This window comes from Paenibacillus sp. CB74 (genome assembly GCF_055687625.1).
Genome location: NZ_CM146009.1, coordinates 6,169,588 through 6,227,258 on the forward strand (window position 1 = coordinate 6,169,588; position 57,671 = coordinate 6,227,258).

Here is a 57,671-nt window from a genome sequence, read left to right on the forward strand (position 1 = left end):
ATCTGCTGGCGTTGGGGGCGAAATTCAGCTCACGGATGCCTTGTCCCGATTGAATGAACAGCGGCAGATTATCGCGTATCATTTTGATGGACTGCGTCATGATGTTGGCGAGAAGCTGGGTTTTATTGAAACGTCGATTCACTACGCATTGCAGCGCCCGGATCTGCGGAAAGATCTTTTGAAGTATTTGGAACAGGTTGTAAAGGGTCAATAATTGGTTACTGCATGTCCTTGAAGTCCAGCCGAAGAATGATATCGCGGCTGGGCTTTAATTTATTTTATGGAAGGGGAAATATGAGGATTATACAGGCCAATGAACAAACACTTACCTGACACTTTACATATACATAGTCAATATGAAGAAATGATGTCAACAGCAAAACGGAGGGATGTCATGAAGGTACTTCCGCTGTTTATGGATGGCGCTGCCATCTTGGAACCCAAGATTTATGGTGATCACCGTGGATATTTTATGGAGAGTTATAATGAGCAGGTTCTGCATGAACAGGGGATACAGCACGTCTTTATTCAGGACAATCAATCCTTGTCGGCTGAAGCAGGTGTTTTACGTGGGCTTCATTACCAGCTTCAGCCCAAAGCGCAAACTAAATTGGTGAGGGTTATATCTGGGGCTATATATGATGTGATCGTGGATGTCCGCACTTCATCCCCCACTTTTGGCCAATGGAAAAGTGTCATTCTAAGTGAGAACAACCAGCGGCAGCTGCTTGTTCCTCAAGGCTTTGCTCATGGATTCTGTACTTTGGTGCCTCATTCCCAGGTAACTTATAAGGTAGACGCCTATTATTCTCCTGAACATGACCGTGGAATTCTGTGGAACGATCCGGCACTCGCCATTGATTGGCCTGTGACGCAACCTATATTATCGGAGAAGGATCAGAAGCATCCTTTACTGAAAGATGCTGAACTGAATTTCGACTAATTAATCAGACTATTCAGATACTTCTGTATCTGGAGGCAGAGGGAGAGTGACAGCATGAAACTACTGGTTACGGGTGGGGCCGGATTTATCGGCAGCAACTTTGTGCTATATATGCTTCGTGAACATCCGAGTTATGAGATTATCAATGTGGATGCATTAACGTATGCGGGGAACTTGGAGAACTTGCATACGGTAGAGTCCAATCCCCGATATACCTTCATCCAAGCAGATATTGCAGATGTACAGCAGATGGAAACTGTTTTTTCCCAAGGCATCGATGTGGTTGTGAATTTCGCTGCCGAGTCTCATGTGGATCGAAGTATTCTGTCCCCGGATATCTTTGTACGTACCAATGTGATGGGTACTCAGGTTCTGCTGGATGCGGCAAAGAAATATCAAGTCACCAAATTTGTTCAGGTATCGACGGATGAGGTATATGGATCACTAGGTCCAACAGGTTTATTTACTGAAAATACACCTTTGATGCCAAACAGTCCTTACTCTGCAAGTAAAGCTGGCGGGGACCTGCTTGTAAGAGCCTATCATGAAACATTTGGACTTCCCGTAAATATTACACGTTGCTCCAATAACTATGGGCCTTTTCAATTCCCGGAGAAACTGATTCCGCTGATTATATCCCGGGCATTGAATGATGAAGCCATTCCGGTATATGGTGACGGGCTCAATATTCGTGACTGGCTTTATGTCGAGGATCACTGTAGCGCGATTGATCTGGTAATTCATAATGGACAATCTGGAGAAGTGTACAACATTGGTGGTAATAATGAACGTACTAATATATACATTGTGGAGAGCGTATTGGAGCAACTGGGTAAGCCAGCGAGTTTGATACAATATGTACAAGATCGGTTGGGACATGACCGACGTTACGGTATAGATCCTACCAAGATACGTACAGAGCTTGGCTGGCAACCCGCCCACAATTTTGAGACAGGGATCAAGGAGACGATCCAATGGTATCTGAAGCATCAAGACTGGTGGACGAGAATTCAATCAGGCACATATCAGGACTATGTTCAGCTTCAGTACGGTAAACGGATGGGTGATTCATCCAAATGAATTATAGAGTTATGGTGACTGGCGCAGCCGGACAGCTGGGTTATGATGTGGTGAAGACCTTCGAAGCAGAGGGTCATCAGGTATTGGCCTGTGACAAGAAGCAGATGGATATTACCGATCAACAGCAGTGCACAGATATAATTACAACGTTCCGACCGCACATCATTATTCATTGCGCTGCTTTTACGGCTGTCGATCAGGCTGAGGCAGATGAGGATACAGCATTCGCAATCAATGCATCAGGTACTAGAAATATTGCAGTTGCCGCCGAGAGTGTGAAAGCAAAGCTGGTATATATCAGTACCGATTATGTATTCGATGGGAGCGGGAGCACACCATACCAGGAGTTCGATGTAACGAATCCACAGAGTGTTTATGGCAAGTCGAAGCTTGCCGGGGAACGGCTGGTTCAAAGTTTGTGTACGCAATGGTTTATCATTCGAACATCATGGGTGTTTGGCGTGCATGGCAGTAATTTTGTCAAAACCATGCTGGAACTTATGGTGAAGCGTCCACAACTTCAAGTGGTTCATGACCAACAAGGTTCACCTACCTATACGGTGGATCTTGCCCGATTCATCCATCTCCTTTCCGTAAGTGAAAAGTATGGCATCTATCATGCTTCCAATTCAGGAACTTGCACATGGTACGAGTTTGCAAAGGTAATAAGAGAAGAAGCCAGTAAGCAGAGTGTATTCGAGCCTACAGCCGAACTTACACCATGCGCAACTGAACAGTTTCCGCGTCCTGCCCCTCGTCCTGCATACTCGGTCATGGATCATTTGGCGATTCGAACGAACGGTCTGCAACCTCTGAGACACTGGCGTGAGGCGCTGATTGCATTTTTGAATGAGTTGAGTGTACAGCAAAAGGACTGAGCATGTTGATGGTCCGCTATTTATCTAAAATATATCCTCTATTTAACAGCCGCCTTCAAGCGGCTATTTTGTTTTACATCTCCTCAATTCGGGTAGTTAGCTAACAAAAAGGTACTGAGGATGTGAATGTGATATGAAACGCATTGCCGCCGTGTTAATACTACTGATCGTTACCGTAGGAACACTCTTTTTCGCCTATGAAAGCGAGAGTGAGGAACAACGGGACGGATTTACCGCTTATAGATTAATTGCCCATGCGATGGGCAGCATTCGGGATCAACCATATACCAACGCCTATGAAGCGATGATTGCCAATTACGAGAAAGGCACACGTGTTTTTGAGATCGACTTTATGCTGACCTCGGATCGCAAAGCCGTAGCCAGACATGAGTGGACCGCTAATATGAGCAAAATGCTAGGACAGGACCAAGAGCTTCCCGAGGAAAAACAAGCCGGGGCGCTGACACATGATGAGTTCATGAATACGCCTATTCTGGGTATGTACCAACCCATGGATGCCGACGGCATTATAGATGTACTGGCTAAATACCCGGATATGTATATCGTAACCGATACCAAAGAACAGAAGGATGAAGATATACAGCAGGTGTTAAGATCCCTCGTGGATGCTGCCAAAGAACATGATCCCTCCGTGCTTGATCGCGTGGTTGTACAGATCTACAACGAACCCATGCTTGAAACGGTGAAAGAAGTCTATGCATTCCCTTCCATTATCTATACGTTATACGCCACACAGGATACAGAAGATCAGGTTGTTGATTTTGTGCAAAAAAATGATATTGATGCCGTGACCATGCCGGAATATAAAGTAAACCAGAATTTTGTCGCCAAGCTTAATAGTGCAGGCTCAGTTACTTACGTGCACACCATCAATGACACTGAACAGGTGGCTAACTATGAGAAGTGGGGTGTGTATGGGGTTTACTCGGACGTGCTGACGGAGCAGGAACTGGATGAGATGAATACACGGTTTGCCTGGAAACCGTAAAATGTCGTAATTACAATCATTACAAAATCCAAATCACAGGCTTTTCCATACCAGAACAGGGAAATGTCTGTGATTTTCTGTTCCCCTTTTTATACGAACATTGACACTCACTGTCTGCTGACTTAGACTTAGTTTACAAGCTTTCTAGGATGCAGAAGAACCTCTGGAGGAATGTTCGTTGATAGACATGATTAAGCAGTGGAGACATGTATTTAAGCTTGACCCGGACCGGGAGATTACGGACGAAGAACTTGATCAGGTCTGCATGTCGGGGACCGATGCAATTATCGTCGGTGGATCTTCAGGAATTACTTATGATAACACGGTAGACCTGATGTCCCGTGTGCGTCGCTATGAGCTGCCCTGTGTGCTTGAAGTATCCGATCTGGAGGCTGTTGTTCCCGGGTTTGACGGATATCTGATCCCGATGGTGCTGAATGCAACGGACAGCAAATGGATGATTGGGCACCACCAGAAGGCTATAGAGCGTTACGGTTATCTGATCCCATGGGATCTGTTGATTGCCGAGGGTTATATTGTGCTTAATGCAAACTCCACGGTAGCGCGGTTGACGGGTGCGGATACGGATTTGACGACAGGAGCTGCGGTGGCATATGCCCAGGCTGCGGAACGTCTGCTCCATCTTCCTATTGTATACATGGAGTACAGCGGAACGTTCGGAGATATGGAGCTTGTTGGTGAGACACACGGACAATTGGAGCGGGCACATCTCATCTACGGCGGCGGAATTGATGATCCGGAGAAAGCCGCGCAAGCTGCTCAGGTTGCAGATACCATCGTGGTAGGCAACATTGTGTACAGCGATTTGAATAAGGCACTTGAGACGGTGCTGGCTGTAAAAGGAACCATTTAATCGGTTTAGTTTACCATTCCCCCATTTTCCCCTTATGATCTGTTAAAATAGAACTTTGCCCTTACTAAGTTTAAGAAGTTATATGAGCGTAATGTCGTTTACACGAGTAGGAAATTCGTATAAAGGAACTATGTTTACACAAAAACGAAGTTTTCTCTTTTTTTTTTACTACCCTTAAATATAAGCTAAACTAATTTTTACACGAGAACGCAGAGGACAGAAATAAGCTGGAGAAGCGGAGCGTTCGCCTTTATTACCGGATTTTCACCTTTGAAAAAGTAGATCGAAAAATCCGGGAATAACAGCGATCGGAGGATTATTCTGTCATCGGAGTGGCGAGTGTAACCTATTAATTTTGCTCTATAGACCAACCAACGAAAGGAGCATGCATGCATGCAACCTGTAAATATACATGATGCCGTTGCACGGCTTAACACCCCTCAACGGCAAGCCGTCGAGGCGACGGATGGCCCGCTGCTGATTATGGCCGGAGCGGGCTCCGGCAAGACCCGGGTGCTGACACACCGGATTGCCTATCTCATTGCAACACGGAAAGCACCTCCGTGGGGCATTTTAGCGATTACCTTTACGAATAAAGCCGCTCGTGAGATGCAGGATCGGGTTTCCCAACTGGTTGGTGGCTCCCAGGGCCGTGACATTTGGGTATCCACGTTCCACTCCATGTGCGTGCGTATTTTGCGACGTGATATTGAACGTATTGGCTTTACCTCCAACTTCAGTATTCTGGACTCATCGGACCAATTATCTGTTATTCGCAGCTGTATGAAAGACCAGAATATTGATACCAAGAAATTTGAACCCAAAGCAGTTCAATCGATGATGAGTACGGCCAAGAATGAACTGATCAGTCCGGAGCAATATGAGAAGCAGGCAGGAGACTATTTCGAGGGTATTGTAGCCAAAATATATAAGATGTATCAGAAACGGTTAAGAGCCAACAACTCACTCGATTTCGATGATCTTATTATGCAGACGATTCAACTGTTCAAGGAAGTACCGGAAGTCCTCGACTTTTATCAAAAGAAATTCCAGTACATTCACGTGGACGAGTATCAGGATACGAACCGTGCACAGTACATGCTGTGCCGCATGCTTGCTGACAGTCACCACCGCATCTGTGTTGTAGGGGATAGTGACCAGTCGATCTATCGCTGGCGCGGGGCCGATATCAGCAATATCCTGAACTTTGAGAAAGACTACCCAGAAGCAAATACGATTTTGCTGGAACAGAACTATCGTTCTACATCCAATATCCTGAACGCAGCGAATGAAGTGATCGGCCTGAATACAGGGCGTAAACCGAAGAAACTGTGGACGGACAAAGAGGGTGGTTCGAAGATCAAGGTGTACCGTGCGGATTCCGAACATGATGAGGGGTATTTTGTAACCTCCGAGATTAGTAAAAATGTGAAGAACGGCAAATCCTATCAAAACCATGCCATTTTGTACCGTACCAATGCCCAGTCCCGGGTTATAGAGGAAATTCTGATCAAGTCTGATATTCCGTATCAGATTGTTGGCGGCATCAAGTTCTATGATCGTAAAGAGATCAAGGACATTCTGGCGTACCTGCGCCTGTTATCCAACCCCGACGATGATATCAGTCTTACTCGGATCATTAATGTACCGAAACGCAGCATCGGGGATACAACAGTAGCGAAGCTGGCGGCTGCGGCAGGAGAGCGTGGAATTTCCATTTTCCGCGTGCTACAGGTTGTGGATGATCTTGGTTTTGCTGGACGTACGCGTAATGCGTTGGTGGAGTTCTATGACATGATTGCTGCGTTGCATCAGATGGTAGAATATCTGTCTGTAACTGAATTAACCGAGAAGATCCTTGAGATGAGTCAATATCGTCTTGAGATGCAAAATGAAAATACACTCGAATCTCGTGCACGGCTCGAGAACATTGATGAGTTCCTGTCGGTAACCATGGAATTTGAGAAAAATAATGAAGACAAAACGCTCGTATCGTTCCTCACCGATCTTGCATTGATTGCGGACATCGACAGCATGAACGATGATGAAGAGGATCAGAGCGATGCGGTTACCCTGATGACCATGCACAGTGCCAAAGGTCTGGAGTTCCCGGTTGTCTTTATCGTGGGTATGGAGGAAGGAGTCTTCCCGCACAGCCGTGCTTTTATGGATAATGAAGAGCTGGAAGAAGAACGCCGACTTGCATATGTAGGGATCACCCGTGCGGAAGAGCAACTTTTCCTGTCGTGTGCCCAGATGCGTACCTTGTTTGGACGCACCACCGCAAATCCACCTTCCCGCTTCCTGGACGAAATTCCGGATGAGCTGAAGGAAGACACCTCCATGGCTCGTGATCGTTACCGTCGTGGCAGTAGCGGAGGCGGCTCATATGGTGGACGTGGACTAGGTTCTAGTGGAGGAAGTAACTTCGGTGGTGGTACCAAGCTCTTTGATCACCAAAGCAAGAGTGGTTCATCTGCTACCTCATCCACGCCAACTTCGCGTGTGACTACAAGTACTTCCCGCCCGACATACTCTACGCCATCATCTGCTTCCAAGCCGGCAGCTTCGAATGGTGAAGCTGGGTTTAAGGCAGGAGACAAAGTGCAGCATGGCAAATGGGGGACAGGCACGATTGTTGCAGTCAAAGGGACAGGGAATGACACCGAACTGCAGATTGCATTCCCGGCTCCGGTTGGCGTGAAACGTTTGCTTGCCGGTTTTGCCCCGATTACCAAAGTAGAATAAGAACGAAACCTCCTTTTGCACGAAAACGGAGAGAACAGAAATAACTTGTAGAAGCTACGCGTTCGCCTTTATCCCCTGATTTCTACCTTTTAACATGAATTAAAAGAAATCTGGGGATAACAGCGATCGGAAAGTTGTTCTGTTATCGGAGTGTCAGTGTGGGTAATCATGAATTGAAATTATATAGTGACACCAGTGATTGAAAAGTTATTCTGTTATCGTTGTTCAAGTGCAATAGGAGTGTTCGTTCTACATATATAGATCAAATTAACGGAGGGATGGCCCTGTATGGACCCGATGCACCGGATGGAGCAACTCGTTACCGAGCTGAACCAGCATAATTATCAGTACTACACGATGGATCAGCCACAGATCAGCGATAAGGAGTATGATCTTCTGTACGACGAACTGGTTACGCTGGAACAGGAAAGCGGCATGGTTCTGCCTGATTCTCCAACACAGCGTGTGGGTGGTGAACTGCTCAAGGGATTTACCCCACATCGCCATTTATCCCCATTATGGAGTCTGGACAAAGCGCAAAATATTGAGCAGCTGCGCAGCTGGAATACCCGTGTACTGAAACTGATTAATGATTATAACAGTAAAAATCCCGATACGCCTTTACCGGAACCAGGTTATGTCATTGAGTTGAAGTTTGACGGATTGACGCTGAACCTGACGTACACCAACGGTGAGTTGGTGCAAGCCTCTACACGAGGGAACGGTACAGTAGGCGAAGGTATTTTGGCTCAAGTAAGAACGATCAGATCGGTTCCGCTCAAAATCCCTTACACAAGCGGCACAATTGAAGTACAGGGTGAAGGTATCATGAACCTGTCTGTCCTGGAGCGATACAACGAGACAGCGGCAGAACCGCTCAAGAATGCGCGGAATGCAGCAGCGGGAGCACTGCGTAACCTGAATCCAAAGGCGACGGCTGAGCGTAGACTGAATGCTTATTTCTATAACGTAGGTTATTCGGATGACATTCAGTTCGCCAATCATCAGCAGATGATGGATTTTTTGCGTGAGAACCGTTTCAAGGTGAATCCATCGATTACTTATTTCCATGAGTTTGATGATGTGATGGAACAATTGGCTGCGATTCAGGAGAACCGGGGTCAGTTAGACTATCTGATCGATGGAGCTGTTATCAAAATTACAGACATGCGTACCCGCGAGGTATTGGGTTATACCGATAAATTCCCTCGCTGGGCAGTGGCATATAAATTCGAGGCAGAAGAGACCACGACAGTTCTTAATGCTGTGGTATGGAATGTGGGACGTACTGGCAAAGTAACTCCGCTGGCACGCGTAGAACCGGTTGAACTTGCCGGGGTAACGGTACAGAACTGTACCCTGAACAATGTTGGCGATATTGAGCGCAAAAATCTGAAGTTCGCTCTGGGCACTCGGGTCTTTATTCGCCGCTCCAATGATGTCATTCCAGAAATTTTGGGTAAAGTGACTGAGGAAAGTGATGGCGAGGAGATCGTCTTCCCTGAGCAGTGCCCAGCATGTGGATTCCCGCTCGAGCAACGTGGAGCGCACCTGTTCTGTAACAACAGACTGGCATGTAAACCACAGACGGTGGCGCGTATTTCCCATTTTGCTTCCCGTGATGCCATGGACATTGAGACATTCAGTGAGAAAACAGCGATTCAGCTGTACGATGAATTGAACGTGCGTGAGCCTGCTGACCTGTATACGTTACAGTTTGATGATCTGGTGAAGCTGGAACGGTTTGGCGAAAAGAAAGCGAACAACCTTCTCGCTGCGCTAGAGCTCAGTAAGGATCGTGATCTGGCTTCGTTCTTATACTCACTGGGTATTCCGAACACGGGTAAATCCACCACACGTATGCTTGCGGATCATTACCGAGATCTGCACGCCATTATGAATGCAACCGTAGAAGAATTGGTTGAATTACCTGACGTTGGTGGTATTGTGGCGGAGAGTATCGTAACTTTCTTTGCAGATCCGTTTACCCAGGCTGCGATTGAGAAGATGCTCAACTTGGGTGTGAAAGCTCAGGCACCTGAGGTGTCAGAAGTTGTTGTTGTGGAAGATTCCTTCTTCAGTGGTAAAACGGTCGTCCTGACCGGAACGCTGCACCAATTGACGCGGGAAGAGGCGACGCAGAGACTGGAAGCGCTCGGAGCGAAGGTGACTGGTAGTGTATCGAAAAAGACAGATCTGGTGATTGCCGGAGAGAAGGCAGGTAGCAAATTGACCAAAGCTCATGATCTCGGTATTCCAACGATTGAGGATGAGGACGAACTTGTACGCCTTTTGAACCCACAGGGTTAGAGGATAAACGAACAAAAGAGTTTCTATAAGAAAGCCCCCGAAGACACGGATACGTGGTCGGGGGCTTTTGCTGTTATTGAAATGATTAATACAACGAATGAACAATCAATCAATTTTAACTGAACCGATCATGATCCAGTTATATTATTAGGGATGCGCTGAGATGCGCCTGTAAGCCATGCATCCTTGTCATATCCTCGCTCTTCCCAGTAACCAATATGTTCACTGTCGATGAGTTCAATGCGATTCAACCATTTTACTGATTTGTATGCATACATTTGAGGGATGACGAGCCGTACCGGACCGCCAAGATCAGCTGGGATGGGTTTGCCATCATGCATGACAGCCACCATAATATCCTCCATTTGTGCTTGATCCATTGTAATCGCATCTGTATACACACCATCACCGGAATAAAACTTCACACTATGAGCCTCGGGTTTGACCCCGGCTTGCTTCAAAAGCTGTGCAAGTGAAATCCCTTCCCAGGTATTTTTATACACAGACCATCCTGTTACACAGTGGAAATCACTAACCTGTACGGTACGCGCGAGCTTCACGAACTGTTCCCAGTTCCAGACCTGTGCCCGTTCAACCAATCCATCAATACGGAAAGACCAGTTAGCATTGGAGAAGGACGGTATGGGCGTAACCGTATATACGCGGAAATGACCTTCAGCTCCGCCTCCAATGGGAGGTGAAGATGCAGACAGCGGTTGTGGCAAAGGAACCATACGGTTAGGATCGTTCTCCAGCATACTGTCGATACTGTTATCAATTTTGAGATTGCGTCCTACCCAGGATATAAAAGTAGGTCCGAGTGTGACAGCAAGACCAACCCCCACTGCAGAACGGATGAAAGCTCGGCGTGTATACACAGGTTGAGGTCGCTGCTCTGGTTTGAGAGAATCTCTCTCGGGATTACGATCAAACTGGGAAGAAGATATAGCAGCCGGAGTTTCTTTTTCATCTAATATTGAATCAGATGGATCAGCTGCAATTTGAGCTCGTGTTGAAGTTGTAGTGGTTTTAACCGCACGACGTGCAGGGTCCTTTAACCATTTGGTCCGAGTTATTGAGTGATAGATAATATAAGGTAAGCCCACCCAAGTCAGCAGGTCATGGATCAAGAGTGCAGCATTCGACCATCGGGGTCCAGCCAGCTTGAACTGCCATAATACTATACCTGAGAGTAGCCATCCTACCAGCAGCGCAAGAACAAAGACGGTGTTCACCCTTTGCCAAGGTCTATTACGAAGCTGTTTCCAGTGCTTTACGGCCAAAATCAAGTAATATACGACGGGTGCCAGCATAGCTAGCCCAACGATGATATGCAGCCATTTTAACCATACACGCCCGATTCCAAGGATCTCACGCCAAAAGCCTCCAACTAACATAAGACCTGATATAGCAAGGATTACAACAATCCAGGCATTCCAAGCATGGATGGAAACCAACTTTTTGCCGTAACCTTTGCGTCTATTCTTCAGCCATTGTTTCAAGTGTGATCACCCCATATAGATTTAGTAATGAGTTTATTCAGAAATTGGTTATGTAATAGCCAGTTGTGAATGGAGTGCGATATCTGAGTTGAAAGTTCGTATGAGACAGTTAACGTATGTTTAGGAATTAACCACACCACATGAAGAGTTACATTTAATTGCTTACCTGTCCTATCCCTATATCTATATACCTTATTATAGAGTTTTTGGATCACTTTCTTCAAACCAACAGGAGGGCAAGGGTGTTATACCGATTGGGGCTCTAGCTAATCTTTATTTAGATCCTTATTATTCGTGGTTATAGAAGTATACAATGTATATAGAAATGATCGTTTCATTAGATATAGAGCAGCCTTTCTAAAATCTCCATCTTTGTTTCAGATATTGTGTTAATGTGTCGCATATAGGTTGGAAGCACGGTGCCGTTTAAGAAGATTTTATGATAATAGATGGTTGATAAAAAATGCTTGCTAAATAAATCATGACATGATATATTATTTCTTGTCGCTTCAAACGAATGATTGTCATAATCACTTGAAAGGTGACAAAAACAAAGTGTTGACAGTAAGTTAGTTAACATGATATGATAAGATTCCTGTCCGGTTGACAAACATCAACAAAAACGGACATACAAGTTCCTTGAAAACTGAACAAATGGATAGTAACTTTTGATTCACAATGAATCGTCAGATTCAAAATGAGCTTATCGCTCTTTTCAATACTTTATTGGAGAGTTTGATCCTGGCTCAGGACGAACGCTGGCGGCATGCCTAATACATGCAAGTCGAGCGGAGTTGATAGAAAGCTTGCTTTCTTGATGCTTAGCGGCGGACGGGTGAGTAACACGTAGGCAACCTGCCCTCAAGTTTGGGACAACTACCGGAAACGGTAGCTAATACCGAATAGTTGTTTCCTTCGCCTGAAGGAAACTGGAAAGACGGAGCAATCTGTCACTTGGGGATGGGCCTGCGGCGCATTAGCTAGTTGGTGGGGTAACGGCTCACCAAGGCGACGATGCGTAGCCGACCTGAGAGGGTGATCGGCCACACTGGGACTGAGACACGGCCCAGACTCCTACGGGAGGCAGCAGTAGGGAATCTTCCGCAATGGGCGAAAGCCTGACGGAGCAATGCCGCGTGAGTGATGAAGGTTTTCGGATCGTAAAGCTCTGTTGCCAGGGAAGAACGCTTGGGAGAGTAACTGCTCTCAAGGTGACGGTACCTGAGAAGAAAGCCCCGGCTAACTACGTGCCAGCAGCCGCGGTAATACGTAGGGGGCAAGCGTTGTCCGGAATTATTGGGCGTAAAGCGCGCGCAGGCGGTCATTTAAGTCTGGTGTTTAATCCCGGGGCTCAACCCCGGATCGCACTGGAAACTGGATGACTTGAGTGCAGAAGAGGAGAGTGGAATTCCACGTGTAGCGGTGAAATGCGTAGATATGTGGAGGAACACCAGTGGCGAAGGCGACTCTCTGGGCTGTAACTGACGCTGAGGCGCGAAAGCGTGGGGAGCAAACAGGATTAGATACCCTGGTAGTCCACGCCGTAAACGATGAGTGCTAGGTGTTAGGGGTTTCGATACCCTTGGTGCCGAAGTTAACACATTAAGCACTCCGCCTGGGGAGTACGGTCGCAAGACTGAAACTCAAAGGAATTGACGGGGACCCGCACAAGCAGTGGAGTATGTGGTTTAATTCGAAGCAACGCGAAGAACCTTACCAGGTCTTGACATCCCTCTGACCGGTACAGAGATGTACCTTTCCTTCGGGACAGAGGAGACAGGTGGTGCATGGTTGTCGTCAGCTCGTGTCGTGAGATGTTGGGTTAAGTCCCGCAACGAGCGCAACCCTTGATCTTAGTTGCCAGCATTTCGGATGGGCACTCTAAGGTGACTGCCGGTGACAAACCGGAGGAAGGTGGGGATGACGTCAAATCATCATGCCCCTTATGACCTGGGCTACACACGTACTACAATGGCCGGTACAACGGGCTGTGAAGCCGCGAGGTGGAACGAATCCTAAAAAGCCGGTCTCAGTTCGGATTGCAGGCTGCAACTCGCCTGCATGAAGTCGGAATTGCTAGTAATCGCGGATCAGCATGCCGCGGTGAATACGTTCCCGGGTCTTGTACACACCGCCCGTCACACCACGAGAGTTTATAACACCCGAAGTCGGTGGGGTAACCGCAAGGAGCCAGCCGCCGAAGGTGGGATAGATGATTGGGGTGAAGTCGTAACAAGGTAGCCGTATCGGAAGGTGCGGCTGGATCACCTCCTTTCTATGGAGAATCGTTTCCCGAGCGGAAACATTCAAATATGCAGGTTCTTAGAACCTGCAACAGCAACACAGTTACTTATCCATTTGTTCAGTTTTGATGGAATTTGAGGGGCCATAGCTCAGCTGGGAGAGCGCCTGCCTTGCAAGCAGGAGGTCAGCGGTTCGATCCCGCTTGGCTCCACCAAACAATTTCATCTATTTGGCTTGTTCTTTGAAAACTAGATATTGAAACGAAAGTAAATGCGAATTAGAACATTCCTTTTTTAGCTGAACTTGTGTATAACAAGTTTCAATAAAAACGGTAGTTAATTGCTGTTGCGATGGTATCGAGTGGGAGCGACTTTTGGCTTTGGACGCAGTCCAAAACAAGGGAAGCGAGCGATCGAAACCGGAGCAATTTGGTTAAGCTACTAAGAGCACACGGAGGATGCCTAGGCGCTAGGAGCCGATGAAGGACGTGGCGAACAACGAAACTGCCTCGGGGAGCTGTAAGCAAGCTTTGATCCGGGGGTGTCCGAATGGGGAAACCCAAGCTGGGGTAATTTCCAGTTACTCACAACTGAATACATAGGTTGTGTAGAGGCATACCAGGGGAACTGAAACATCTAAGTACCCTGAGGAAGAGAAAACAATAGTGATTCCGTCAGTAGCGGCGAGCGAACGCGGAGAAGCCCAAACCAGAGAGCTTGCTCTTTGGGGTTGTGGGACGTCTCACATGGAGTTACAAAGGAACCGGTTAAGCGAAGAGGTCTGGAAAGGCCCGCCAAAGAAGGTAAAAGCCCTGTAATTGAAAGTCTGTTCCCTCCGAGACGGATCCCGAGTAGTGCGGGGCACGTGAAACCCCGTATGAATCCGGCAGGACCATCTGCCAAGGCTAAATACTTCCTAGCGACCGATAGTGAAGCAGTACCGTGAGGGAAAGGTGAAAAGCACCCCGGAAGGGGAGTGAAATAGAACCTGAAACCGTGTGCTTACAAAAAGTCAGAGCCCGTTTTAGGGGTGATGGCGTGCCTTTTGTAGAATGAACCGGCGAGTTACGTTCCCGTGCAAGGTTAAGGTGAAGAGCCGGAGCCGCAGCGAAAGCGAGTCTGAATAGGGCGACATAGTACGTGGACGTAGACCCGAAACCGGGTGATCTACCCCTGTCCAGGGTGAAGGTGCGGTAACACGCACTGGAGGCCCGAACCCACGCACGTTGAAAAGTGCGGGGATGAGGTGGGGGTAGCGGAGAAATTCCAATCGAACTCGGAGATAGCTGGTTCTCCCCGAAATAGCTTTAGGGCTAGCCTCGGAAAACAGAGTCGTGGAGGTAGAGCACTGATTGGGTGCGGGGCCCGCAAGGGTTACCAAGCTCAGTCAAACTCCGAATGCCATAGACTTACTTCCGGGAGTCAGACAGTGAGTGCTAAGATCCATTGTCAAAAGGGAAACAGCCCAGACCATCAGCTAAGGTCCCCAAGTGTGTGTTAAGTGGGAAAGGATGTGGAGTTGCACAGACAACCAGGATGTTGGCTTAGAAGCAGCCACCATTGAAAGAGTGCGTAATAGCTCACTGGTCGAGTGACTCTGCGCCGAAAATGTAACGGGGCTAAACACACCACCGAAGCTATGGCTTGATGCTTGCATCAGGGGTAGGGGAGCGTTGTATAAGGGTTGAAGGTGTACCGTAAGGAGCGCTGGACATTATACAAGTGAGAATGCCGGTATGAGTAACGAAAAGATCAGTGAGAATCTGATCCGCCGAAAGCCTAAGGGTTCCTGAGGAAGGCTCGTCCGCTCAGGGTAAGTCGGGACCTAAGGCGAGGCCGAAAGGCGTAGTCGAAGGACAACAGGTCGAAATTCCTGTACCACCGTAAGCCGTTATGAGCAATGGGGGGACGCAGTAGGGTAGTGACGCGGACTGATGGATGTCCGTCTAAGCAGTGAGGCTGATGTGTAGGCAAATCCGCACATCATTAAGGCTGAGCTGTGATGGGGAGCGAAAATTGTAGTAGCGAAGGTCATGATCTCACACTGCCAAGAAAAGCCTCTAGCCAGGTGAAGGTGCCCGTACCGCAAACCGACACAGGTAGGCGAGAAGAGTATTCTAAGGCGCGCGGAAGAACTCTCGTTAAGGAACTCGGCAAAATGACCCCGTAACTTCGGGAGAAGGGGTGCCCCGGTAGTGTGAATAGCACGAGGGGGCCGCAGTGAAAAGGCCCAAGCGACTGTTTAGCAAAAACACAGGTCTGTGCGAAGCCGTAAGGCGAAGTATACGGGCTGACGCCTGCCCGGTGCTGGAAGGTTAAGGGGAGTGGTTAGGAGCAATCCGAAGCTGTGAACCGAAGCCCCAGTAAACGGCGGCCGTAACTATAACGGTCCTAAGGTAGCGAAATTCCTTGTCAGGTAAATTCTGACCCGCACGAATGGCGTAACGACTTGGGCGCTGTCTCAACGAGAGATCCGGTGAAATTTTAATACCTGTGAAGATGCAGGTTACCCGCGACAAGACGGAAAGACCCCATGGAGCTTTACTGCAGCTTGATATTGAATTTGGGTACGATCTGTACAGGATAGGTGGGAGCCTGAGAGACATGAGCGCCAGCTTGTGTGGAGGCAACGTTGGGATACCACCCTGATCGTATCTAGGTTCTAACCTGGTACCGTAATCCGGTGCGGGGACAGTGTCAGGTGGGCAGTTTGACTGGGGCGGTCGCCTCCTAAAGAGTAACGGAGGCGCCCAAAGGTTCCCTCAGAATGGTTGGAAATCATTCGAAGAGTGCAAAGGCATAAGGGAGCTTGACTGCGAGACCTACAAGTCGAGCAGGGACGAAAGTCGGGCTTAGTGATCCGGTGGTACCGCATGGAAGGGCCATCGCTCAACGGATAAAAGCTACCCTGGGGATAACAGGCTTATCTCCCCCAAGAGTCCACATCGACGGGGAGGTTTGGCACCTCGATGTCGGCTCATCGCATCCTGGGGCTGAAGTAGGTCCCAAGGGTTGGGCTGTTCGCCCATTAAAGCGGTACGCGAGCTGGGTTCAGAACGTCGTGAGACAGTTCGGTCCCTATCTGTCGTGGGCGTAGGAAATTTGAGAGGAGCTGTCCTTAGTACGAGAGGACCGGGATGGACGTACCGCTGGTGTACCAGTTGTTCCGCCAGGAGCACCGCTGGGTAGCTATGTACGGACGGGATAAACGCTGAAAGCATCTAAGCGTGAAGCCCCCCTCAAGATGAGATTTCCCAGTATGTAAGACCCCTTGAAGACGACGAGGTAGATAGGCTGGGGGTGGAAGTGCAGCAATGCATGGAGCTGACCAGTACTAATCGGTCGAGGGCTTATCCAAATATGCAAGTTGTAATTCGCATCTTTCGTTTCGAATCTAGTTTTCAGAGAACGAACTCTGAAATGTAAGCTACGCGTTTGGTGGCGATGGCGGAGGGGTTCCACACGTACCCATCCCGAACACGACCGTTAAGCCCTCTAGCGCCGATGGTACTTGGACCGCAGGGTCCTGGGAGAGTAGGACGCCGCCAAGCGAAGAACCACTGCCGATGTTATTCGGTGGTGGTTTTTATTTGTTTATTTTAAGGGATGCGCAAGCATCTCTTATTTGACTTTATAGGAATCCTCTGACACACTCAAAGGGGTACATATATCAGATATCAGGCCATCATGGATTGATAACAACTCTAGTGAATGAGGTGTAGGACGATATGGAAATTCAAAAATTGACGGTAGATGATTTTGAACCGGCGATGGCACTCTCCGAATACGCTTTTCAAGTAGTAATGAGTGAAGAACAAAAAGAAAAACGGCGGAGTCAATTTTCGTCACAGGATATATGGGGTGTATATGAGGACGGGCAGTTAGGAGCCAAACTTCACATTATTCCTTTTCAAACCTATATTCATGGTAGATCGTTCGAGATGGGCGGTATTGCGGGTGTAGCCACCTGGCCAGAGTATAGACGCAAAGGCTGGGTAGCGGGTCTGCTCAAGCATGCGTTGGAAGAAATGAATCGAAACAAACAAAGTATATCGTTCTTGCATCCATTCTCTTTTGGTTTCTATCGAAAGTATGGATGGGAGACGTATGTTGAATTTAAACGGTATAAAGTACCTACAGCTCATTTGCCTCTGAAAAAAGCGACACCTGGAACAATTCGGCGTGGGGATCCGGGCCTCAGTGTATTAAAGGAAGTATACAGTGCTTATGCTGAACGCTATAACGGAACGCTGGTTCGGGACGATGCAAGGTGGGAGAATTCAGTTCTGGTTAATGGAAGCAGCCAGAAGGCTGTATATTACGATGAAGCTAACGCAGCACAAGGTTATCTTTTATATGAGGTTAAGGAAAATAAGTTTACCATTAAAGAGATTATCTATCTAAATGAAGAGGCTAGGCAAGGACTATGGACCTTTATTGCTAACCATGATTCCATGATCCAGGAAGTTACGTTACAGGCACCTGCCAGTGATACGCTTGCCTTCCAATTGGATAATCCACGGATTCAGCAGGAGATCGTACCTTATTTTATGGCGCGCATTGTTAGTGTGGAGCAGTTTATATCTCAATATCCATTTGCAAGTCAGGACTCACCAGTGCAGATTGTTCTACAGGTAGAGGATACCCACGCTCCGTGGAATGAAGGAGTATGGCAACTGAACGTAGCAATGAATGGAACAGCATCCATATGGAAAACTTCGGAGCCAGTTACTGATGATCAGACTATTAAGGTAGATATTCAAGCCCTTACTGCGGTGCTGATGGGATATCGCAGACCAACAGAAATGGCACGAATGGGAAGAATTCACGGACCGAACACAGCTATCAAGGCTTTGGAACAAGCGATTCCTGAACGAGAAACCTATTTACTCGATTTCTTCTGATGACTACTTCCACTACTCGATTTAACTGGATTAGCTTATATACAAATAAGGCGTAATTGAAAGACAAAAGGACTTCTCCAGCAATTTTGGAGAGGTTTTTTTGTGTCTGGGGAATATTTCGTGTAAAATCGTAAAAAATGAATAGTGACCCCACTTGGCAAACCCACAAAATATGCTATAATGTATATAAAGTCAAAGAAAGTCAAAGTCAACTAAAGGTTTAATACTTAAGTAGCTTTCTTTCTACAATCTGATGCATGATCGCCACTATACGTGATTCATCTCATCGGAGGATCAAGGGAATATTAAAGGACCTTCGTGCTTCCTTCGCTCTCCTGTTGACTCCTGTGGAAGCAAGATTCGCTGTTTCCCTGATTGGTTAAATGGGTAGAGAAGGTGTACTCTGTGGGGGCGTGTGGGTCCTTATTGACTTAACGTTTCAGACAGTGGAGGATGATTGGATGCGTAATATCTCTGATATTATCGAACGATATCTGAAGAGTATTTTGCATGAGAGTCCCGAAGGAATGGTTGAAATTCAGCGTAATGATCTGGCAGATCAATTCTCATGTGTACCTTCCCAGATCAATTATGTCATCAGCACACGTTTTACCCTCGAGAAGGGATACCTGGTAGAGAGTAAGCGCGGCGGTGGTGGTTATGTTCGCATACAGCGCATTGAATTACCAGCCCAATCAGCTCTGCATAACCATTTGCACCATAGTATTGGTGATGAGATCGGGCAGACAGCTGCCGAAGGTTTGATTTATCAATTGGAAGAAGCACGTTTCTTGAGCAAGCGTGAAGCTGGGTTGATGCGAGCTGCTGTATCTAGAGAGGTTATATTGGTCAAACTTCCTTACCGGGATCAAATTCGTGCCAGAATGTTAAAGGCGATGCTAATATCTTTGCTCGGTAAATGAAAACTATCGGGGTCAAAGGAGGTACATCATTATGCTGTGCCAAGAATGCAATAAACGTCCGGCGACACTGCATTTTACGAAGATCGTAAATGGAGAGAAGACGGAATTCCATATTTGTGAGTCATGTGCCCGTGAAAAAGGGGAAATGATTCCTGGAACAGCAGGTGGATTTTCCATTCACAACTTGTTGTCCGGGTTACTTGATTTTGATCCAGCCGGCAAAAGTGGATCGGCAGGAACACCACCTGCAAAGGCACTTCAGTGCGAAGAGTGCGGTATGACGTACGCACAATTCAGTAAGATAGGCCGATTTGGCTGCAGTTCATGTTATAAATATTTTGACAGCCGTCTGGACCCTTTGTTCAAGCGGGTTCATGGTAGTACGTCCCATGTAGGTAAAGTACCTGCACGAGCTGGTGGTCGCATCAAGGTGAAACGTCAAATTGCTGATTTGAAGCGTGAGCTCCAAGAGAGCATCGCCCAAGAGGAATTTGAAGAGGCGGCTCAGATCCGTGACCAGATTCGAGAACTTGAAAAAGGAATAGCTCAGGAGTAAAGTTTGTCATGAGTAGGAGGGATGCGTAATGCCTAATCTGCGCTTTACAGAGAAGGCGCTCAGCGACTGGATGCGCAGTGATGCGGCTGATTCCGAAATCGTCATAAGCAGCCGTGTCCGGATTGCGCGCAACCTTCAGCATGTTCCGTTTCCGATGCTGGCTTCCAATGAGCAATCGGAAGAGGTACTGAATAAGCTGAGCGAAGTACTTCAATACGACGATGTTCATGCCTTTGGGGATTTTCATACTTTGGATCTAATCGATATTGACGAACTCGACAAACGGGTGCTGGTGGAGAAACATCTCATCAGTCCAAGTCTTGCGAATGAATCCAGACATGGTGCGGTTATTCTCAGTGAGGATGAGTCTGTCAGTATTATGATTAATGAAGAGGATCATCTTCGTATCCAGTGCCTCTATCCGGGGTTCCAGGTGAAAGAAGCCTGGGAGAAAGCTTCCGCAATAGATGATGCTTTTGAAGCGCACGTGGATTATGCTTTTGATGATCGCAGAGGATACTTAACCAGTTGTCCTACGAATGTAGGTACAGGTGTCAGAGCATCTGTCATGATGCACCTGCCTGCCCTGGTGATGACGCAGCAGATTGGCCGTATTTTAACCGCAGTTTCCCAAGTGGGATTGACTGTAAGAGGCATATACGGTGAAGGCAGCGAAGCTATGGGTAACCTGTTCCAGATCTCGAATCAGATTACACTGGGACAGACCGAACAGGAAGTCATCGAGAACCTGCATGGTGTTGTGTTACAGATGATTGGTCATGAACGTACAGCCAGAGAACGGTTAATTACCGACTCCAGACTTCGAATTACGGATCGTGTCATGCGTTCTTACGGCATATTGTCTCATGCAGCTATTGTTGATTCCAAGGAAGCAGCACAGCGCTTATCGGATGTACGCCTTGGCGTGGATCTCGGCTTGTTGGATGGACTGTCGATCACGGTCATGAATGAGTTGAATGTGATGACACAGCCGGGATTTTTGCAGAAAACATTCGGGGAAGATATGCGCACAGATGAGCGTGACATCTATCGAGCTCAGTTGATTCGTGATACGATCAATGCAGCGAAGCAGTCCTAGCTTACTCTGATATTGTATTAAATTATGGTTTCATGCCGCATTGCGGCTTTTATATAATAAGGCATGTACGATGCCGAATGACTTTATTCGCAGCACGGCTGCAAACAAAAATGATATGAAGAATACGACGGGGATGTTTTGAAACCCCTCGTTTTATCCAAAACCATGGAGGTGCAGGAGATATGATGTTTGGAAGATTTACGGAACGGGCCCAAAAGGTGCTCGCACTCGCGCAGGAAGAAGCTGTCCGTCTCGGTCATAATAACATCGGTACTGAGCATATTTTGCTCGGCCTCATTCGTGAAGGCGAAGGCATCGCAGCCAAAGCACTGATCGGCCTGGGACTCGGATTGGAAAAAATTCAGGATGAAGTAGAAACGCTGATTGGCCGTGGCCAAGAGCAGCCTACCAACATTGCATATACGCCACGTGCGAAAAAAGTAATTGAGTTGTCTATGGATGAAGCTCGTAAATTGGGCCATACCTATGTAGGCACAGAGCATATCCTGCTCGGATTGATTCGTGAAGGCGAGGGTGTTGCAGCACGTGTGCTCAATAACCTGGGTATCAGCCTGAACAAAGCACGTCAACAAGTGTTACAGTTGCTTGGCAGCAGTGAAGCTGTATCCAGCCATAATGGAACACCTGCCAATGTCAGCACACCAACGCTGGACAGTCTGGCACGTGACCTCACGGCATACGCCAGAGAGAATAACCTTGACCCGGTTATTGGACGTAGCAAAGAAATTGAACGTGTCATCCAGGTACTCAGCCGTCGTACGAAGAACAACCCGGTATTGATCGGTGAGCCAGGTGTAGGTAAAACAGCGATTGCTGAAGGCCTTGCACAAAAAATCATTGCCAATGAGATTCCCGAAACATTGCGCGACAAACGTGTAATGACCCTGGATATGGGTTCAGTAGTTGCTGGAACCAAATATCGTGGTGAGTTCGAAGATCGTCTGAAAAAAATCATGGATGAGATTCGCCAAGCAGGTAACATTGTCCTGTTTATCGACGAATTGCATACCTTGATTGGCGCAGGCGGAGCTGAAGGTGCCATCGATGCTTCTAATATTTTGAAACCGGCTCTGGCCCGTGGAGAATTGCAATGTATCGGTGCAACAACACTGGATGAATATCGCAAATACATCGAGAAGGATGCAGCGCTTGAGCGTCGTTTCCAACCGATTACGGTAGATCAGCCTTCTCCGGAAGAAGCGATTCAGATCTTGCACGGCTTGCGTGACCGTTATGAGGCGCATCACCGCGTGAAAATTACGGACGAAGCGATTGTGCAGGCGGTTAAGCTGTCTGACCGTTACATCACAGACCGTTTCCTGCCAGACAAAGCGATTGACCTGATTGACGAGGCGGGTTCCAAAGTAAGATTGAACTCTTACACGATCCCACCAAACCTGAAACAGCTGGAGAGCCGTCTGGAAGATATCCGCAAGGAAAAAGACGCTGCAGTTCAAAGCCAGGAGTTCGAAAAAGCAGCCGCTCTGCGTGATACGGAACAAAAAATCCGTGAAGAGCTGGATGTAACGAAGAACCAATGGAAAGAAAAACAAGGTCGCACGGATTCCGAAGTAACACCTGAGGATATCGCACAAGTGGTAGCCAACTGGACAGGAATTCCGGTGAACAAGCTGAAAGAAGAAGAGACACAGCGCCTGATGAATCTGGAATCCATTCTGCATGAACGTGTCATCGGCCAGGATGAGGCTGTGAAGTCGGTCAGTCGTGCGGTTCGTCGTGCGCGTGCAGGACTTAAAGATCCAAAACGTCCGATGGGTTCATTTATCTTCCTCGGTCCTACAGGGGTAGGTAAAACAGAACTTGCTCGTGCTCTGGCTGAAGCGATGTTTGGTGATGAAAATGCAGTAATCCGTATTGATATGTCCGAGTATGGTGAGAAGCATTCGACTTCCCGACTCGTCGGTGCGCCTCCAGGATATGTTGGATATGAAGAAGGTGGCCAGCTGACAGAGAAAGTTCGTCGCAAACCATATTCCGTTGTCCTGCTCGATGAAATCGAGAAAGCACATCCGGAAGTATTCAATATCTTGCTGCAAGTGCTTGAGGATGGTCGTCTGACCGATTCCAAAGGTCGCGTTGTTGACTTCCGGAATACGCTGATTATCCTGACATCCAACGTGGGTGCTGAAGCGATCAAACGTAACTCGACACTTGGTTTCACAGCAGTTGTGGATGCAGGTGCGGATTATGATAACATGAAGGGTAAAGTCATGGATGAGCTGAAGAAATCCTTCCGTCCAGAGTTCCTTAACCGGATTGATGAAATTATCGTATTCCACTCTCTGGAACAGAAACACATTGCAGAGATTGTTACGCTCATGAGTGAGGAGCTTCGCAAACGGCTGCGTGAATATGAGGTTGACTTCGAACTTACCGACAATGCCAAGGAATTCCTTGCCAAAGCAGGCTTCGATCCAGCCTACGGTGCGCGTCCGCTTCGTCGGGCAATCCAGAAGCATATCGAGGACAAATTGTCTGAAGAGTTGCTTACAGGCAACGTAACCAAAGGGGATTCACTACTCATTGACGAAGAGAACGGTGCACTGTCAGTAACGAAAAAAGACGTGATTGTTCCTTCTAACGAGGAAATCGAAACCAAATAATATGTAACAAGCTATGGAGAATGAACTCAAGCTTGTATTGATTGTTAATCCTTCTCGGCTTTGGCCGGGGAGGATTTTTTGCATTTTGGACAGAAGACGGACATGATTATGTCAGGAACATGTGTAAAGTTTGCGATAATCCTTTACGAAAAATCTCAAACAATGGTAAACTTTTAGTGACCCTGCACGTCAGGGAGTTTGGGCAAAATTCGTCGAATAATGCAAAATGCTGTTATAAAACTAAATTATAGGAGTGCTGAAGTGGCCAAAGTTAAAACCAAGTTTCAATGTACGGAATGCGGCTATGAAGCCCCCAAGTGGTACGGGAAGTGTCCGGGTTGTCAGTCATGGAATTCAATGGTGGAAGAAACAGAGACGGTGGTCAAAACACAAGGGAGAAATTCTCCTCTGTTTGACAGTAAAGATAAACCGCTTCCTATCATAGATATAGATAGCGGTCAGGAACCGCGTGTACAGACTGGAATCGGCGAGTTGAACCGGGTATTGGGTGGCGGAATCGTTCCAGGTTCACTCGTTCTGGTGGGTGGAGACCCAGGTATCGGTAAATCAACGTTGATGTTGCAGACGTCTCATGCTTTGACGCATTCGGGTCTACGTGTGTTATATGTTTCTGGTGAGGAATCAGTCAAGCAAACCAAATTGCGGGCGGATCGTCTCGGGGCACTCTCTGCCGAGTTGTATGTGCTGTGTGAAACCAATATGGAACGTGTAGAGGAAGCGGTGGATCAGATCCAGCCGCATTTTCTTGTCATCGACTCCATTCAGACGGTGTATCTTCCCGAAGTTACCAGTGCGCCGGGTAGTGTAGCCCAGGTAAGGGAATGTACGTCTAGGTTCATGCGGATTGCCAAAGGCAGAGGCATTGCAACGGTTCTTGTGGGGCATGTTACCAAAGAAGGTGCCATTGCCGGTCCACGTATGTTAGAACATATGGTGGATTGCGTGCTTTATTTTGAAGGAGAACGGCATCATACGTATCGACTGTTGCGTGCGGTGAAGAACCGTTTTGGTTCAACCAATGAGATTGGCATTTTTGAGATGGGCGAGGATGGACTTCGTGAGGTGGGCAACCCGTCAGAACTCTTTTTGTCGGAACGGCCACTGGGTGTAGCGGGTTCTACGGTAGTTGCCAGCATGGAGGGCACACGTCCTTTGCTCGTGGAATTGCAGGCGTTGATCTCGACCACCCATTTCCCTTCTCCCCGCCGTATGGCAACAGGAGTAGACTTGCATCGATTAAATCTGATCATTGCCGTGCTGGAGAAACGGATGGGCATGTTTTTACAAACCCAGGATGCATATCTTAACGTGGCTGGTGGAGTAAGGCTGGATGAGCCCGCGGTAGATTTGGCGGTTGCGGTCAGCATTGCCTCCAGTTTGAGAGATGTACCGACCAAGCCGGATGACGTCATCTTTGGCGAGATTGGTCTCACAGGTGAAGTTCGAGCCGTATCACGAGCAGAACAACGAGTGAAGGAAGCCGCGAAGCTGGGCTTCAAGCGTGTTATTTTACCAGAAAAAAGCTTAAAGGGCTGGAAACATCCTCGCGGGATACAACTGATCGGTGTGAATACCGTGGCAGATGCACTAGCGGTTGCTTTAGATTAGGGGGCATAACAAGATGAAAGATTCGAGCCAATTGGATAATATGAATGAATTATTAAGGCTGATCGCACCAGGTACACCTTTCCGCGAAGGTCTGGAAAATGTGCTGCGCGCCAAGACGGGCGCACTGCTTGTTGTAGGATACAGCCCTGAAGTCATGGAAGTGGTGGATGGGGGATTCTCGATTAACTGTGACTTCTCCCCCAACTATCTGTACGAACTCGCTAAGATGGATGGAGCCATTATTCTTAGCGAAGATTTGAAGCGTATTCTTTACGCCAATACCCAGTTAATTCCCGATTCCTCAATCTCTTCATCAGAGACGGGCATTCGTCACCGGACGGCGGAGCGTGTAGCGAAGCAAACGGGTAAATTGGTCGTATCCATATCACAGCGCCGGAATATCATTACCTTGTATCAGGGAACACTTCGTTATTCCCTCAAGGAAATCGGGGTTATTTTGACCAAAGCGAATCAAGCGATTCAAACCCTGGAGAAATACAAAGCGGTATTAACACAGTCCCTTACGAATCTGAGTGCCTCTGAATTTGAGGAATTGGTGACGATTCCTGAAGTGGTCAATGTGATTCAGCGTACCGAGATGGTGATGCGGATCAAAACGGAGATCAAACGATACATTCATGAACTCGGGAATGAGGGACGACTCATCTCCATGCAAATGGAAGAGCTTGTGGGTACAACGGAAGAAGAAGCCTGGTTGTTGTATAAAGACTATGCCCGTGACGACAGTGATGACAAAATCCGTGAAATTATAGTAGGACTGAAAAGATTGTCGGACGATGAATTACTGGATGCACACCATATTGTCCGTCTGCTCGGTTATCCTTCATCAGCGGCCACGTCAGAGGATTCGGTTGCACCTCGCGGATTCCGGGTATTAAATAAGATCCCCCGTCTGCCCAATGTCATTATCCATAACCTGGTGGATCAATTTGAACAACTACCTCATGTTATTATGGCTACAATTGAAGAACTGGACGAAGTGGACGGTATTGGTGAAGTTCGAGCCCGGACCATTAAGGAAGGCCTCAAACGTTTGCAGGAGCAGATGTTTATCGACAGACAGATGTAAGGTTTTGCCTATATAAAGGCTTGAAATGGATGAGGTGAAACAACGATGCTAACCAGATTCATTCCGAATCTCTTTACCCTGGGTAATCTGTTTCTTGGAATGATGGCAATTTTGCTTGCGATTGATGGAAATTACAGTTTGGCTGCCATTATGGTCATTGTAGCGATGCTGCTGGATGGTCTGGATGGCCGAGTGGCACGTGCACTCAATGCCCAGAGCGAATTCGGTAAGGAACTTGATTCCTTGTCTGACATGGTTTCCTTTGGGGCAGCACCAGCCCTGATCATATTTATGGTGTCGTTTCAAGATTCGATGCCGATCCTCGCCTGGATTGCAACAGCGGCTTTTCCGATCTGTGGGGCGATTCGTCTTGCCCGGTTTAATGTTCGTCCGGGGATCCCCGGGTACTTCACAGGTTTGCCGATTCCGGCAGCCGGCGGAGTGCTGGCCACATTGTCCTTGTTTAACAAGGATATCGGTCCCATCAGCATGATGATTGCTACATTGCTGTTATCGTATCTGATGGTCAGTTCGCTTAAATATCCCAATTTCAAAAAGGTCGGGTTGCCACGCAAGGCAATCTGGATTGCCCCATGGGTTGTGTTATTTGCCATAGCCGTAGCCGTGATTTTCCCGGAGCAGCTATCCAAATTGATCTTTATTCCGTTGGTGTTATACGCCTTGTATGGAATGAAGCATAACCTGCGAACAGCGGCCTCGCGTAGTCGGGCGAAAAAGCGCAAGGATGAGAAATCATCCCGTCCTTCCGATCGTTAAGTAACCTTGGTGACAGACACTAGACAAAGAAAGCACGTACTCTCCTGCATTGGAGAATGCGTGCTTTTTGTTTATTCAATCTATTTACGGTAAAAGAAACCCTTGCGAACGACCTACATATCTTCTTACGACAGATTAAACATCCCTAACGTTGAACACTTCTGTGATTCGTGATTTACGACCTCTTCCATGTTAATGTCCAGTAGATTGCAGAGAGCCGACATGTAGAACAGATTCCGCCCTAGTTCAGAGCTGATGACCTCTCGGCAATTCTCACACAATTCACCTTCCACATGCGTTTCCAGCAGGCCCTTGGTTTGAGCGATATCGCTCTCCGGGGCATATTTCTGCTTGGTGGCGTGCAGCTCGATGCAGCCGCATTCGGTAATGGCTTTGGACACGGCACGGTTAACAGACGCTCCGGCTTGTCCCGTTTTGGACAGTACATCAATCAGGCTGCGATGACGCAACAACAGTTCAGAAACTTGATCCTGGAAAGCCTGTAAACTTAGCGTACTCATTTTTGCCACTCACCTCGGGATATGAATTGAATTCATTATATGCCAATAATTTACCTACTTTCAACTGACGATTGCAACATTTCCAAAAAGTTCTTCCGGAAGGGATTAGCAAATTAGGAATTGGATCATACTGGATATCAAGATCAAGATACATTGAAGGAGGTGCAGGGACTAATGTGGAAAAAAGGCATTTTAACTTTTACAGGATTGTGCGGTGCATGGTTCGGCTACACGGCATATCATCTGGCAGGAAAATCGGTCCCATGGATGGCGGAATGGATTCAGTCCGCAGGATTACTGGGAGCTGGGATATCGACGCTGCTGGGAGCTGTAATGTTTATGGCTGTATGTAATATCGGTGGAACATTGATGGCAGACAGACTGCATAGTGGAATCGAATCATTGGCAAAAGTACCTATGAATGAACTGGCTGCAGGTGCCGCAGGTACCGTTGCCGGCTTGCTGGTGGCTTTGTTGTTATACCCTGTTGTGGGATGGATGGGAACGGCAGGAGAAGTGCTACAAGTGGCACTGACGGTGATAGGTGCTTATTCCGGCTACACCCTTGCCATGGCGAAGAAAGACGATCTGGGGGCATTCTGGATGTCTGGGCGATGGGGTCATCCCGAGGTGGATGAGGATAGACGGATGGAAGAACATAAAATTCTGGATACCAGTGTTATTATTGATGGGCGTATCGCGGATATATGCAAAACCGGATTTATTGAAGGCACGATCGTCATTCCGGAATTCGTTCTGGAGGAGCTGCAGCATATTGCCGATTCATCGGATCTGCTCAAGCGGAACAGAGGACGGCGAGGATTGGACATTTTGAACAAAATCCAGAAGGAACTTGATGTAAAAGTCCTGATCTACGAAGGGGATTTCGAGGAAATCTCCGAGGTGGACAGCAAATTGGTTAAACTGGCTAAAGTGCTTCAGGGCAAAGTGGTCACCAATGACTTTAATCTGAACAAAGTGTGCGAACTCCAGGGTGTATCTGTGCTGAACATTAATGATCTCGCCAATGCCGTTAAGCCAGTTGTTCTGCCAGGTGAGGAGATCATGGTGCAGATCATCAAGGATGGCAAGGAGCATGGTCAAGGTGTAGCCTATCTGGATGATGGCACAATGATCGTTGTGGAGGGCGGACGCGAGTATATTGGCATGATGATGGAAGTGCTCGTGACCAGTGTGCTGCAGACTTCAGCGGGACGAATGATTTTTGCCAAGCCGAAACTGTTGGAAAAAGCCCAATAAAGCGGTATGATGGGTAGTGTATCGTTGAATGATATTGTGTATCTTTGAACGATAAACTGACAGACAAGGCAGGGATTGCGGCATGGATAAAGGGTGGGGCGTTGTCATTGTGGCAGCAGGTCGCGGAACCCGTATGGGGACGACCGAGAGCAAACAGTTTCTGTTGCTGCAGGACAAGCCCGTTTTCATACATACGCTTGAGGTATTTGCTGCGCTGGACGAGATCCGCGAGATAGTGCTGGTCACAGGAGCTGCAGATGTTGAACGCTGCCAGGATTGGGTAAAAAAATACCAACTGGATTCACGTGTCCATGTTATCCCCGGAGGGAAAGAGAGACAACATTCTGTCCATAAAGGCCTTGAGGCACTTGGGACGGATTGGGTTCTCGTTCACGACGGGGTACGTCCTTTTGTGAACCATGAGCAGATCAAGGGATGCATGGCGGCTGCCATAGCCGGTGGTGGAGCAGCTGTACTGGCGGTTCCCGTGAAGGATACGATCAAACAAGTGAATGCGGAGGGAGTCGTTACGGCGACACCAGATCGCAGCAGTCTGTGGAGCATTCAAACCCCGCAGGCTTTTCGTCTTTCTTCCCTGCTCTCCGCCTACGAATCAGCTGAGCAGGACGGTTTTCTGGGGACAGATGACGCTATGCTGGCTGAACGTCAGGGTATGTCGGTCAAGGTTGTGGAAGGCAATTATACAAATATCAAATTAACAACGCCGGAAGATTTGCAATACGCTGCGTTTTTGCTGGGGGGAGAGAAGAAGCGATGATACGTGTAGGACAGGGATTTGATGTACATCAGCTGGTAGAGGGACGCCCGTGTATTATTGGCGGAGTAACGATTCCTTATGAAAAAGGACTGCTGGGTCACTCGGACGCAGACGTGCTGTTGCACGCGATTAGTGATGCCATTTTGGGTGCGCTGGCACTTGGGGATATCGGCAAGCACTTCCCGGATACCGATCCGGAATTCAAGGATGCCGACAGCCTGAAATTGCTGGAGCATGTATGGCAGCTTGTGAAGGATCGCGGATATCGGTTAGGCAATATCGATTCAACGATTATTGCCCAGAAGCCGAAGATGGCTCCTTACATCCCGCAGATGGCTGAGGTTATTGCCAAGGCATTGGAAGCGGATGTAACACTGGTGAACGTGAAAGCAACAACGACAGAGCAACTGGGATTCCCGGGACGGGGAGAGGGCATTGCTGCTCAATCCGTTGTTTGCCTGGTTCGTGTGTGATATCATCAATTAATTCATGACGGAGGGGATCATATGAGCACGGAAATTCGTGTGCGTTACGCGCCGAGCCCAACAGGACATCTGCATATCGGGAATGCCCGTACGGCGCTGTTTAACTATCTATATGCCAAACATAATAACGGTAAATTCATTATTCGTATTGAAGATACGGACGTAAAACGGAATATTGCTGGTGGTGAAGAAAGCCAGCTGAAATACCTGAAATGGCTCGGAATCGAGTGGGATGAAAGTATTGATGTGGGCGGAGAATACGGACCATACCGTCAAACGGAACGTCTGGACCTCTATCGTAAATATACACAGGAATTGCTGGATAAAGGTCTGGCCTACCCTTGCTTCTGCACGGAAGAGGAATTGGAGCAAGAGCGTGAGGAGCAGTCAGCACGTGGAGAAACACCGCGTTATTCAGGCAAACACCGTGATCTGACTCCAGAGCAGATTAGTGCATTTGAAGCGGAAGGCCGCGTAGCGAGTATTCGTTTCCGTGTGCCCGAAGAGCGCGTATATACGTTTGATGACATGGTTAAAGGTACAATTTCATTCAACAGCAAGGAATCCGGCGACTTTGTCATTGTGAAAAAAGACGGCATTCCCACGTACAACTATGCTGTTGCTGTGGATGATCACTTGATGAAGATCTCCCACGTCCTGCGTGGGGAAGATCACATCTCGAACACGCCGCGTCAACTGATGATCTATGAAGCGCTGGGCTGGGAGCCACCGCAATTCGGCCATATGACGCTGATCGTGAATGAAAATCACAAGAAGCTGAGTAAACGGGATGAATCCGTGATTCAGTTTATTGAGCAGTATGATCAGCTCGGCTATTTGCCTGAAGCGATGTTTAACTTCATTTCCCTGCTCGGCTGGTCGCCGGAAGGGGAGGAAGAGATCTTCTCGCAAGAACAACTGATTTCCATTTTTGATACGAAACGCCTGTCCAAGAGCCCGGCCGTATTTGATACACACAAGCTGGCTCACTTGAACAACCACTATATCAAACATGCTGACCCGGAACGGATTGCCGAAATGGCCATTCCGCATCTGCAAAAAGCAGGACGTCTTCCTGGTGATCTATCCGCTGAGCAAAAAGAGTGGGCGCATACCCTCGTGCATCTCTATCAGGAACAGATGAATGCCGCATCCGATATCGTAGAATTGTCGGAAGTGTTCTTCCGTTCGGAGATTGAGCTGGAAACTGAAGGTGCCGCAGTTCTCGCTGAAGAGCAGGTGCCGACTGTGCTGAAGGCATTTGCCGATAAAGTGCAGGCAAGTGAAGAGTTCACGCCAAGCAAAATGGCTGCACTGATCAAGGAAGTACAGAAAGAAACCGGCTTTAAGGGCAAACAGCTCTTTATGCCAATTCGTGTAGCCTTGACCGGACAGACGCATGGACGGGATCTGAATCAAACGATCGTGCTTCTGGGTCGTGATACAGTGATCGAACGATTGCTCGCACAAGTAAAATAAGATTATCCGAGGGGCATTTAGTTTAATCGGAATCTGCACACAGTCTGTTCAGGTATGGATTACGTAGGAGGCTGTTGTCAGTCTGAGGCCTTTTCGCTATAATAACAACACAACGAATAATTGATATGATTTATCTAATAGAACAGCAAAGATCGGGAGGAGTAGACTGACCCGGGCAGATTCAGAGAGGATGGTCCCGCAGCAAAGAAAGATTTCTTTGATTGCGGTGGCTGTGAACCATCCACTGTCCATCAGTCGAAATGCGCCCGTGAGCTGCACAGCCGAATCCAGCCCCGCCTTTGTCGATCATGACATGGGAAAACGTTAGGATAGGTTGTGACGATTGGTTTCCGTTACCAAACCGCTTGAGGGCTCATTCTATTTAAGAATGAACCGAGCAGAGTGGGACCGCGATAAACGCCTCTGCAGCTAAATGCTGCAGGGGCGTTTTTTGTTTAGGCGAGTGTGCAGTACACTACCAAAGGAACGCGCCGTCCGGTAAGCCGGAGGACGGGAACCTGAACAAGAGGGGAACGAGCATGTTCAAGAAGATCAGATCAGATATCCAGGCGGTGTTTGAAAACGATCCGGCGGCCCGGGGGTGGTTCGAAGTGGTACTAACCTACTCAGGGCTGCATGCGATATGGGCACACCGGATGGCTCATTTTTTATACAAGCGAAGATGGTTCTCGGTGGCCAGGTTCATTTCGCAGGTTAGCCGTTTTATGACAGGGATTGAGATACATCCTGGAGCTACGATCGGGAATCGGTTGTTTATTGACCATGGAATGGGCGTCGTTATTGGAGAAACATGTGAGATTGGCGATGATGTTGTTATCTATCAGGGGGTTACGCTTGGCGGAACAGGGAAAGAAAAAGGAAAGAGACATCCGACCATTGGTAATAATGTGGTTATCTCATCTGGAGCAAAGGTGCTGGGTTCATTTAGCGTGGGGGATCAAAGCAACATTGGGGCGAACTCTGTTGTGCTTAAGGAGGTCCCTTCCAATAGTACCGTGGTAGGTATACCGGGCAGAATTGTTAAACAGGATGGCCGACGGGTAGACCGCCTCAGTCAACAATTGCCCGATCCGGTCGTTGACTCCTTGCGTGGTATGCAAAAAGAACTTGAACGATTGCAGGAAGAAGTACGTACACTGCAGAATGCCCGTGCAAATGAGACTGTGCATGATACGTGATACAATAAATAAAGGCAGTATAGGATGAAAGGATAAGTGACCATGACGCTTCAGATTTATAATACGATGAGTCGTACAAAAGAAGAATTTGTTCCCCAAGAGCCAGGGAAAGTAAAAATGTATGTCTGCGGACCAACGGTATATGACTATATTCATATTGGAAATGCACGCCCGGTTATCTTTTTCGACACGGTTCGTGGATACCTGGAACAGACAGGACATGATGTAAACTATGTCGTGAACTTCACGGATGTGGATGATAAGCTGATTCGCAAAGCCGAACAACTTGGAACAGACGTTCCTCACGTCGCGGAGAAGTTTATTGCAGCCTACTATGAAGACCTTGAGGGATTGGGTATTCCCAAGGCAAGTAGCAACCCGAGAGTAACGGAAAACATGCCGCTCATTATTGATTTTATCCGTGAGTTGGTTGAAAAAGGTTTCGCATACGAAAATGGCGGTGACGTCTATTACCGTACAGGCAAATTCAGCGAGTATGGTAAGCTATCGAAGCAAAATTTACAGGAGCTGCAATTTGGAATCCGTGTAGGTGTGGACGAGCGCAAAGAGCATCCCGAAGATTTCGTGCTCTGGAAGGCTGCAAAACCAGGTGAGATCTATTGGTCCAGTCCTTGGGGCGATGGTCGACCAGGTTGGCATATTGAGTGCTCCGCCATGGCTAGGGAGTACCTTGGGGACACACTGGACATTCACGGGGGTGGACAGGATCTGCAGTTCCCGCACCATGAGTGCGAATGCGCCCAATCCGAGGTGTTAACAGGTAAACCACTTGCGAACTACTGGATGCATAATGGTTTCATCCGGATTGATAACGAGAAGATGTCGAAATCACTCGGTAACGGTGTTCTTGTTAAAGATTTGCGGAATCAATATAAACGCGAAGCGATTCGTTACTTTATGTTGTCTACCCACTATCGTAACCCGTTGAATTTCACGGATGATACGATGGAGCAGGCACAGAATAGTGTGGACCGGATTGCGAATGCTGTAGGTAACCTGAACCATCGTCTGAGCGCGGTAACCGTAGATCAGGATATCACAGCAGAGTTTGCGGCAAGACTCGACCAAATCCGTCAGCAATATCATGAGAAGATGCAGGATGATTTCAATACTCCTGATGCAATCACTGCTATGTTTGAGTGGGCAGGGGAAGCCAATCAACTGTTACAGCAGGAAGTTGTCAATGCGGCAGACATACGTGCGCTCCTTGAATTGTTCAGTGAATTGAATGCTGTGCTTCGCATCTATACAGATGGAGAGCCAGAACTTCTGGATGAGGAAGTAGAACAGCTGATTGAAGAACGTGTAGAAGCGCGTAAGTCCAAAAACTGGGCAAGAGCGGATGAAATTCGTGATGAGTTGTCTGCACGGGGCATTCTGCTTGAGGATACGGCGCAGGGTATGAGATGGCGGCGCAAATGAGCGAAGGACATCCAAATACACCAAAACAACAGGAGCAGGTCACGGAGGGAGGATGGTTCCCCTATCCTCCGTCCAGACCTGCGAAGTTGATTCCACCTATTGCACTGGCCTATATTGGTGACGCGGTATATGAGGTAGCTGTTCGTCAATATCTATTGTCGAAAGCCAACATGCGTCCCAATCATCTGCACCGTAGTGCAACCGGATTGGTATCAGCGAAGGCACAGAGCCGCATTCTTGCAATGATTGAGGCTGAACTGACAGAGGAAGAACGCGATATTGTCCGGCAAGGGCGAAATGCCAAGTCGGGCAGTGTACCCAAAAATGCAGATGTGTTGGAGTATAGACATGCCACGGCTTTTGAATGTCTCATTGGTTATCTCTACAGCAGTGGTCATCATGATCGCATGATTGAACTAATCGGGCTTGGCATTGAACACGCGGAACAACAATCGTCTTCGCCGACAAAAAAATAGAAATTTCAACAAAACAACGCATTACAGAGAGGAACGAACAACGATGGAAGAAGAATGGATCGCGGGTAAACACTCCGTGACGGAGGCGCTGCGTTCAGGCCGGACCATTAATAAAATATGGATTGCCGATACAGCACAGAAACATCTGACTCAACCTATTATCTCGGAAGCCAAAAAACTAGGTATTGTCATTCAACATGTGGACAAGCGTAAGCTGGATCAAACGGTACCAGGCATTCAGCATCAGGGGGTAGTTGCACAAGCTGCACCATACGCTTATGTGGAGGTAGAAGACATTCTTGCCGCAGCGAAAGCGAAGAATGAGCATCCTTTCCTGATTCTGCTGGATGAGATCGAAGATCCTCATAACCTGGGGTCGATTTTGCGGACAGCGGACTGCACGGGTGCACATGGCGTTATTGTACCCAAACGTCGCTCGGCAGCAGTAACAGCAACGGTATCCAAAACGTCAGCAGGCGCTGTGGAGTACGTGCCAGTGGCTCGTGTAAGTAATCTTGGTCAGACCATTGATCGCCTCAAAGAGGAAGGTGTATGGGTTGTAGGGACAGATGTCACGGCTCATGAAGGTGTCTTTGGTAATGGAGTCTTTACTGGCCCTGTTGCACTGGTAATCGGGAATGAAAACAAGGGAATGGGACGACTTATTCGTGAGAAATGCGACGTACTGATCAAATTACCGATGCAAGGTCAGATTAACTCCTTGAATGCTTCCGTGGCAGCGGGTGTTGTCATGTATGAAGTGCTCCGCTCGCGTCAAGCGCAGGAATAGAAGGTATGGCTGATTCCCGTGATGTGCTTCTTGTAGACGGGTACAACATGATTGGCGACTGGCCGGAGTTAACCAAACTGGCAGAAAGTGGGCTAGAAGAGGCGCGCAACAGGCTTCTCTTTCGTCTTGCCGACTATCAGGCTTTCTCCGGCCGGCGAGTCATTGTTGTGTTTGACGCCTACCTCGTGCCTGGACTCGGTAAATCCTTTACACAGAGCAAAGTGCAGATATATTTTACAAAGGAAAAAGAGACGGCAGACGAATGCATTGAGAGACTCGTTCGGGAACTAAGCATGCGAAGACGCCAAATCTATGTGGCTACGAGCGATATGGTAGAGCAACATGTCATTTTCGGACAGGGAGCGCTACGCGTATCTGCAAGGGAACTGCTCATTGAAGTAGAGCAGAACGAAAAAGAATTAAAAAAACGACTGGAAGAAGATCAGGCGAAGACCACGCGTAACACACTCGGAGGCAAGTTGAGTCCGGATGTATTGAAAGAGTTTGAGCGGTGGCGACGGGAATAACAGTTCATTTTTACAAAAATTAGAATATTGAAACTCTTGACATTTATGTTATTGATGTTCTTTTTTAGGCAGAGCGTGGTTGACGGTGTGAGGTACCATCATATATACTGATCCTATATTTCATAGAGTAGAGTAACGGGGTACCTTGCGTTGCAGCCGGAGGGATTGTCTGTGAGTGTCGACCTCAAAGATATCATGTTATCTAAGTATGATTACCAAAGTGACGAAGACATTGTCGAAGCTTTCCGTGAAGGCGAAAGCGAAGCGTTAGAGTTTTTGATTAACAAGTATCGTAACTTTGTACGCGCCAAGGCTAGATCTTATTTTCTGATTGGGGCAGACCGGGAAGATATTATTCAAGAAGGAATGATTGGCCTCTATAAATCCATTCGAGATTTTAAAGGGGACAAGCTGGCTTCATTCAAGGCTTTTGCTGAACTGTGTATTACAAGACAGATTATCACGGCGATTAAGACAGCAACACGTCAGAAGCATATTCCGCTTAATTCTTATGTATCTCTGGACAAGCCCATTTATGACGAAGAGTCTGATCGTACGTTACTCGATGTGATTTGTGGAACCCAGGTCAGTGATCCGGAAGAATTAATCATCAATCAGGAAGAGTTTGTGGGCCTGGAAGATAAAATGTCCGAGATTCTAAGTGATCTGGAGCGTAAAGTATTGATGTTGTATCTGGACGGGAGATCTTATCAAGAGATTGCAGTAGATTTGGACAGACATGTGAAGTCCATTGATAATGCACTTCAGCGCGTCAAGCGCAAACTTGAAAAGTACCTGGAAGTTCGAGATAATTGAACACATGTTGTCGTTGATGGAAAAGGCTCGGTGTTTGAGTCTTTTTTTACTGTCTCAAGTTTATAAAATCAAAGAATGTTTATACTAGTAATCGCTCGGTCCGTATAGGAGAAGAGAAAAACAGAGATGCGAAACGAATGTACGTTGTACGGAAGTAATACCCAATGAATGAAAGGCTATTCTTTCATTGACATGGTTATACCCTTGTGATAAAGTGTTTTAGGTAGGCCTAAATTTATGGCTTTTTTTCAGGATCAATTTAGAGACTCTGCTTGAATGTGGAAGTCTTCGGGAGGTGTACATCATGCGGGTAATTATTACTTTGGCTTGTACTAACTGCAAACAAAGAAATTACACTACGACAAAAAACAAGCGTAATCACCCCGACCGCATGGAGATGAAGAAATTTTGCAAGTTTTGTAACGAGCAGACTTCTCATCGCGAAACCAGATAGTTTTTGGAGGTGTCGGCGTGAAACGAAGTTTCAAATCTCTGATTTCCTTTTTCTCAGAAAGCTGGGCTGAACTTAAAAAAGTTCGCTGGCCTAATCGTAAAGAGCTGACCAACTACACATTGATCGTACTTGGTACTGTTGTGGTTATGACGCTGTTTTTTTGGGTCATTGACATTGGCATCTCCTTTGTGATCGAAGCGATTATTTAAGAAGGGTTCCGGTGGCTTGATATGGAAAAAAGATGGTACGTCGTTCATACCTATTCAGGGTATGAGAACAAGGTCAAGGCCAATTTGGAAAAACGCGTCGAGTCTATGGGCATGGAAGACAAGATATTCCGCGTTCTTGTTCCTATGGAAGAAGAAGTGGTAAACAAGGACGGTAAGAAAAAAACCGTTATGCGTAAAGTTTACCCGGGTTATGTCTTGGTGGAAATGGTACAGACGGATGATTCTTGGTATGTTGTTCGCAACACACCAGGTGTTACAGGATTTGTCGGTTCGACAGGTTCTGGGTCCAAACCAACTGCTTTGTTGCCTGAAGAAGTGGAACAAATTCTGAAGCACATGGGCATGGTTGAACCTAAGCCGAAAATTGAGTTCGATATTAAGGAATCCGTGCGTATTAAAGTCGGTCCTTTTGCGAATTTCGTAGGCTCCGTGGAAGAAATTTTGGTAGACAAAAGCAAGTTGAAAGTGCACGTGAACATGTTTGGACGGGAAACACCGCTTGAGTTGGAATATACGCAAGTGGAGAAGATATAGTTTCTTCAAGTTTCTTGTGGGAGGGCTGCAAGGCCCGTTAACCACTATTTTGCAAGGAGGTGTCAATCATGGCAAAAAAGGTAATCAAAATGGTAAAACTGCAGATTCCAGCAGGTAAAGCAAATCCAGCGCCACCAGTAGGTCCAGCTTTGGGTCAAGCAGGTGTCAACATCATGGCATTCTGTAAAGAATTCAACGCTCGTACAGCTGATCAAGCAGGATTGATTATTCCAGTTGAAATTTCTGTATTCGAGGACCGTTCCTTTACTTTCATTACTAAAACTCCACCAGCAGCAGTTCTGTTGAAAGTGGCAGCTAAAGTTGAAAAAGGATCCGGAGAACCGAACAAGAAAAAAGTTGCTACTGTTAAACGTGATGCGGTTCGTCAAATCGCAGAAACAAAAATGCCTGACCTGAATGCAGCAGACGTTGAGTCCGCTATGCGTATGGTCGAAGGTACTGCCCGCAGCATGGGTATCACCATCGAAGACTAATTTTCATAAGAAACATGGCTTCGTAAAACCGGTCGATTCGCGACCGGTTGATGTGGGAGGTATATCCGCTAACACCACAAAGGAGGAATAAAACATGGCTAAACACGGTAAAAAATACCTGGAAGCTGCTAAGCTGATTGACAGCGAAGCAACTTACGAGCCTTCAGAAGCTGTAGAGCTTGTGAAAAAGGCAGCTACTGCAAAATTCGATGAAACAATCGAAGCGGCAGTTCGTTTGGGTGTAGACCCTCGTAAGCAAGACCAGGCTGTACGTGGTGTTGTTGTCTTGCCACACGGCACAGGTAAAACACAACGCGTATTGGTATTTGCAAAAGGTGACAAAGCGAAAGAAGCGGAAGCGGCTGGCGCGGACTATGTTGGTGATGCAGACATGATCAACAAAATCCAACAAGGCTGGTTCGAATTCGACGTCTGCGTAGCGACACCAGATATGATGAGTGAAGTAGGTAAATTGGGCCGACTGCTCGGCGGTAAAGGTCTGATGCCTAACCCTAAAGCCGGAACGGTAACTTTCGATGTAACTAAGGCTGTTCAAGAAATTAAAGCTGGTAAAATCGAATATCGTCTGGATCGTGCAGGTCAAATTCATGCACCGATTGGTAAAGCTTCTTTCTCTTCTGAGCAACTTAATGAGAACTTCAAAGCTCTCATGGAAGCTCTGAATCGTGCTAAACCAGCGGCAGCAAAAGGTGTTTATCTGAAGAATGTTAGTCTTTCTTCCACGATGGGCCCTGGAGCACGCGTGAACGCAGCAGCTTTTAGATAATATCTCTTGACAGGCTTGTCCTGTTTTTGATAAGATATAAAAGTTGTGAGTCCGAGTGACTGACCGTTGACATTTGAATATGCTTGCCGTAGACAGTAGGTGCCATTAGGCTTAATTTCCTGCCGAGGTGTGATTATAGAACTTAGAACGATGCAAATCGATGATGAGTATATATCAAGCCTTCGTGATTCTACGGAGGCTTTTCTTAATGGGATAAATTTGACCAGGAGGTGTACAGATTGGCAAACGCAAAAGTGATTCAAGCAAAACAAGAGTCCGTTGATGCAGTAACAGCAAAATTGCGCGAGAGCGTTACAACTGTTGTTGTTGACTATCGCGGATTGAACGTTGCCCAAGTAACTGAGTTGCGTAAGCAACTTCGTGAAGCAGGGATCGAATTCCAAGTGCTGAAAAACTCGTTGCTTCGCCGTGCAGCTGCAGCAGCAGAACTGACAGAACTCGATAGTGTTCTTACAGGTCCTACTGCAATTGCATTCAGCGCAGACGACGTTGTGGCTCCCGCTAAAATTCTGAACGACTTCGCGAAAAAGAACGATGCACTGGAATTGAAAGGTGCTATCGTAGAAGGTCGCGTAATCGGAGTACAAGAAGTTAAGGCGTTGGCAGAATTGCCATCCCGCGATGGACTCCTTTCCATGCTCCTCAGCGTGCTTCAAGCGCCAGTGCGCAACTTCGCGCTTGCGGTTAAAGCAGTTGCAGAAAAAGAAGAGCAAGGCGCGTAAGCAACTTGATCTGAACGCTGCTTAGGCGGCAAATGAATTAAAAAAAATAATATTATATATGGAGGTTCACTCATGAGTAAAGAGCAAATCTTGGAAGCAATCAAAGGCATGACTGTACTGGAATTGAACGATCTTGTTAAAGCAATTGAAGAAGAATTCGGCGTAACTGCTGCAGCTCCAGTAGCTGCTGCAGGTGCAGGCGCTGCTTCTGCTGAAGCTGAGCAATCCGAGTTCGACGTAATCTTGACTAACGCTGGTGCTTCCAAAATCAACGTTATCAAAGCAGTTCGCGAAATCACAGGTCTTGGCCTGAAAGAAGCAAAAGAACTGGTTGACAACGCTCCAAAAGCATTGAAAGAAAAAGTTGCTAAAGAAGAAGCAGAAGCGGTTAAAGCTAAGCTTGAAGAAGCTGGCGCTACAATCGAAGTTAAATAATTTAGCTTTTATAAGCTAGATGAACAAAACAACAAACCCCTTGACTTATATCAAGGGGTTTGTTGCTGTAATTGTAAATGGAAAGTGAGTGAGGGCATGTCCAATCATTATTATTCGGACAAACCGCAAGTAGCGCATGATCGCAGAGCAACTGAAGCGATTCTTCGCGGATTCAGTCTGCGATTCGTGACGGACGCCGGTGTGTTTTCCAAAAACGGAATCGATTATGGCAGCAGAGTATTGATTGATGCGATAGAGTTGCCATCAGGGGCTCATGTTCTCGATGTGGGTTGTGGATATGGACCGATGGGTCTTACAGCAGCCAAACTTGTACCGGACGGACATGTCACCATGATCGATATCAACGAGAGAGCCGTTGAACTTTCCAGGGAAAATGCAAAAGCGAACGGGATTAACAATGTTACCGTATTGCAAAGTAATCTACTGGCTGAAGTAAAAAAACAAGATTTTGACGTTATCTTAACCAATCCGCCTATACGGGCTGGGAAAGAGACGGTTCATACTATTTTCGAACAGGCACATCGTCATCTGAAGGTAGGTGGTTCGTTGTGGATTGTCATTCAGAAGAAACAAGGGGCTCCATCAGCAAAAGCGAAGTTGGAATCTTTGTTTGGAAGAGTGGAAGAAGTGACGAAGGATAAAGGCTACCGGATTTTCAAAGCGATGAAATCGGAAGAGGATTCTACTAAAAGCTGAATCCGAGTTTGTAAAGTAAGCAGGGGATCATTTTTTTTGCAATAGGACTATTGACTTGAAATTCAGGCCGTGGTATTATTGTAAAATGTCAGTATTAAGATGCCCTACTTGGCTTTAGCTAACTAAAAATGTCAACCTTTTTTTTACGCCGAACGGGCTTATTATGCCTACGTTTGGCGTATAATATGTACATTTTGGGCAAACTGGGGATAAGAATGTTTTGGAAAGACATCCGCCGATCAAAGTTGCTCTTTTTTCGAACGACATTTCGAGTAAGGGCTTTTCTTTATTTGTGGATGCATTGCTTTGCTCTGTATGTGTACCATTATAAGGTTACAAACAGAGGTTCGCAACGAAATTTTTAAAGTGAGTAGACATTGAGGGGTGAGTTTAAGTTGGCAGGACATCTTGTTCAATATGGTCGACGCACTCGGCGCAGTTATGCACGAATTAACGAGATACTCGAAGTTCCTAACCTGATTGAAATCCAACAAAAATCATATGATTGGTTTTTGGAGGAAGGGTTGCGCGAAATGTTCCAGGATATCTCGCCGATCCAGGATTTCACAGGCAACTTGATTTTGGAATTTATCGATTACAGTCTCGGTGAACCGAAGTATACAGTAGACGACGCGAAAGAGCGTGACGTTACTTATGCAGCACCGCTTCGGGTCAAAGTCCGGCTCATTAATAAGGAAACCGGCGAAGTCAAAGAGCAGGAAGTATTCATGGGAGATTTCCCGCTGATGACCAACACGGGCACATTTATTATTAATGGTGCGGAACGGGTTATTGTCAGCCAGTTGGTTCGCTCTCCTAGCGTTTACTTCAGTACCAAAGTAGATAAAAACGCCAAAAAAACGTATACCGCTACAGTTATTCCTAACCGCGGCGCTTGGCTCGAACTGGAGATGGACGCGAAGGATGTTGTTTACGTCCGGATCGACCGTACACGTAAAATACCGGTTACGGTTCTCCTGCGTTCACTTGGTTTTGGCACAGATGCTGAGATTCTGGATCTGCTCGGTAATGACGAATATATCCGCAACACACTGGACAAAGACAACACGGATTCCACGGAGAAAGCACTCATTGAGATCTACGAGCGTCTTCGTCCGGGCGAGCCACCAACATTGGATAATGCGAAAAGCTTGCTCGTAGCACGTTTCTTTGATCCAAAACGTTATGACCTTGCTAATGTAGGTCGTTACAAAATGAATAAAAAACTTCACATCAAAAACCGTTTGTTTAACCAACGCTTGGCTGAATCACTTGTTGACGCTGAAACAGGTGAAATCATTGCTGAAGCAGGCCAAATGGTTGATCGTCGTTTGTTGGATGAAATCATGCCGTATCTGGAGAAAAGCGTTGGATTCCGCACGTATCACGTGGGTAACGGCGTTTTGGATGCCAATGATATCCCTATGCAAACGATTGATGTATTCTCACCAACTGAAGATGGTAAAGTGGTCAAACTGATTGCCAATGCAAACATTGACAAGTCCGTTAAAAACGTGACTCCGGCGGATATCATTTCGTCTATCAGTTATTTCCTTAACCTTTTGCAGGGAATTGGTAGCACGGATGATATCGATCATCTGGGTAACCGTCGTTTGCGTTCAGTGGGTGAACTCCTGCAGAACCAGTTCCGTATCGGTTTGTCCCGTATGGAGCGTGTGGTTCGTGAGAGAATGTCCATTCAGGATGCCAACGTCATTACACCACAGGCATTGATCAATATACGTCCTGTTATTGCATCCATTAAAGAGTTCTTTGGTAGTTCTCAATTGTCACAGTTTATGGATCAAACGAACCCGCTGGGTGAGTTGACACATAAACGTCGTTTGTCCGCACTCGGACCCGGTGGTTTGACGCGTGAGCGCGCAGGTATGGAAGTGCGTGACGTCCATCCATCCCACTATGGCCGTATGTGTCCGATCGAGACTCCAGAGGGACCAAACATCGGTTTGATCAACTCCTTGTCAACGTTCGCCCGTGTGAATGAATATGGCTTCATTGAAGCTCCATATCGTTGGGTTGATCCGAAGACAGGTATTGTGACCGAGCAAATTGATTACCTGACAGCGGATGAAGAGGACAACTATGTCATCGCGCAAGCGAATGCGAAGTTGAACGAAGACGGTACATTTGAAGAAGAAGCGATCATTGTACGTTACAACAAACAGTCGGATAACATCCTTACGATGCCGAGTGAGCGAGTTGACTACATGGACGTATCTCCTAAACAGGTTGTATCCGTCGCTACAGCGCTTATCCCGTTCCTTGAGAACGATGACTCCAACCGTGCACTCATGGGATCTAACATGCAGCGGCAGGCGGTTCCACTCTTGATTCCTAAAGCACCACTTGTAGGAACAGGTATGGAGCACAAAGCTGCAAAAGACTCTGGTGTATGTATTGTCTCCGATTATGACGGAATTATTGAACGTTCTTCTGCGAACGAGATTTGGCTCCGTCGTGTTGAAGAAGTGGACGGTCAGGAAGTTAAAGGCGATATCGTTAAATATAAATTACACAAATTTATGCGTTCGAACCAAGGAACATGCATTAACCAGCGTCCGATTGTCAAAAGAGGTGCTGCTGTCAAAGCTGGCGATATCCTCGCTGACGGTCCTTCAACGGAAATGGGTGAATTGGCTCTGGGACGTAACGTTGTTGTTGCCTTCATGACTTGGGAAGGTTACAACTACGAGGATGCGATCTTGCTCAGTGAAAAACTCGTTAAGGAAGATGTATACACATCCATCCATATCGAGGAGTATGAGTCTGAAGCACGTGATACCAAGCTCGGACCTGAAGAGATCACACGTGACATCCCTAACGTTGGGGAAGAAGCGTTGCGTAACTTGGATGAGCGCGGTATTATCCGCATCGGTGCTGAGATCAGTGCTGGCGACATTCTGGTTGGTAAAGTAACACCTAAAGGTGTAACAGAGCTGACAGCAGAAGAACGTCTCCTGCATGCGATCTTTGGTGAGAAAGCACGTGAAGTACGTGATACTTCCTTGCGTGTACCACATGGTACCGACGGTATCGTAGTAGACGTGAAAGTATTTACCCGTGAAAACGGTGATGAACTGCCTCCAGGTGTTAACCAACTCGTTCGTGTATATATCGCTCAAAAACGGAAAATTTCCGAGGGTGATAAAATGGCCGGACGTCATGGTAACAAAGGGGTCGTGGCCCGCATCTTGCCGGAAGAAGATATGCCTTTCCTGCCAGATGGTACACCGGTTCAGATCGTTCTTAACCCACTGGGCGTACCGTCCCGGATGAATATCGGTCAAGTACTTGAGGTTCACTTGGGTATGGCCGCAATGCAACTGGGTATTCACGTAGCAACTCCTGTATTCGACGGAGCGAAGGAGTATGATGTCTTCGATACGATGGAAGAAGCAGGAATGCAACGTAATGGTAAAACCGTCCTGTATGATGGTCGTACAGGTGAAGAGTTTGAACGTGAAGTTACCGTTGGTGTCATGCACATGATCAAATTGGCACACATGGTTGATGATAAAATCCATGCCCGTTCCACGGGTCCTTACTCACTTGTTACGCAACAGCCATTGGGTGGTAAAGCCCAATTTGGTGGACAGCGTTTCGGGGAGATGGAAGTATGGGCGCTTGAGGCGTACGGTGCTGCTTATACACTGCAAGAAATCTTGACTGTTAAATCCGATGATGTTGTTGGTCGGGTTAAAACATATGAATCCATTGTCAAAGGCGAGAATGTTCCTGAACCAGGTGTTCCTGAATCATTTAAAGTATTGATCAAAGAGCTGCAAAGCTTGGGTATGGACGTTAAGATTTTGAGTGAAGATGAGCAAGAGATTGAAATGAGAGAAATGGACGATGAAGATGACGCTGCGAGCGATAAGCTCAGCCTCAACCTTGAGGGTACAGAGGTCGGAGCGGAATAATTCGCTTCGAGCGCATGATGACCGGCGTTTTTCATCAGGCTCGCGTCTTGCTCCGGCTTCGGCCGGAGAGGGCGTAACCTAGATTACAGGAATTGGTTAAGGAGGGTTGCTCCTTGTTGGACGTCAACAATTTCGAATACATGAAGATCGGGCTTGCTTCCCCAGAGAAAATTCGTTCTTGGTCCCGCGGAGAAGTGAAAAAACCGGAAACGATCAACTATCGTACGTTGAAACCGGAAAAAGAAGGGCTGTTCTGCGAAAAGATTTTTGGCCCTACAAAAGACTGGGAATGTCATTGCGGTAAATACAAACGCGTTCGTTATAAAGGCGTTGTCTGTGATCGTTGTGGCGTTGAAGTAACACGTGCGAAAGTACGTCGCGAACGGATGGGCCATATTGAGCTCGCTGCTCCGGTATCGCATATCTGGTACTTCAAAGGTATTCCGAGCCGTATGGGTCTTGCTCTGGATATGTCTCCAAGATCTCTTGAAGAGATTATCTACTTTGCATCATATGTTGTAACGGATCCAGGAGAAACTCCACTGGAGAAAAAACAGCTGTTGTCCGAGAAAGAATATCGCAGCTACCGTGAAAAATACGGTTATGGTTTCCAGGCTGGCATGGGCGCAGAAGCGGTTAAAAAACTGCTTCAAGATCTTGACATAGACAAAGAGCTCGAGTTCCTGAAAGAAGAGCTCCGGACTGCGCAAGGACAACGTCGTAATCGTGCAATCAAACGTCTGGAAGTTATCGAAGCTTTCCGTAATTCTGGCAACAAGCCAGAGTGGATGATCATGGATGTACTTCCTGTTATCCCGCCGGAACTTCGTCCAATGGTACAGTTGGACGGTGGACGTTTTGCAACGTCAGACCTGAATGACTTGTATCGCCGTGTAATTAACCGGAATAACCGTCTGAAACGTCTGCTTGATCTGGGCGCGCCAGATATTATCGTGCAAAATGAAAAACGGATGTTGCAGGAAGCTGTTGACGCATTGATCGATAATGGTCGTCGCGGTCGCCCAGTAACTGGTCCTGGTAACCGTCCATTGAAATCCCTCAGCCACATGCTGAAAGGTAAACAAGGACGTTTCCGTCAGAACTTGCTCGGTAAACGGGTTGACTATTCTGGTCGTTCCGTTATCGTTGTCGGACCTTATCTGAAAATGTATCAGTGTGGTCTGCCAAAAGATATGGCACTTGAATTGTTCAAGCCTTTCGTTATGAAAGAGCTTGTAAATAAAGGGCTTGCCCACAACATCAAGAGCGCGAAACGTAAAGTTGAGCGTGTAAGTCCTGAAGTATGGGATGTTCTTGAAGAGGTAATCAAGGAGCATCCGGTTCTGTTGAACCGTGCCCCTACGCTTCACAGACTCGGTATTCAAGCGTTTGAACCGATTCTCGTTGAAGGGAAAGCAATTCGTCTTCACCCACTCGTATGTACGGCATACAATGCCGACTTTGACGGTGACCAAATGGCCGTGCACGTTCCGTTGTCCGCTGAAGCTCAAGCGGAAGCACGTATTCTGATGCTTGCATCAGGAAACATTTTGAACCCGAAAGACGGTAAACCGGTTGTTACTCCTTCCCAGGATATGGTGCTTGGTTCTTATTACCTCACTATGGACAACAAGGAAGAAAAGGGCACAGGTATGATCCTGCGTACAGTCAACGAAGCTGTATCGGCATACCAACGTGGTACTGCTGGTCTGCACGCTCGTGTAGCTATTCCGGTTAAGGCGCTTGGTAAAACAAGCTTCACGGAAGAGCAACAAGAAGGAATGTTGCTGACTACTATCGGTAAAATTATCTTCAATGAAATTTTCCCGGCAAGCTTCCCGTATATCAATGATGCGACTCGTGCGAACCTGTACCAAGGTACTGCAGATCACTCATTTGTATATGAAAAAGGTGCTGACCTCAGAGAGGCTATTATGAATGCTCCTCTGGCTGGCGGTGTCGGCAAAGAATATCTCGGTTCCATCATTGCACGTTGTTTCGAAATTTATCACACAACGGAAACAGCCGTTATTTTGGATAAAATCAAACAACTTGGATTCACATACTCTACCCGTGCCGGTATCACGGTTGCGGTATCTGATGTTATCGTTCCGCCTGAGAAGTTTGAAATTCTTAGACAGTCTGAGGATAAAGCACAAATCGTTACGAATCAGTACCGTCGTGGTCTGATTACGAATGAAGAGCGCTATGACCGTATCATTGATATCTGGTCAAAATCCAAAGATGACATCACTGAGATTCTGATGAAGTCCATGGACCGTTACAACTCGATCATGATGATGGTAGACTCCAAAGCACGGGGTAACAAATCGCAAATCACCCAATTGGGCGGTATGCGTGGTCTGATGGCCAACCCGTCTGGTCGAATCATCGAACTCCCAATCAAATCGAACTTCCGTGAAGGTCTGACAGTACTCGAGTACTTTATCTCCACTCACGGAGCGCGTAAAGGTTTGGCGGATACAGCCCTGCGTACAGCCGATTCAGGTTACCTGACTCGTCGTCTCGTAGACGTAGCCCAAGACGTAATCGTGCGTGATGATGATTGTGGTACAGATAAAGGCTTTACGGTAAGTCGTATCCAGGATGGTAAAGAGGTTATTGAAGATCTCTATGACCGTATTGAAGGCAGATACTGCTTCGAGACAGTTCGTCATCCGGAAACGAAAGAAATCATTGCAGGTCGTAATGAATTGATTGACTCCGACAAAGCAGAGGCAATCATCAAAGCGGGCGTAACCAAATTGCAAATCCGTTCCGTACTCAGCTGCCGTGCAAGTCATGGTGTCTGCAAGAAGTGTTACGGTCGTAACCTTGCGACAGGTAAACATGTGGAGATCGGTGAAGCAGTTGGTATTATTGCAGCACAATCCATTGGTGAGCCAGGAACACAGTTGACAATGCGTACGTTCCACACCGGCGGTGTAGCCGGAGACGATATTACGCAAGGTTTGCCGCGTATCCAGGAGTTGTTTGAAGCTCGTAATCCTAAAGGTCAAGCAACGATCAGTGAAATTGATGGTGTAGTTAAAGAGATTCGCGAAGCGAAAGATCGTCGTGAAATCGAAATTCAAGGTGAAGCGGAGTCCAAAGTATACTCTGTTACCTACGGTTCCCGTGTGCGCGTAAGCGAAGGCATGGAAATTGAAGCTGGTGATGAGTTGACAGACGGTTCCATCGATCCAAAAGAAATGCTGCGCATTAAAGGCGTACGTGGCGTACAAAACTACATTTTGCAGGAAGTACAGCGCGTATACCGTAACCAAGGCGTAGAAATCAATGACAAACACGTTGAAGTTATGATCCGTCAAATGCTGCGTAAAATCCGCATCGTAGATGCAGGGGATACAACGCTGTTGCCAGGGTCGTTCGTAGATACGCATGAGTACGAAAGAGCTAACAAAATTGCGATTCTTAGTGATAAAGAGCCAGCGGTTGCTAAACCAATCCTGCTCGGTATTACGAAAGCATCCCTGGAAACAGACTCGTTCCTCTCAGCGGCTTCGTTCCAAGAAACTACACGTGTACTGACAGATGCAGCGATCAAAGGTAAAGTCGATCAGTTGCTCGGTCTGAAGGAAAATGTAATCATCGGTAAGTTGATCCCTGCAGGTACAGGTATGCACCGTTACCGCAGCATCAAGTTTGCTGAGCCAGAAGATGGCCAATCTTCAGTAGAAGAACTCGAGCCAGTTTCGGTTGATTAAATAGATTTCTTCTCATTTAGAGAGGATGAAAGTTTTGTACGTCAGGAGGCGGACGCTTGTATAGTGCAGGCGGACGAATCCTGATGTACGTAAACTTTTATAAAATCTTTTAGGATTAGCATTGACAATGCTTGCGCTAGATGCTAATATATCAAAGGTGCGTGGGCAGCTGATTGTACATGGTTCTATTCGGAGGAATGCACAATGTCTAATGAAAAAGCCTTGCAAGATGCTCATGTCAAAATAGGTACCAAACAGACCATGCGGATGGTGCAGACAGGTATGGCTTCTGAAGTCTATGTCGCAGAAGATAGTGATCCGCAGCTCACTTCCAAAATCATTGCCTTGTGTGAACAACACAATGTAAAGTACACGAAAGTGGATACAATGAAAAATCTCGGCAAAGCTTGCGGGATTGGAGTGGGAGCAGCTATGGCTGCTGTCGTAAAATGATAGTGTAAGGAACGTTTTTGTCCGAGAACTTTTAGGGATTCTCCAAGGCAAAAACTTTTCATTTGTCTTTTTATGAACCGCCTGGGTCTGTGGACTTAGCGAAAAGAGGTTTATAAAGAAACATGAATATTTGAGGAAGGGGGTGGCAATCACATGCCAACTATCAATCAACTGGTTCGTAAAGGACGTCAAGCAAAAGTTGAGAAGTCAAAATCTCCAGCTTTGCAAAAAGGATTCAACGCTTTGAAACGTGAATCTACTAACATCAGTGCCCCACAAAAACGTGGTGTCTGCACTCGTGTAGGTACAATGACTCCACGTAAACCAAACTCTGCACTTCGTAAGTATGCCCGTGTTCGTTTGACGAACCGTCTCGAGGTAACTGCTTATATCCCGGGAATCGGACATAACCTTCAAGAGCACAGTGTGGTATTGATCCGCGGAGGTAAAGTTAAAGACCTTGCAGGGGTTCGTTATCACATCGTTCGTGGAGCTCTCGATACTGCAGGCGTAAACAACCGTATGCAAGCTCGTTCGAAATACGGTGCAAAACGTCCAAAAGCTAAAAAAGCCTAAACCATTATAAGCAGAGAACCTGAAAGCCTTCTGGCTTAGGTCTGGAAGGTACAGGGTCTGCTGAACAAGAAAGAAAGGGGGATATCCATGCCACGCAAAGGTCCAGTTACGAAAAGAGACGTGTTGCCAGATCCGGTATACAACTCCAAGTTGGTTACTCGTTTGATCAATCGCATCATGCTCGACGGAAAACGCGGTGTTGCTCAAAGCATTCTGTATAATGCGTTCAAGTTGATTCAAGAACGTACGGGTAATGACCCGATGGAAGTATTTGAAGCAGCAATCAAGAATATCATGCCAGTCCTGGAAGTTAAAGCTCGCCGTGTCGGCGGTGCCAACTACCAAGTACCAATCGAGGTAAAACCAGAGAGACGTACTGCTCTGGGACTACGTTGGCTCGTGAACTACTCCCGCAACCGCGGTGAGAAAACAATGGAAGAGCGTTTGGCGGCTGAGATCATCGACGCTTCCAACAACACAGGCGCTTCCGTTAAAAAACGTGAAGATACGCACAAAATGGCTGAAGCGAACAAAGCGTTTGCTCACTACCGTTGGTAGGATTCAGTTCACAATAAAAAACTTCTATTTTGAAGGGAGACCCATTTCATGGCTAGAGAGTTCTCCTTAAAAAATACACGTAATATCGGGATCATGGCTCATATTGATGCGGGTAAAACCACGACAACTGAGCGGATCTTGTTCTACACAGGACGTACGCACAAAATCGGTGAAGTACACGAAGGCGCTGCGACAATGGACTGGATGGAACAGGAACAGGAGCGCGGAATTACGATTACTTCCGCTGCGACTACCGCTGCTTGGAAAGGCCACCGCGTTAATATTATTGATACCCCGGGACACGTTGACTTCACTGTTGAAGTTGAACGTTCCCTTCGTGTATTGGACGGAGCAGTTGGTGTATTCAGTGCGAAAGAAGGCGTTGAGCCTCAGTCTGAAACTGTATGGAGACAGGCTGACAAGTACGGCGTACCTCGTATCGCATATGTAAACAAAATGGATATCATCGGTGCTGACTTCTTGAACGTTGTATCCGACATGCGTGATCGCCTTCAAGCGAACGCTGTTGCGATTCAGCTTCCAATTGGCGCTGAAAATGATTTCATCGGTATTATCGATATTGTTGAACAAAAGGCTCATATGTACAAAGATGACCTTGGTCAAAATATCGAAGAAACAGAAATTCCTGCGGAATTCAAAGAGCAAGTTGAAGAACTCCGTAATGAATTGATTGAGCGTGTTGCAGAACTGGATGAAGAATTGACAATGAAGTACCTGGAAGGCGAAGAAATCTCTATTGAAGAGATCAAAGGCGCTCTCCGTAAAGGTGTTGTAGATGTTAAGATCTTCCCTGTTATCTGTGGATCCTCATATCGTAACAAAGGTGTTCAACTGATGTTGGATGCTGTTATCGACTACTTGCCAGCTCCAACAGATGTACCTTCAATCACTGGTCATCTTGAAGATGGAACTGAAGCAGTTCGTAAGTCCTCTGATGAAGAGCCATTCTCCGCATTGGCATTCAAAATCATGACTGACCCTTACGTTGGTAAATTGACATTCTTCCGCGTTTATTCCGGTATTCTTCAATCCGGTTCATATGTATTGAATGCAACTAAAAACAAACGTGAGCGTATCGGTCGTATCCTTCAAATGCATGCGAACAGCCGTCAAGAGATCACTGAAGTTTACTCCGGTGATATTGCAGCTGCCGTAGGTTTGAAAGATACCGGTACAGGTGATACACTATGTGATGAGAAAAATCCGGTTATCTTGGAGTCAATGAACTTCCCTGATCCGGTTATCGAAATCGCCGTTGAACCTAAAACCAAAGCTGACCAAGACAAAATGGGTGTTGCTCTCGGTAAGTTGACTGAAGAGGATCCAACTCTTCGTGCTCATACTGATGAAGAAACAGGTCAAACTATCTTGGCAGGTATGGGTGAGCTTCACCTTGATATCATCATCGACCGTATGCGTCGTGAGTTCAAGGTTGAAACTACTGTGGGTAAACCACAAGTAGCTTACCGTGAAACATTCCGTGCTCCAGCGCGCGTTGAAGGTAAATTCGTACGTCAATCCGGTGGTCGTGGTCAATACGGTCACGTATGGGTTGAATTCGAACCTCTCGAGCCGGGTACAGGCAGCCAGTTCGAAAGTAAGGTTGTCGGTGGTTCCGTTCCTAGAGAATACATTCAACCTGCACTGTCAGGGATTGAAGAGCAAATGAAAAACGGCGTTATCGCAGGCTTCCCGCTTGTTGACGTTAAGGCTACAATCGTAGACGGATCTTACCATGATGTCGATTCCAATGAGATGGCATTTAAAATTGCCGGATCAATGGCGCTTAAAGCGGCTAAAGACAAGTGTAAACCAGTTCTGCTTGAGCCTATCATGAAAGTAGAAGTAACAGTTCCAGAAGAGTACATGGGTGACGTAATGGGTATGTTGAACTCCCGTCGTGGCCGCATCGAAGGTATGGATTCCCGTAGTGGAGCTCAAATCATCCGTGCTAAGGTACCTTTGTCTGAAATGTTTGGTTACTCTACAACTCTTCGTTCCGGTACTCAAGGACGCGGCGTGTTCTCCATGGAACTCTCTCACTATGAAGAAGTTCCTAAGAGCATCGCTGAAGAAATCGTTGCCAAAACAAAAGGCACCGAGTAGTTTTCTCACACTGGATGTAAGTGCATAAGAATTCATTTCGGAGCACTTCATTCAGTGAAAACATAAAATTATAATTTTAAGGAGGCCACGTTCAAATGGCAAAGGCTAAATACGAACGTAATAAACCCCACGTTAACATCGGTACTATCGGTCACGTCGATCACGGTAAAACAACTCTGACTGCTGCAATCACAACTGTATTGTCCAAAACTTACGGTGGTGCTGCTGTAGCATTCGACCAAATCGACAAAGCTCCAGAAGAGCGCGAGCGCGGTATCACTATCTCCACAGCACACGTTGAGTACGAAACTGACACTCGTCACTACGCTCACGTAGACTGCCCAGGTCACGCCGACTATGTTAAAAACATGATCACTGGCGCGGCACAAATGGACGGAGCTATCTTGGTAGTATCAGCAGCTGACGGCCCAATGCCACAAACTCGTGAGCACATCTTGCTCTCCCGTCAAGTAGGCGTACCTTACATTGTTGTATTCTTGAACAAATGTGACATGGTTGAAGACGAAGAGTTGTTGGAATTGGTTGAGATGGAAGTTCGCGACCTTCTTAACGAATATGAGTTCCCAGGTGACGATACTCCAATCACTCGTGGATCTGCTCGTGAAGCACTGGCTAACCCAGATGGCGAATGGGCTCAAAAAATCGTTGAGATGTTCAAAGAAATCGACACTTACATCCCACTGCCTGAGCGTCAAACTGACAAGCCTTTCTTGATGCCTGTCGAGGACGTATTCTCTATCACTGGTCGTGGTACTGTTGCTACTGGCCGTGTAGAGCGTGGTACTGTTAAAGTCGGCGAAGAGATCGAAATCGTTGGTATCACTGAAGAAACTAAAAAATCTGTTGTAACTGGCGTTGAGATGTTCCGCAAATTGCTGGATTCCGCTCAAGCAGGTGACAACATCGGAGCACTTCTTCGTGGTGTTGACCGTAACAACATCGAGCGTGGCCAAGTTTTGGCTAAACCGGGTTCTGTTAAGCCTCACACAGAATTCACAGCTCAAATCTACGTTTTGACTAAAGAAGAGGGCGGACGTCACAAACCATTCTTCACTGGTTACCGTCCACAGTTCTACTTCCGTACAACTGACGTAACAGGCATCATCAACTTGCCTGAAGGTACTGAAATGGTAATGCCTGGTGATAACATCACAGTTACTGTTTCCCTGATCTCCCCAATCGCGATTGAAGAAGGAACTAAGTTCTCCATTCGTGAAGGTGGACGTACAGTAGGTGCCGGTTCCGTAGCATCGATCCAAAAATAATTCGGCTTAACGCTGAATAAAGCATATGCAACAGTGTACTGGAACGAGTAACATTGTATTGTAACGAAGCTTCGGAAGAGTTCTTTATCCGACATCGGATAAAGAACTCTTTTATTATGTGTAAAGTTTCGGAACCTGCGTCATATAAAATGAACATCATTTACGAGTTTAGAAGGATTGGCAAGGCAGCCTGGATATTGAAGATAAACACTACAATAAACGAAGTCATTTCATCAGAAAAGATAAGTTTAAATGTTTTTCTTAAATATGCTTGCAATACGCCTATCTTTTCTATATAATAATGAATGTTGTTCTGTGACGTTGCGATGATGTGAGAGGTTACTGGCACACCCGGCCCCTTTGCCATGGGACAGTGGCTAGAAAATTTTCACGGAGTATGTCCGATAAAAAATTGGGCGATAGAAGGAGGGACTAAAATGGCAAAGCAAAAAATTCGTATTCGTTTGAAAGCTTACGACCACAGAATTCTTGATCAATCCGCGGAGAAAATTGTTGAAACAGCAAAACGTTCGGGTGCAGGTGTATCCGGTCCGATTCCGCTTCCTACTGAAAAACAAATCATTACTATTCTTCGTGCGGTGCACAAGTACAAGGATTCTCGGGAACAATTCGAACAACGCACACATAAGCGTTTGATCGACATCGTTAACCCGACTCCACAAACTGTGGATGCCTTGATGCGCTTGGATCTGCCGTCCGGTGTAGATATCGAAATTAAATTGTAATACAAGCTACAACAAAGACCATGTATAGAGGAAAAGAGGTGTCAACATGAAAGCAATCTTAGGAAAAAAACTCGGAATGACTCAAGTATTTACTCCTGAAGGTAACGTTGTTCCAGTAACGGTTATCGAAGCAGGCCCTTGTGTTGTTTTGCAAAAGAAAGACATTGAGAACGATGGCTACGAAGCAATTCAAATCGGTTACTCCGATAAGAAAGAGAAAAATGCTAACAAGCCAGAAGCAGGTCACGCTAAAAAAGCGAACACTGCCCCTAAGCGCTACGTTCGTGAAGTTCGCGGTATCAACATCGCTGAATATGAAGTTGGCCAAGAACTGAAAGCTGACATTTTCGCTGAAGGCGAATTCGTTGACGTAACGGGTGTTTCTAAAGGTAAAGGTTTTGCCGGCGTAATCAAGCGTTGGGGACAAAGCACTGGACCTATGTCTCACGGTTCTCGTTATCACCGTGGCCCGGGTTCGATGGGTTCGATCCAAGCTAACCGCGTTCCTAAAGGCAAACGCCTGCCAGGACACATGGGACATGATACAGTTACAATTCAACGTCTTGAAGTAGTTAAAGTAGACGCTGAGCGTAACGTGTTGCTCGTGAAAGGTTCCATTCCTGGACCGAAAAACAGTCTCATCAAAGTTAAAGAAACGGTGAAAAAATAACCACTGAAGAAAGGAGGAACACAAAATGCCAAAAGTATCAGTTTACAATGTAGATGGTAGCCAAGTAGGCGAAGTAGAATTGAATGATGCGGTTTTCGGAATTGAACCGAACCAACACGTTCTGTACGATGCAGTTCTTATGCAACGCGCTTCCCTTCGTCAAGGTACCCACAAAGTAAAAGGACGTTCTGAAGTACGTGGCGGCGGACGTAAGCCTTGGAAACAAAAAGGTACAGGTCGCGCTCGTCAAGGTTCAATTCGTTCACCACAATGGAAAGGCGGCGGTATCGTATTTGGTCCAACACCACGGAGCTATGCGTATAAACTGCCTAAGAAAGTTCGTCGTTTGGCGATCAAATCAGCCCTTTCATCCAAAGTGCTTGACAATGACATTATCGTTTTGGACGCTCTCGCGTTGAGCACGCCTAAAACTAAAGAATTTGCAGCCATCTTGAGTAACCTCAAAGTGGGACGTAAGGCTTTGATCGTAGCTCCTAGCTATGATGATAATGTAGCTCTTTCCGCACGGAATATTCCAGGCGTGAAATTCGTAGCTGCTGACGGCATTAATGTTCTTGACGTGCTTTCGCACGACAAATTGATCATTACGAAAGAAGCAGTTCAGAAGGTAGAGGAGGTGCTCGCGTAATGAAGGATCCTCGTGATATTGTAAAACGTCCGATTATTACGGAACGTACTGCTGACATGATGAATGACTTGAAATATGTATTTGAAGTCGATATCCGTGCAAACAAAACCGAGATCAAAAAGGCAGTAGAAGCTATTTTCAACGTAAAAGTGAAAAACGTGAACACGCTTCGTGTTCCAGCTAAGCCAAAACGGTACGGACGTTATTCCGGATATACAAGCGAATGGAAAAAAGCGTTTGTAACGCTGACAAAAGACAGCAAAACGCTTGAGTTCTTTGAAACTGTATAATTGAATTTTTGAAGTAAGGAGGGAAACCCAGTGCCAATCAAAAAGTATAAACCAACATCCCCGGCAAGACGGAACATGTCCGTTTCTACATTTGAGGAAATCACCACAAATCAGCCGGAGAAATCGTTGTTGGCCCCGTTGAGCAAACAAGCAGGCCGCAACAACCAAGGTAAAATTACAGTTCGTCACCATGGTGGTGGACACAAACGTAAATACCGTATCATTGACTTCAAACGTACTAAAGATGGAATACCGGGCCGCGTTGCTACGATTGAGTATGACCCGAACCGTACATCTAACATCGCTCTGATTCATTATGCTGATGGTGAAAAGCGTTATATCATCGCTCCTAAAGGTTTGAAAGTTGGAGATCAAGTATTCTCCGGACCTGAATCAGACATTAAAATTGGTAACGCACTGCCACTCGAAAACATTCCAGTAGGTACCGTTATCCACAACATCGAGTTGAAACCAGGTAAAGGCGGACAATTGGTTCGTGCTGCTGGTACAGAAGCTCAATTGCTTGGTAAAGAAGAAAAATACGTATCCGTTCGTCTCTCTTCCGGAGAAGTTCGTCGTATTTTGAAAGTTTGCCGCGCGACAATCGGATCTGTTGGTAACCAAGACCACGAGCTCATCAAAATCGGTAAAGCCGGTCGTAGCCGTTGGTTGGGTAAACGTCCTGAGGTTCGTGGTGTAGTAATGAACCCTAACGATCACCCACACGGTGGTGGTGAAGGTCGTGCTCCAATCGGACGTAAATCGCCAATGTCACCATGGGGTAAACCTACTCTTGGTTACAAAACGCGTAAGAAAAATAAAGCTTCTGATAAATACATCATTCGCCGCCGCACGAAGTAATACACACTGTGCATAACTTCGTGAGGCATCTGCGGATGCATAATAGCTACGTTTGAAGGGAGGATCTCCACATGGGTCGCAGTTTGAAAAAAGGGCCATTCATTGATGGCTACATGCTCAAAAAGGTAGAAGAGATGGAAGCTTCAGGTAAGAAGAACGTTATCAAAACCTGGTCCCGTCGTTCTACAATTTTCCCACAATTCATCGGACACACATTTGGCGTTTACGACGGTCGTAAACACGTGCCAGTGTATGTAACTGAGGACATGGTTGGACACAAACTGGGTGAGTTCGCTCCAACCCGTACGTACAAAGGCCATACTGATGATGATAAGAAAACAAGAAGATAAATGAACATCTTTAATGTTTGAGAGGAGGTTACACAATGGAAGCAAAAGCACATGCTAA

Annotated in this window: 50 protein-coding genes, 1 tRNA gene, 3 rRNA genes and 1 other annotated feature (2 of these 55 only partly in view); of the genes, 52 read left to right on the forward strand and 2 right to left on the reverse strand. The window is 46.8% G+C overall.

Annotated features, from left to right (window positions below):
* The 8 genes from galU to ligA all read left to right on the forward strand — a co-directional run.
* On the forward strand, positions 1–214 hold the 3' portion of the coding sequence (galU, locus tag ACX9NY_RS27060) for a UTP--glucose-1-phosphate uridylyltransferase GalU (protein WP_472476157.1). It extends 665 nt beyond the left edge of the window; the window shows 214 of its 879 coding nt (coding positions 666–879); its start codon lies beyond the left edge, outside the window; the stop codon is at positions 212–214.
* 180 nt (positions 215–394) lie between these two features.
* Positions 395–943, forward strand: a complete 549-nt coding sequence (gene rfbC / locus ACX9NY_RS27065; RefSeq protein WP_472476159.1) for a dTDP-4-dehydrorhamnose 3,5-epimerase — start codon at positions 395–397, stop codon at positions 941–943.
* Between the two features lie 54 nt (positions 944–997).
* A complete protein-coding gene (gene rfbB / locus ACX9NY_RS27070; RefSeq protein WP_339238052.1) occupies positions 998–2,023 on the forward strand; it encodes a dTDP-glucose 4,6-dehydratase in 1,026 nt (341 codons plus the stop codon).
* Positions 2,020–2,901 carry a dTDP-4-dehydrorhamnose reductase gene (gene rfbD, locus ACX9NY_RS27075; protein WP_472476161.1) on the forward strand — a complete coding sequence of 294 codons (882 nt, stop codon included), beginning with the start codon at positions 2,020–2,022 and terminating at the stop codon, positions 2,899–2,901. The genes rfbB and rfbD overlap by 4 nt, the downstream gene beginning before the upstream one ends.
* A 133-nt stretch (positions 2,902–3,034) precedes the next feature.
* Positions 3,035–3,910 carry a phosphatidylinositol-specific phospholipase C/glycerophosphodiester phosphodiesterase family protein gene (locus ACX9NY_RS27080; protein WP_339238048.1) on the forward strand — a complete coding sequence of 292 codons (876 nt, stop codon included), beginning with the start codon at positions 3,035–3,037 and terminating at the stop codon, positions 3,908–3,910.
* 187 nt (positions 3,911–4,097) lie between these two features.
* Positions 4,098–4,784 (forward strand): heptaprenylglyceryl phosphate synthase, encoded by a 687-nt coding sequence (pcrB, locus tag ACX9NY_RS27085; protein ID WP_446723795.1) that lies wholly within the window; start codon positions 4,098–4,100, stop codon positions 4,782–4,784.
* A gap of 393 nt (positions 4,785–5,177) precedes the next feature.
* Positions 5,178–7,532, forward strand: a complete 2,355-nt coding sequence (pcrA, locus tag ACX9NY_RS27090; protein WP_339238044.1) for a DNA helicase PcrA — start codon at positions 5,178–5,180, stop codon at positions 7,530–7,532.
* 288 nt (positions 7,533–7,820) lie between these two features.
* A complete protein-coding gene (gene ligA / locus ACX9NY_RS27095; protein ID WP_342571144.1) occupies positions 7,821–9,842 on the forward strand; it encodes an NAD-dependent DNA ligase LigA in 2,022 nt (673 codons plus the stop codon).
* Between the two features lie 128 nt (positions 9,843–9,970).
* Here the strand turns inward: ligA and ACX9NY_RS27100 are convergent, their stop codons facing one another.
* Positions 9,971–11,344 (reverse strand): molybdopterin-dependent oxidoreductase, encoded by a 1,374-nt coding sequence (locus ACX9NY_RS27100; RefSeq protein ID WP_472476164.1) that lies wholly within the window; start codon positions 11,342–11,344, stop codon positions 9,971–9,973.
* Between the two features lie 723 nt (positions 11,345–12,067).
* Here ACX9NY_RS27100 and ACX9NY_RS27105 point away from each other — a divergent pair.
* From ACX9NY_RS27105 to pssA, 12 genes are all read left to right on the forward strand, one after another.
* A 16S ribosomal RNA gene (locus tag ACX9NY_RS27105) occupies positions 12,068–13,619 on the forward strand.
* 107 nt (positions 13,620–13,726) lie between these two features.
* Positions 13,727–13,802 (forward strand) — tRNA-Ala (locus tag ACX9NY_RS27110).
* Positions 13,803–14,018: 216 nt separating this feature from the next.
* Positions 14,019–16,945: ribosomal RNA gene (locus ACX9NY_RS27115) — 23S ribosomal RNA — on the forward strand.
* Positions 16,946–17,021: 76 nt separating this feature from the next.
* A 5S ribosomal RNA gene (rrf, locus tag ACX9NY_RS27120) occupies positions 17,022–17,138 on the forward strand.
* Together the 16S, 23S and 5S rRNA genes with 1 tRNA gene alongside form the textbook arrangement of a ribosomal RNA operon.
* Before the next feature lie 177 nt (positions 17,139–17,315).
* A complete protein-coding gene (locus ACX9NY_RS27125) occupies positions 17,316–18,491 on the forward strand; it encodes a GNAT family N-acetyltransferase (RefSeq protein ID WP_472476166.1) in 1,176 nt (391 codons plus the stop codon).
* Positions 18,492–18,952: 461 nt separating this feature from the next.
* Entirely contained in the window at positions 18,953–19,414 is a 462-nt protein-coding gene (locus ACX9NY_RS27130; RefSeq protein ID WP_062836165.1) for a CtsR family transcriptional regulator, read from the forward strand.
* Between the two features lie 31 nt (positions 19,415–19,445).
* Positions 19,446–19,970, forward strand: a complete 525-nt coding sequence (locus ACX9NY_RS27135) for a UvrB/UvrC motif-containing protein (protein WP_339238036.1) — start codon at positions 19,446–19,448, stop codon at positions 19,968–19,970.
* 28 nt (positions 19,971–19,998) lie between these two features.
* A complete protein-coding gene (locus tag ACX9NY_RS27140) occupies positions 19,999–21,069 on the forward strand; it encodes a protein arginine kinase (protein ID WP_339238034.1) in 1,071 nt (356 codons plus the stop codon).
* A gap of 182 nt (positions 21,070–21,251) precedes the next feature.
* A complete protein-coding gene (locus tag ACX9NY_RS27145; protein ID WP_339238032.1) occupies positions 21,252–23,714 on the forward strand; it encodes an ATP-dependent Clp protease ATP-binding subunit in 2,463 nt (820 codons plus the stop codon).
* A 261-nt stretch (positions 23,715–23,975) separates the two neighbouring features.
* Positions 23,976–25,343, forward strand: a complete 1,368-nt coding sequence (gene radA / locus ACX9NY_RS27150) for a DNA repair protein RadA (RefSeq protein ID WP_036671578.1) — start codon at positions 23,976–23,978, stop codon at positions 25,341–25,343.
* Between the two features lie 13 nt (positions 25,344–25,356).
* Positions 25,357–26,433: a DNA integrity scanning diadenylate cyclase DisA gene (gene disA, locus ACX9NY_RS27155; protein ID WP_062836168.1), complete on the forward strand. Its 1,077-nt coding sequence runs from the start codon at positions 25,357–25,359 to the stop codon at positions 26,431–26,433.
* A 45-nt stretch (positions 26,434–26,478) separates the two neighbouring features.
* On the forward strand, positions 26,479–27,210 hold the full coding sequence (gene pssA, locus ACX9NY_RS27160) for a CDP-diacylglycerol--serine O-phosphatidyltransferase (protein WP_339238030.1): 732 nt from the start codon (positions 26,479–26,481) through the stop codon (positions 27,208–27,210).
* A 125-nt stretch (positions 27,211–27,335) separates the two neighbouring features.
* Here the strand turns inward: pssA and ACX9NY_RS27165 are convergent, their stop codons facing one another.
* Entirely contained in the window at positions 27,336–27,731 is a 396-nt protein-coding gene (locus tag ACX9NY_RS27165) for a nucleoside triphosphate pyrophosphohydrolase family protein (RefSeq protein WP_017692049.1), read from the reverse strand.
* A 174-nt stretch (positions 27,732–27,905) separates the two neighbouring features.
* Between ACX9NY_RS27165 and ACX9NY_RS27170 the strand changes: the two genes are divergently transcribed.
* From ACX9NY_RS27170 to rplV, 32 genes are all read left to right on the forward strand, one after another.
* Positions 27,906–28,991, forward strand: coding sequence for a PIN/TRAM domain-containing protein (locus tag ACX9NY_RS27170; RefSeq protein ID WP_339238027.1), 1,086 nt, complete (start codon positions 27,906–27,908; stop codon positions 28,989–28,991).
* Positions 28,992–29,073: 82 nt separating this feature from the next.
* Complete coding sequence (gene ispD, locus ACX9NY_RS27175) at positions 29,074–29,769, forward strand: 2-C-methyl-D-erythritol 4-phosphate cytidylyltransferase (RefSeq protein WP_339257577.1); 696 nt, start codon at positions 29,074–29,076, stop codon at positions 29,767–29,769.
* Positions 29,766–30,242 carry a 2-C-methyl-D-erythritol 2,4-cyclodiphosphate synthase gene (gene ispF / locus ACX9NY_RS27180; protein WP_339238023.1) on the forward strand — a complete coding sequence of 159 codons (477 nt, stop codon included), beginning with the start codon at positions 29,766–29,768 and terminating at the stop codon, positions 30,240–30,242. Before ispD ends, ispF begins: the two co-directional genes overlap by 4 nt.
* Positions 30,243–30,275: 33 nt before the next feature.
* Entirely contained in the window at positions 30,276–31,733 is a 1,458-nt protein-coding gene (gene gltX / locus ACX9NY_RS27185) for a glutamate--tRNA ligase (RefSeq protein WP_472476171.1), read from the forward strand.
* A gap of 539 nt (positions 31,734–32,272) precedes the next feature.
* The gene (cysE, locus tag ACX9NY_RS27190; RefSeq protein WP_339238019.1) at positions 32,273–32,932 is read left to right on the forward strand and encodes a serine O-acetyltransferase; all 660 of its coding nucleotides are present in this window, start codon (positions 32,273–32,275) and stop codon (positions 32,930–32,932) included.
* Between the two features lie 42 nt (positions 32,933–32,974).
* Positions 32,975–34,375: a cysteine--tRNA ligase gene (cysS, locus tag ACX9NY_RS27195; RefSeq protein WP_339257571.1), complete on the forward strand. Its 1,401-nt coding sequence runs from the start codon at positions 32,975–32,977 to the stop codon at positions 34,373–34,375.
* Complete coding sequence (locus ACX9NY_RS27200; RefSeq protein WP_472476174.1) at positions 34,372–34,851, forward strand: Mini-ribonuclease 3; 480 nt, start codon at positions 34,372–34,374, stop codon at positions 34,849–34,851. Before cysS ends, ACX9NY_RS27200 begins: the two co-directional genes overlap by 4 nt.
* A gap of 43 nt (positions 34,852–34,894) precedes the next feature.
* The gene (gene rlmB, locus ACX9NY_RS27205; RefSeq protein WP_339238014.1) at positions 34,895–35,641 is read left to right on the forward strand and encodes a 23S rRNA (guanosine(2251)-2'-O)-methyltransferase RlmB; all 747 of its coding nucleotides are present in this window, start codon (positions 34,895–34,897) and stop codon (positions 35,639–35,641) included.
* A 5-nt stretch (positions 35,642–35,646) separates the two neighbouring features.
* On the forward strand, positions 35,647–36,168 hold the full coding sequence (locus ACX9NY_RS27210) for an NYN domain-containing protein (RefSeq protein ID WP_036607162.1): 522 nt from the start codon (positions 35,647–35,649) through the stop codon (positions 36,166–36,168).
* 171 nt (positions 36,169–36,339) lie between these two features.
* Positions 36,340–36,984 carry an RNA polymerase sporulation sigma factor SigH gene (gene sigH / locus ACX9NY_RS27215; protein ID WP_017692059.1) on the forward strand — a complete coding sequence of 215 codons (645 nt, stop codon included), beginning with the start codon at positions 36,340–36,342 and terminating at the stop codon, positions 36,982–36,984.
* A gap of 304 nt (positions 36,985–37,288) precedes the next feature.
* Entirely contained in the window at positions 37,289–37,438 is a 150-nt protein-coding gene (rpmG, locus tag ACX9NY_RS27220) for a 50S ribosomal protein L33 (protein ID WP_072735843.1), read from the forward strand.
* Positions 37,439–37,455: 17 nt separating this feature from the next.
* The gene (gene secE, locus ACX9NY_RS27225; protein WP_017692060.1) at positions 37,456–37,647 is read left to right on the forward strand and encodes a preprotein translocase subunit SecE; all 192 of its coding nucleotides are present in this window, start codon (positions 37,456–37,458) and stop codon (positions 37,645–37,647) included.
* 21 nt (positions 37,648–37,668) lie between these two features.
* Entirely contained in the window at positions 37,669–38,202 is a 534-nt protein-coding gene (gene nusG / locus ACX9NY_RS27230; RefSeq protein ID WP_024633599.1) for a transcription termination/antitermination protein NusG, read from the forward strand.
* Positions 38,203–38,270: 68 nt separating this feature from the next.
* Positions 38,271–38,696 carry a 50S ribosomal protein L11 gene (gene rplK, locus ACX9NY_RS27235; protein ID WP_017692062.1) on the forward strand — a complete coding sequence of 142 codons (426 nt, stop codon included), beginning with the start codon at positions 38,271–38,273 and terminating at the stop codon, positions 38,694–38,696.
* A gap of 94 nt (positions 38,697–38,790) precedes the next feature.
* A complete protein-coding gene (rplA, locus tag ACX9NY_RS27240; RefSeq protein WP_017692063.1) occupies positions 38,791–39,483 on the forward strand; it encodes a 50S ribosomal protein L1 in 693 nt (230 codons plus the stop codon).
* A gap of 68 nt (positions 39,484–39,551) precedes the next feature.
* Positions 39,552–39,698 (forward strand) — a sequence feature (ribosomal protein L10 leader region).
* 24 nt (positions 39,699–39,722) lie between these two features.
* Positions 39,723–40,226, forward strand: coding sequence for a 50S ribosomal protein L10 (gene rplJ, locus ACX9NY_RS27245; RefSeq protein WP_278298115.1), 504 nt, complete (start codon positions 39,723–39,725; stop codon positions 40,224–40,226).
* A gap of 72 nt (positions 40,227–40,298) precedes the next feature.
* Positions 40,299–40,661, forward strand: a complete 363-nt coding sequence (gene rplL / locus ACX9NY_RS27250; protein ID WP_278298116.1) for a 50S ribosomal protein L7/L12 — start codon at positions 40,299–40,301, stop codon at positions 40,659–40,661.
* Positions 40,662–40,757: 96 nt separating this feature from the next.
* Complete coding sequence (locus ACX9NY_RS27255) at positions 40,758–41,378, forward strand: class I SAM-dependent methyltransferase (protein WP_339238009.1); 621 nt, start codon at positions 40,758–40,760, stop codon at positions 41,376–41,378.
* A gap of 395 nt (positions 41,379–41,773) precedes the next feature.
* Entirely contained in the window at positions 41,774–45,319 is a 3,546-nt protein-coding gene (rpoB, locus tag ACX9NY_RS27260; RefSeq protein ID WP_091039164.1) for a DNA-directed RNA polymerase subunit beta, read from the forward strand.
* Between the two features lie 113 nt (positions 45,320–45,432).
* Positions 45,433–49,047, forward strand: coding sequence for a DNA-directed RNA polymerase subunit beta' (rpoC, locus tag ACX9NY_RS27265; RefSeq protein ID WP_339238005.1), 3,615 nt, complete (start codon positions 45,433–45,435; stop codon positions 49,045–49,047).
* A gap of 204 nt (positions 49,048–49,251) precedes the next feature.
* A complete protein-coding gene (locus tag ACX9NY_RS27270) occupies positions 49,252–49,500 on the forward strand; it encodes a ribosomal L7Ae/L30e/S12e/Gadd45 family protein (protein WP_047841123.1) in 249 nt (82 codons plus the stop codon).
* A 153-nt stretch (positions 49,501–49,653) separates the two neighbouring features.
* Complete coding sequence (gene rpsL / locus ACX9NY_RS27275; RefSeq protein ID WP_017692070.1) at positions 49,654–50,076, forward strand: 30S ribosomal protein S12; 423 nt, start codon at positions 49,654–49,656, stop codon at positions 50,074–50,076.
* Between the two features lie 87 nt (positions 50,077–50,163).
* A complete protein-coding gene (gene rpsG / locus ACX9NY_RS27280; RefSeq protein ID WP_018753997.1) occupies positions 50,164–50,634 on the forward strand; it encodes a 30S ribosomal protein S7 in 471 nt (156 codons plus the stop codon).
* 48 nt (positions 50,635–50,682) lie between these two features.
* A complete protein-coding gene (fusA, locus tag ACX9NY_RS27285; RefSeq protein ID WP_339238003.1) occupies positions 50,683–52,761 on the forward strand; it encodes an elongation factor G in 2,079 nt (692 codons plus the stop codon).
* 95 nt (positions 52,762–52,856) lie between these two features.
* The gene (tuf, locus tag ACX9NY_RS27290) at positions 52,857–54,047 is read left to right on the forward strand and encodes an elongation factor Tu (protein WP_062836181.1); all 1,191 of its coding nucleotides are present in this window, start codon (positions 52,857–52,859) and stop codon (positions 54,045–54,047) included.
* Positions 54,048–54,484: 437 nt separating this feature from the next.
* Positions 54,485–54,793 carry a 30S ribosomal protein S10 gene (gene rpsJ / locus ACX9NY_RS27295; protein WP_017692074.1) on the forward strand — a complete coding sequence of 103 codons (309 nt, stop codon included), beginning with the start codon at positions 54,485–54,487 and terminating at the stop codon, positions 54,791–54,793.
* A 46-nt stretch (positions 54,794–54,839) separates the two neighbouring features.
* Complete coding sequence (rplC, locus tag ACX9NY_RS27300; RefSeq protein ID WP_053779208.1) at positions 54,840–55,463, forward strand: 50S ribosomal protein L3; 624 nt, start codon at positions 54,840–54,842, stop codon at positions 55,461–55,463.
* A 25-nt stretch (positions 55,464–55,488) separates the two neighbouring features.
* Positions 55,489–56,112, forward strand: a complete 624-nt coding sequence (gene rplD / locus ACX9NY_RS27305; RefSeq protein ID WP_339237999.1) for a 50S ribosomal protein L4 — start codon at positions 55,489–55,491, stop codon at positions 56,110–56,112.
* Positions 56,112–56,402 carry a 50S ribosomal protein L23 gene (gene rplW, locus ACX9NY_RS27310; RefSeq protein WP_017692077.1) on the forward strand — a complete coding sequence of 97 codons (291 nt, stop codon included), beginning with the start codon at positions 56,112–56,114 and terminating at the stop codon, positions 56,400–56,402. Before rplD ends, rplW begins: the two co-directional genes overlap by 1 nt.
* A 30-nt stretch (positions 56,403–56,432) precedes the next feature.
* Complete coding sequence (rplB, locus tag ACX9NY_RS27315; protein ID WP_017692078.1) at positions 56,433–57,263, forward strand: 50S ribosomal protein L2; 831 nt, start codon at positions 56,433–56,435, stop codon at positions 57,261–57,263.
* Between the two features lie 71 nt (positions 57,264–57,334).
* Positions 57,335–57,613, forward strand: coding sequence for a 30S ribosomal protein S19 (gene rpsS, locus ACX9NY_RS27320; RefSeq protein ID WP_062836183.1), 279 nt, complete (start codon positions 57,335–57,337; stop codon positions 57,611–57,613).
* Positions 57,614–57,648: 35 nt separating this feature from the next.
* On the forward strand, positions 57,649–57,671 hold the beginning of the coding sequence (gene rplV, locus ACX9NY_RS27325) for a 50S ribosomal protein L22 (protein WP_024633583.1). Its footprint extends 310 nt past the window's final position; the window shows 23 of its 333 coding nt (coding positions 1–23); its start codon is at positions 57,649–57,651; its stop codon lies beyond the right edge, outside the window.

What these genes read in the sequence shown, in the direction of transcription:
- rfbC (WP_472476159.1), top strand. Translation starts at nt 395, where the DNA reads ATGAAGGTACTTCCGCTGTTTATGGATGGCGCTGCCATCTTGGAACCC.
- rfbB (WP_339238052.1), top strand. Translation starts at nt 998, where the DNA reads ATGAAACTACTGGTTACGGGTGGGGCCGGATTTATCGGCAGCAACTTT.
- rfbD (WP_472476161.1), top strand. Translation starts at nt 2,020, where the DNA reads ATGAATTATAGAGTTATGGTGACTGGCGCAGCCGGACAGCTGGGTTAT.
- ACX9NY_RS27080 (WP_339238048.1), top strand. Translation starts at nt 3,035, where the DNA reads ATGAAACGCATTGCCGCCGTGTTAATACTACTGATCGTTACCGTAGGA.
- pcrB (WP_446723795.1), top strand. Translation starts at nt 4,098, where the DNA reads ATGATTAAGCAGTGGAGACATGTATTTAAGCTTGACCCGGACCGGGAG.
- pcrA (WP_339238044.1), top strand. Translation starts at nt 5,178, where the DNA reads ATGCAACCTGTAAATATACATGATGCCGTTGCACGGCTTAACACCCCT.
- ligA (WP_342571144.1), top strand. Translation starts at nt 7,821, where the DNA reads ATGGACCCGATGCACCGGATGGAGCAACTCGTTACCGAGCTGAACCAG.
- ACX9NY_RS27125 (WP_472476166.1), top strand. Translation starts at nt 17,316, where the DNA reads ATGGAAATTCAAAAATTGACGGTAGATGATTTTGAACCGGCGATGGCA.
- ACX9NY_RS27130 (WP_062836165.1), top strand. Translation starts at nt 18,953, where the DNA reads ATGCGTAATATCTCTGATATTATCGAACGATATCTGAAGAGTATTTTG.
- ACX9NY_RS27135 (WP_339238036.1), top strand. Translation starts at nt 19,446, where the DNA reads ATGCTGTGCCAAGAATGCAATAAACGTCCGGCGACACTGCATTTTACG.
- ACX9NY_RS27140 (WP_339238034.1), top strand. Translation starts at nt 19,999, where the DNA reads ATGCCTAATCTGCGCTTTACAGAGAAGGCGCTCAGCGACTGGATGCGC.
- ACX9NY_RS27145 (WP_339238032.1), top strand. Translation starts at nt 21,252, where the DNA reads ATGATGTTTGGAAGATTTACGGAACGGGCCCAAAAGGTGCTCGCACTC.
- disA (WP_062836168.1), top strand. Translation starts at nt 25,357, where the DNA reads ATGAAAGATTCGAGCCAATTGGATAATATGAATGAATTATTAAGGCTG.
- pssA (WP_339238030.1), top strand. Translation starts at nt 26,479, where the DNA reads ATGCTAACCAGATTCATTCCGAATCTCTTTACCCTGGGTAATCTGTTT.
- ACX9NY_RS27165 (WP_017692049.1), bottom strand. Translation starts at nt 27,731, where the DNA reads ATGAGTACGCTAAGTTTACAGGCTTTCCAGGATCAAGTTTCTGAACTG.
- ACX9NY_RS27170 (WP_339238027.1), top strand. Translation starts at nt 27,906, where the DNA reads ATGTGGAAAAAAGGCATTTTAACTTTTACAGGATTGTGCGGTGCATGG.
- ispD (WP_339257577.1), top strand. Translation starts at nt 29,074, where the DNA reads ATGGATAAAGGGTGGGGCGTTGTCATTGTGGCAGCAGGTCGCGGAACC.
- ispF (WP_339238023.1), top strand. Translation starts at nt 29,766, where the DNA reads ATGATACGTGTAGGACAGGGATTTGATGTACATCAGCTGGTAGAGGGA.
- gltX (WP_472476171.1), top strand. Translation starts at nt 30,276, where the DNA reads ATGAGCACGGAAATTCGTGTGCGTTACGCGCCGAGCCCAACAGGACAT.
- cysE (WP_339238019.1), top strand. Translation starts at nt 32,273, where the DNA reads ATGTTCAAGAAGATCAGATCAGATATCCAGGCGGTGTTTGAAAACGAT.
- cysS (WP_339257571.1), top strand. Translation starts at nt 32,975, where the DNA reads ATGACGCTTCAGATTTATAATACGATGAGTCGTACAAAAGAAGAATTT.
- ACX9NY_RS27200 (WP_472476174.1), top strand. Translation starts at nt 34,372, where the DNA reads ATGAGCGAAGGACATCCAAATACACCAAAACAACAGGAGCAGGTCACG.
- rlmB (WP_339238014.1), top strand. Translation starts at nt 34,895, where the DNA reads ATGGAAGAAGAATGGATCGCGGGTAAACACTCCGTGACGGAGGCGCTG.
- ACX9NY_RS27210 (WP_036607162.1), top strand. Translation starts at nt 35,647, where the DNA reads ATGGCTGATTCCCGTGATGTGCTTCTTGTAGACGGGTACAACATGATT.
- rpmG (WP_072735843.1), top strand. Translation starts at nt 37,289, where the DNA reads ATGCGGGTAATTATTACTTTGGCTTGTACTAACTGCAAACAAAGAAAT.
- nusG (WP_024633599.1), top strand. Translation starts at nt 37,669, where the DNA reads ATGGAAAAAAGATGGTACGTCGTTCATACCTATTCAGGGTATGAGAAC.
- rplK (WP_017692062.1), top strand. Translation starts at nt 38,271, where the DNA reads ATGGCAAAAAAGGTAATCAAAATGGTAAAACTGCAGATTCCAGCAGGT.
- rplA (WP_017692063.1), top strand. Translation starts at nt 38,791, where the DNA reads ATGGCTAAACACGGTAAAAAATACCTGGAAGCTGCTAAGCTGATTGAC.
- rplL (WP_278298116.1), top strand. Translation starts at nt 40,299, where the DNA reads ATGAGTAAAGAGCAAATCTTGGAAGCAATCAAAGGCATGACTGTACTG.
- ACX9NY_RS27255 (WP_339238009.1), top strand. Translation starts at nt 40,758, where the DNA reads ATGTCCAATCATTATTATTCGGACAAACCGCAAGTAGCGCATGATCGC.
- ACX9NY_RS27270 (WP_047841123.1), top strand. Translation starts at nt 49,252, where the DNA reads ATGTCTAATGAAAAAGCCTTGCAAGATGCTCATGTCAAAATAGGTACC.
- rpsL (WP_017692070.1), top strand. Translation starts at nt 49,654, where the DNA reads ATGCCAACTATCAATCAACTGGTTCGTAAAGGACGTCAAGCAAAAGTT.
- rpsG (WP_018753997.1), top strand. Translation starts at nt 50,164, where the DNA reads ATGCCACGCAAAGGTCCAGTTACGAAAAGAGACGTGTTGCCAGATCCG.
- fusA (WP_339238003.1), top strand. Translation starts at nt 50,683, where the DNA reads ATGGCTAGAGAGTTCTCCTTAAAAAATACACGTAATATCGGGATCATG.
- tuf (WP_062836181.1), top strand. Translation starts at nt 52,857, where the DNA reads ATGGCAAAGGCTAAATACGAACGTAATAAACCCCACGTTAACATCGGT.
- rpsJ (WP_017692074.1), top strand. Translation starts at nt 54,485, where the DNA reads ATGGCAAAGCAAAAAATTCGTATTCGTTTGAAAGCTTACGACCACAGA.
- rplC (WP_053779208.1), top strand. Translation starts at nt 54,840, where the DNA reads ATGAAAGCAATCTTAGGAAAAAAACTCGGAATGACTCAAGTATTTACT.
- rplD (WP_339237999.1), top strand. Translation starts at nt 55,489, where the DNA reads ATGCCAAAAGTATCAGTTTACAATGTAGATGGTAGCCAAGTAGGCGAA.
- rplW (WP_017692077.1), top strand. Translation starts at nt 56,112, where the DNA reads ATGAAGGATCCTCGTGATATTGTAAAACGTCCGATTATTACGGAACGT.
- rpsS (WP_062836183.1), top strand. Translation starts at nt 57,335, where the DNA reads ATGGGTCGCAGTTTGAAAAAAGGGCCATTCATTGATGGCTACATGCTC.